The 55,985-nt window shown below is 60.8% G+C and carries 55 protein-coding genes (2 of these 55 cut by a window edge); 37 read left to right on the forward strand and 18 right to left on the reverse strand.

The annotated features are described in order from the left end of the window. Window positions 1–968, reverse strand: the 5' end (the start) of a protein-coding gene (acnA, locus tag F2S13_RS27035) for an aconitate hydratase AcnA (RefSeq protein WP_166366722.1). 1,774 nt of this gene lie to the left of the window's left edge; 968 of the gene's 2,742 nt are visible here — the first part of the coding sequence; its start codon is at window positions 966–968; its stop codon lies off the left edge, out of view. A 217-nt stretch (window positions 969–1,185) separates the two neighbouring features. On the opposite strand from acnA, the gene rlmM reads away from it, so the two are divergent. Both rlmM and tusA read left to right on the forward strand, forming a co-directional pair. Continuing rightward, on the forward strand, window positions 1,186–2,250 hold the full coding sequence (gene rlmM / locus F2S13_RS27040; protein WP_166366724.1) for a 23S rRNA (cytidine(2498)-2'-O)-methyltransferase RlmM: 1,065 nt from the start codon (window positions 1,186–1,188) through the stop codon (window positions 2,248–2,250). Between the two features lie 191 nt (window positions 2,251–2,441). Next, entirely contained in the window at window positions 2,442–2,675 is a 234-nt protein-coding gene (gene tusA, locus F2S13_RS27045; RefSeq protein WP_166366826.1) for a sulfurtransferase TusA, read from the forward strand. Here tusA and F2S13_RS27050 read toward each other — a convergent pair. After that, complete coding sequence (locus F2S13_RS27050) at window positions 2,672–4,078, reverse strand: MATE family efflux transporter (RefSeq protein WP_166366726.1); 1,407 nt, start codon at window positions 4,076–4,078, stop codon at window positions 2,672–2,674. The two genes, tusA and F2S13_RS27050, sit on opposite strands and share 4 nt — an antisense overlap. 161 nt (window positions 4,079–4,239) lie before the next feature. Between F2S13_RS27050 and pdxB the strand changes: the two genes are divergently transcribed. Further along, window positions 4,240–5,382, forward strand: coding sequence for a 4-phosphoerythronate dehydrogenase PdxB (gene pdxB, locus F2S13_RS27055; protein ID WP_166366728.1), 1,143 nt, complete (start codon window positions 4,240–4,242; stop codon window positions 5,380–5,382). 207 nt (window positions 5,383–5,589) lie between these two features. Here the strand turns inward: pdxB and F2S13_RS27060 are convergent, their stop codons facing one another. Further along, window positions 5,590–5,760 carry a PA1571 family protein gene (locus F2S13_RS27060; protein WP_166366730.1) on the reverse strand — a complete coding sequence of 57 codons (171 nt, stop codon included), beginning with the start codon at window positions 5,758–5,760 and terminating at the stop codon, window positions 5,590–5,592. 228 nt (window positions 5,761–5,988) lie between these two features. Between F2S13_RS27060 and F2S13_RS27065 the strand changes: the two genes are divergently transcribed. Further along, complete coding sequence (locus tag F2S13_RS27065; RefSeq protein WP_166366732.1) at window positions 5,989–7,797, forward strand: ABC transporter transmembrane domain-containing protein; 1,809 nt, start codon at window positions 5,989–5,991, stop codon at window positions 7,795–7,797. Here the strand turns inward: F2S13_RS27065 and ppnP are convergent. Together ppnP and F2S13_RS27075 are read right to left on the reverse strand one after the other, a co-directional pair. Next, window positions 7,794–8,075 carry a pyrimidine/purine nucleoside phosphorylase gene (gene ppnP / locus F2S13_RS27070; protein WP_166366734.1) on the reverse strand — a complete coding sequence of 94 codons (282 nt, stop codon included), beginning with the start codon at window positions 8,073–8,075 and terminating at the stop codon, window positions 7,794–7,796. The genes F2S13_RS27065 and ppnP overlap by 4 nt on opposite strands. Window positions 8,076–8,132: 57 nt before the next feature. Beyond that, window positions 8,133–8,708 carry a 3'-5' exonuclease gene (locus tag F2S13_RS27075; protein WP_166366736.1) on the reverse strand — a complete coding sequence of 192 codons (576 nt, stop codon included), beginning with the start codon at window positions 8,706–8,708 and terminating at the stop codon, window positions 8,133–8,135. Between the two features lie 225 nt (window positions 8,709–8,933). On the opposite strand from F2S13_RS27075, the gene F2S13_RS27080 reads away from it, so the two are divergent. Both F2S13_RS27080 and F2S13_RS27085 read left to right on the forward strand, forming a co-directional pair. Continuing rightward, window positions 8,934–9,557, forward strand: coding sequence for a TetR/AcrR family transcriptional regulator (locus F2S13_RS27080; protein WP_218584108.1), 624 nt, complete (start codon window positions 8,934–8,936; stop codon window positions 9,555–9,557). 108 nt (window positions 9,558–9,665) lie between these two features. Further along, window positions 9,666–10,433, forward strand: coding sequence for a substrate-binding periplasmic protein (locus tag F2S13_RS27085; protein WP_425500253.1), 768 nt, complete (start codon window positions 9,666–9,668; stop codon window positions 10,431–10,433). Between the two features lie 58 nt (window positions 10,434–10,491). On the opposite strand, the gene dsbG is transcribed toward F2S13_RS27085, so the two are convergent. Genes dsbG through dsbD form a run of 3 tightly spaced genes read right to left on the reverse strand, consistent with a single transcriptional unit; the run spans window position 10,492 to window position 13,816 of the window. Next, the gene (gene dsbG / locus F2S13_RS27090) at window positions 10,492–11,250 is read right to left on the reverse strand and encodes a thiol:disulfide interchange protein DsbG (protein WP_166366738.1); all 759 of its coding nucleotides are present in this window, start codon (window positions 11,248–11,250) and stop codon (window positions 10,492–10,494) included. Further along, window positions 11,247–12,092, reverse strand: coding sequence for a TlpA disulfide reductase family protein (locus F2S13_RS27095; RefSeq protein WP_166366740.1), 846 nt, complete (start codon window positions 12,090–12,092; stop codon window positions 11,247–11,249). Before F2S13_RS27095 ends, dsbG begins: the two co-directional genes overlap by 4 nt. Continuing rightward, window positions 12,092–13,816: a protein-disulfide reductase DsbD gene (gene dsbD, locus F2S13_RS27100; RefSeq protein ID WP_166366742.1), complete on the reverse strand. Its 1,725-nt coding sequence runs from the start codon at window positions 13,814–13,816 to the stop codon at window positions 12,092–12,094. Before dsbD ends, F2S13_RS27095 begins: the two co-directional genes overlap by 1 nt. Window positions 13,817–13,991: 175 nt before the next feature. On the opposite strand from dsbD, the gene F2S13_RS27105 reads away from it, so the two are divergent. The 3 genes from F2S13_RS27105 to F2S13_RS27115 all read left to right on the forward strand — a co-directional run bounded on the left by F2S13_RS27105 (window position 13,992) and on the right by F2S13_RS27115 (window position 16,659). Next, on the forward strand, window positions 13,992–14,675 hold the full coding sequence (locus F2S13_RS27105) for a response regulator (RefSeq protein WP_166366744.1): 684 nt from the start codon (window positions 13,992–13,994) through the stop codon (window positions 14,673–14,675). Next, entirely contained in the window at window positions 14,672–16,012 is a 1,341-nt protein-coding gene (locus tag F2S13_RS27110; protein ID WP_166366746.1) for an ATP-binding protein, read from the forward strand. Before F2S13_RS27105 ends, F2S13_RS27110 begins: the two co-directional genes overlap by 4 nt. A 170-nt stretch (window positions 16,013–16,182) precedes the next feature. Beyond that, window positions 16,183–16,659: a histidine kinase gene (locus tag F2S13_RS27115; RefSeq protein ID WP_166366748.1), complete on the forward strand. Its 477-nt coding sequence runs from the start codon at window positions 16,183–16,185 to the stop codon at window positions 16,657–16,659. A 98-nt stretch (window positions 16,660–16,757) separates the two neighbouring features. Here the strand turns inward: F2S13_RS27115 and F2S13_RS27120 are convergent, their stop codons facing one another. After that, on the reverse strand, window positions 16,758–18,422 hold the full coding sequence (locus F2S13_RS27120) for a 4Fe-4S dicluster domain-containing protein (protein ID WP_166366750.1): 1,665 nt from the start codon (window positions 18,420–18,422) through the stop codon (window positions 16,758–16,760). A 532-nt stretch (window positions 18,423–18,954) separates the two neighbouring features. On the opposite strand from F2S13_RS27120, the gene F2S13_RS27125 reads away from it, so the two are divergent. The 9 genes from F2S13_RS27125 to F2S13_RS27165 all read left to right on the forward strand — a co-directional run bounded on the left by F2S13_RS27125 (window position 18,955) and on the right by F2S13_RS27165 (window position 26,038). Further along, window positions 18,955–19,704: an electron transfer flavoprotein subunit beta/FixA family protein gene (locus F2S13_RS27125; RefSeq protein WP_166366752.1), complete on the forward strand. Its 750-nt coding sequence runs from the start codon at window positions 18,955–18,957 to the stop codon at window positions 19,702–19,704. Further along, on the forward strand, window positions 19,705–20,634 hold the full coding sequence (locus F2S13_RS27130) for an electron transfer flavoprotein subunit alpha/FixB family protein (RefSeq protein ID WP_166366754.1): 930 nt from the start codon (window positions 19,705–19,707) through the stop codon (window positions 20,632–20,634). It abuts the gene before it with no gap. Window positions 20,635–20,780: 146 nt separating this feature from the next. Further along, window positions 20,781–21,587, forward strand: a complete 807-nt coding sequence (locus F2S13_RS27135; RefSeq protein ID WP_246238016.1) for a substrate-binding periplasmic protein — start codon at window positions 20,781–20,783, stop codon at window positions 21,585–21,587. 9 nt (window positions 21,588–21,596) lie between these two features. Next, window positions 21,597–21,950, forward strand: a complete 354-nt coding sequence (locus F2S13_RS27140; protein WP_166366758.1) for a DUF4398 domain-containing protein — start codon at window positions 21,597–21,599, stop codon at window positions 21,948–21,950. Beyond that, the gene (locus F2S13_RS27145; RefSeq protein WP_166366760.1) at window positions 21,947–22,759 is read left to right on the forward strand and encodes an OmpA family protein; all 813 of its coding nucleotides are present in this window, start codon (window positions 21,947–21,949) and stop codon (window positions 22,757–22,759) included. Before F2S13_RS27140 ends, F2S13_RS27145 begins: the two co-directional genes overlap by 4 nt. A gap of 281 nt (window positions 22,760–23,040) precedes the next feature. Beyond that, window positions 23,041–24,486: an aminotransferase-like domain-containing protein gene (locus F2S13_RS27150; protein ID WP_166366762.1), complete on the forward strand. Its 1,446-nt coding sequence runs from the start codon at window positions 23,041–23,043 to the stop codon at window positions 24,484–24,486. 87 nt (window positions 24,487–24,573) lie between these two features. Then, window positions 24,574–25,038 carry a hypothetical protein gene (locus tag F2S13_RS27155; protein WP_166366764.1) on the forward strand — a complete coding sequence of 155 codons (465 nt, stop codon included), beginning with the start codon at window positions 24,574–24,576 and terminating at the stop codon, window positions 25,036–25,038. Window positions 25,039–25,154: 116 nt separating this feature from the next. Further along, on the forward strand, window positions 25,155–25,412 hold the full coding sequence (locus F2S13_RS27160) for a YkgJ family cysteine cluster protein (RefSeq protein ID WP_166366766.1): 258 nt from the start codon (window positions 25,155–25,157) through the stop codon (window positions 25,410–25,412). 23 nt (window positions 25,413–25,435) lie between these two features. Further along, window positions 25,436–26,038, forward strand: coding sequence for an START domain-containing protein (locus tag F2S13_RS27165; protein WP_166366768.1), 603 nt, complete (start codon window positions 25,436–25,438; stop codon window positions 26,036–26,038). Window positions 26,039–26,288: 250 nt separating this feature from the next. Here F2S13_RS27165 and gltA read toward each other — a convergent pair whose 3' ends face one another. Continuing rightward, window positions 26,289–27,578, reverse strand: coding sequence for a citrate synthase (gltA, locus tag F2S13_RS27170; RefSeq protein WP_166366770.1), 1,290 nt, complete (start codon window positions 27,576–27,578; stop codon window positions 26,289–26,291). 364 nt (window positions 27,579–27,942) lie between these two features. Between gltA and sdhC the strand changes: the two genes are divergently transcribed. The 9 genes from sdhC to sucD all read left to right on the forward strand — a co-directional run bounded on the left by sdhC (window position 27,943) and on the right by sucD (window position 39,275). Further along, the gene (sdhC, locus tag F2S13_RS27175) at window positions 27,943–28,317 is read left to right on the forward strand and encodes a succinate dehydrogenase, cytochrome b556 subunit (protein ID WP_166366772.1); all 375 of its coding nucleotides are present in this window, start codon (window positions 27,943–27,945) and stop codon (window positions 28,315–28,317) included. Further along, complete coding sequence (gene sdhD / locus F2S13_RS27180; protein ID WP_166366774.1) at window positions 28,311–28,679, forward strand: succinate dehydrogenase, hydrophobic membrane anchor protein; 369 nt, start codon at window positions 28,311–28,313, stop codon at window positions 28,677–28,679. The genes sdhC and sdhD overlap by 7 nt, the downstream gene beginning before the upstream one ends. Window positions 28,680–28,682: 3 nt before the next feature. Then, window positions 28,683–30,455, forward strand: a complete 1,773-nt coding sequence (gene sdhA, locus F2S13_RS27185; RefSeq protein WP_166366776.1) for a succinate dehydrogenase flavoprotein subunit — start codon at window positions 28,683–28,685, stop codon at window positions 30,453–30,455. 11 nt (window positions 30,456–30,466) lie between these two features. After that, window positions 30,467–31,171: a succinate dehydrogenase iron-sulfur subunit gene (locus tag F2S13_RS27190; protein ID WP_166366778.1), complete on the forward strand. Its 705-nt coding sequence runs from the start codon at window positions 30,467–30,469 to the stop codon at window positions 31,169–31,171. 252 nt (window positions 31,172–31,423) lie between these two features. After that, on the forward strand, window positions 31,424–34,255 hold the full coding sequence (locus tag F2S13_RS27195; protein WP_166366780.1) for a 2-oxoglutarate dehydrogenase E1 component: 2,832 nt from the start codon (window positions 31,424–31,426) through the stop codon (window positions 34,253–34,255). Between the two features lie 42 nt (window positions 34,256–34,297). Then, complete coding sequence (odhB, locus tag F2S13_RS27200; protein WP_166366782.1) at window positions 34,298–35,515, forward strand: 2-oxoglutarate dehydrogenase complex dihydrolipoyllysine-residue succinyltransferase; 1,218 nt, start codon at window positions 34,298–34,300, stop codon at window positions 35,513–35,515. Window positions 35,516–35,611: 96 nt separating this feature from the next. Continuing rightward, on the forward strand, window positions 35,612–37,048 hold the full coding sequence (gene lpdA / locus F2S13_RS27205; protein ID WP_166366784.1) for a dihydrolipoyl dehydrogenase: 1,437 nt from the start codon (window positions 35,612–35,614) through the stop codon (window positions 37,046–37,048). Window positions 37,049–37,224: 176 nt separating this feature from the next. Then, window positions 37,225–38,391 (forward strand): ADP-forming succinate--CoA ligase subunit beta, encoded by a 1,167-nt coding sequence (gene sucC / locus F2S13_RS27210; RefSeq protein WP_166366786.1) that lies wholly within the window; start codon window positions 37,225–37,227, stop codon window positions 38,389–38,391. Continuing rightward, on the forward strand, window positions 38,391–39,275 hold the full coding sequence (sucD, locus tag F2S13_RS27215; protein WP_166366788.1) for a succinate--CoA ligase subunit alpha: 885 nt from the start codon (window positions 38,391–38,393) through the stop codon (window positions 39,273–39,275). Before sucC ends, sucD begins: the two co-directional genes overlap by 1 nt. Before the next feature lie 186 nt (window positions 39,276–39,461). On the opposite strand, the gene F2S13_RS27220 is transcribed toward sucD, so the two are convergent. Beyond that, window positions 39,462–39,854, reverse strand: coding sequence for a DUF6124 family protein (locus tag F2S13_RS27220; RefSeq protein ID WP_166366790.1), 393 nt, complete (start codon window positions 39,852–39,854; stop codon window positions 39,462–39,464). Between the two features lie 690 nt (window positions 39,855–40,544). On the opposite strand from F2S13_RS27220, the gene brnQ reads away from it, so the two are divergent. After that, entirely contained in the window at window positions 40,545–41,858 is a 1,314-nt protein-coding gene (gene brnQ, locus F2S13_RS27225) for a branched-chain amino acid transport system II carrier protein (protein WP_166366792.1), read from the forward strand. A 176-nt stretch (window positions 41,859–42,034) separates the two neighbouring features. Then, window positions 42,035–42,775 (forward strand): DUF599 domain-containing protein, encoded by a 741-nt coding sequence (locus F2S13_RS27230; protein WP_166366794.1) that lies wholly within the window; start codon window positions 42,035–42,037, stop codon window positions 42,773–42,775. A 118-nt stretch (window positions 42,776–42,893) separates the two neighbouring features. On the opposite strand, the gene F2S13_RS27235 is transcribed toward F2S13_RS27230, so the two are convergent. Continuing rightward, on the reverse strand, window positions 42,894–43,157 hold the full coding sequence (locus tag F2S13_RS27235; protein ID WP_166366796.1) for a hypothetical protein: 264 nt from the start codon (window positions 43,155–43,157) through the stop codon (window positions 42,894–42,896). Between the two features lie 156 nt (window positions 43,158–43,313). Between F2S13_RS27235 and F2S13_RS27240 the strand changes: the two genes are divergently transcribed. The 5 genes from F2S13_RS27240 to F2S13_RS27260 all read left to right on the forward strand — a co-directional run bounded on the left by F2S13_RS27240 (window position 43,314) and on the right by F2S13_RS27260 (window position 47,621). Then, window positions 43,314–43,790, forward strand: a complete 477-nt coding sequence (locus F2S13_RS27240) for a PaaI family thioesterase (RefSeq protein WP_166366798.1) — start codon at window positions 43,314–43,316, stop codon at window positions 43,788–43,790. Next, window positions 43,787–44,242, forward strand: a complete 456-nt coding sequence (locus F2S13_RS27245) for a PaaI family thioesterase (RefSeq protein WP_166366800.1) — start codon at window positions 43,787–43,789, stop codon at window positions 44,240–44,242. The genes F2S13_RS27240 and F2S13_RS27245 overlap by 4 nt, the downstream gene beginning before the upstream one ends. Window positions 44,243–44,354: 112 nt before the next feature. Then, entirely contained in the window at window positions 44,355–46,259 is a 1,905-nt protein-coding gene (htpG, locus tag F2S13_RS27250) for a molecular chaperone HtpG (protein WP_166366802.1), read from the forward strand. 68 nt (window positions 46,260–46,327) lie between these two features. Then, on the forward strand, window positions 46,328–47,056 hold the full coding sequence (locus F2S13_RS27255; RefSeq protein WP_166366804.1) for a dienelactone hydrolase family protein: 729 nt from the start codon (window positions 46,328–46,330) through the stop codon (window positions 47,054–47,056). 100 nt (window positions 47,057–47,156) lie between these two features. Next, window positions 47,157–47,621, forward strand: coding sequence for a DUF3859 domain-containing protein (locus F2S13_RS27260; RefSeq protein ID WP_166366806.1), 465 nt, complete (start codon window positions 47,157–47,159; stop codon window positions 47,619–47,621). A 171-nt stretch (window positions 47,622–47,792) separates the two neighbouring features. Here F2S13_RS27260 and fabB read toward each other — a convergent pair whose 3' ends face one another. The 4 genes from fabB to F2S13_RS27280 all read right to left on the reverse strand — a co-directional run bounded on the left by fabB (window position 47,793) and on the right by F2S13_RS27280 (window position 52,570). After that, window positions 47,793–49,013 carry a beta-ketoacyl-ACP synthase I gene (fabB, locus tag F2S13_RS27265; RefSeq protein WP_166366808.1) on the reverse strand — a complete coding sequence of 407 codons (1,221 nt, stop codon included), beginning with the start codon at window positions 49,011–49,013 and terminating at the stop codon, window positions 47,793–47,795. Window positions 49,014–49,024: 11 nt separating this feature from the next. After that, a complete protein-coding gene (gene fabA / locus F2S13_RS27270; protein ID WP_166366810.1) occupies window positions 49,025–49,540 on the reverse strand; it encodes a 3-hydroxyacyl-[acyl-carrier-protein] dehydratase FabA in 516 nt (171 codons plus the stop codon). A gap of 205 nt (window positions 49,541–49,745) precedes the next feature. After that, window positions 49,746–51,674, reverse strand: a complete 1,929-nt coding sequence (locus tag F2S13_RS27275; RefSeq protein WP_166366812.1) for an ATP-binding protein — start codon at window positions 51,672–51,674, stop codon at window positions 49,746–49,748. Further along, window positions 51,671–52,570 carry an ABC transporter substrate-binding protein gene (locus F2S13_RS27280; protein ID WP_166366814.1) on the reverse strand — a complete coding sequence of 300 codons (900 nt, stop codon included), beginning with the start codon at window positions 52,568–52,570 and terminating at the stop codon, window positions 51,671–51,673. Before F2S13_RS27280 ends, F2S13_RS27275 begins: the two co-directional genes overlap by 4 nt. Before the next feature lie 163 nt (window positions 52,571–52,733). Here F2S13_RS27280 and F2S13_RS27285 point away from each other — a divergent pair, with 163 nt between their 5' ends. From F2S13_RS27285 to sixA, 3 genes are read left to right on the forward strand one after another with little or no spacing between them, the layout of a single operon-like run. After that, a complete protein-coding gene (locus F2S13_RS27285) occupies window positions 52,734–53,759 on the forward strand; it encodes an NAD(P)H-dependent glycerol-3-phosphate dehydrogenase (RefSeq protein ID WP_166366816.1) in 1,026 nt (341 codons plus the stop codon). A 17-nt stretch (window positions 53,760–53,776) separates the two neighbouring features. Continuing rightward, a complete protein-coding gene (locus F2S13_RS27290) occupies window positions 53,777–54,118 on the forward strand; it encodes a DUF4389 domain-containing protein (protein WP_166366818.1) in 342 nt (113 codons plus the stop codon). Further along, the gene (sixA, locus tag F2S13_RS27295; RefSeq protein ID WP_166366820.1) at window positions 54,115–54,597 is read left to right on the forward strand and encodes a phosphohistidine phosphatase SixA; all 483 of its coding nucleotides are present in this window, start codon (window positions 54,115–54,117) and stop codon (window positions 54,595–54,597) included. The genes F2S13_RS27290 and sixA overlap by 4 nt, the downstream gene beginning before the upstream one ends. On the opposite strand, the gene F2S13_RS27300 is transcribed toward sixA, so the two are convergent. Both F2S13_RS27300 and F2S13_RS27305 read right to left on the reverse strand, forming a co-directional pair. Continuing rightward, the gene (locus F2S13_RS27300) at window positions 54,588–55,679 is read right to left on the reverse strand and encodes a fimbrial protein (RefSeq protein ID WP_166366822.1); all 1,092 of its coding nucleotides are present in this window, start codon (window positions 55,677–55,679) and stop codon (window positions 54,588–54,590) included. The genes sixA and F2S13_RS27300 overlap by 10 nt on opposite strands. Before the next feature lie 58 nt (window positions 55,680–55,737). Beyond that, window positions 55,738–55,985, reverse strand: the end of a protein-coding gene (locus tag F2S13_RS27305) for a fimbria/pilus outer membrane usher protein (protein WP_246238017.1). The gene runs 2,068 nt beyond the window's last position; only the last 248 of its 2,316 coding nucleotides appear in the window; the start codon falls outside the window, past its right edge; it ends in the stop codon at window positions 55,738–55,740.

Raw genomic sequence — 55,985 nt, forward strand, 5'->3', positions numbered from 1 at the left:
GTCACGTCATCGACCGGGAAGAAGCCGCAGGTCGCGCCGTATTCGGGCGCCATGTTGGCGATGGTGGCGCGGTCGGCCAAGGGCAGGTCAGCCAGGCCGTCCCCATAAAATTCGACGAATTTGCCGACCACACCCTTCTTGCGCAGCATTTGCGTGACGGTCAGCACCAGGTCGGTGGCGGTGATACCTTCGCGCAGTTTTCCGGTCAGCTTGAAGCCGATCACTTCCGGAATCAGCATCGACACCGGCTGCCCGAGCATCGCCGCTTCCGCTTCGATGCCGCCCACGCCCCAGCCGAGCACGCCCAGGCCGTTGATCATGGTGGTGTGCGAGTCGGTGCCGACCAGGGTGTCGGGAAAGGCGTAGGTTCGACCGTCCTCTTCTTTTGTCCACACGGTACGGCCCAGGTATTCGAGATTGACCTGGTGACAGATGCCGGTACCCGGTGGCACGACCCTGAAATTGTGGAACGCGTCCTGGCCCCAGCGCAGGAAGGCGTAGCGTTCGCCGTTGCGCTCCATCTCGATGTCGACGTTCTGGGCGAAGGCCTGATGGGTGGCGTATTTGTCGACCATCACCGAATGGTCGATGACCAGATCCACCGGCGATAACGGGTTGATGCGCTGCGGATCGCCGCCGGCATTGGCCATGGCGGCGCGCATGGCGGCCAGGTCGACCACCGCCGGCACCCCGGTGAAATCCTGCATCAGCACCCGGGCCGGGCGGTACTGGATCTCGCGGTCGCTGCGGCGTTTGTCCAGCCATTCGGCCAGGGCCTTGAGGTCGGCACCGGTGACGGTCTTGCCATCTTCCCAGCGCAGCAGGTTTTCCAGCAGGACTTTCAGCGACATGGGCAGGCGCTGCAAATCGCCGAGGGTGCCGGCAGCGTCGGTCAGGCTGAAATAGTGGTAGGTCTTGTCGTCGACCTGCAGGGTCTTGAGTGTTTTCAGGCTGTCGAGCGAAGGCATGAACAAACTCCTTTTGCGTCGAGGGTCCGCACGGTACGGACTTGACGGAACGGGCAGAACTATCAACCTAGCCTTGATTATGGGTTCTAGCCATTGACCGGACTGTGACAGCATGTCCCAGGTAGCGAACTTCCTTTATCATGCGCCGATTTCGGCCCCGTGCGTGCCGAGCCAGGGTCGTGGTCATCAATTGACCGCGACCGCCCAGGAGTGGTGAATGAATACCCTGTTTATGCATTGCCGGCCCGGCTTCGAAGGTGAAGTCTGTTCCGAAATCGCCGAGCATGCGGCGCGCTTGAACGTCGCCGGCTACGCCCGTGCCAAGCCGCAGACGGCCTGCGCCGAATTCATCTGCAACGATGCCGAAGGCCCCGAGCGGTTGATGCGCGAGTTGCGCTTTTCCCAGCTGATCTTTCCTCGGCAGTGGGCCCGTGGGGCGTTTATCGAGTTGCCGGAGACTGACCGGATCAGTGTACTGCTTGAGCACCTGGCGCAGTTTCCGACCTGTGGCAGCCTCTGGCTGGAAGTCATGGACACTAACGACGGCAAGGAGCTTTCGAACTTCTGTCGCAAGTTCGAGGCGCCGCTGCGCAAAGCCCTGACCGGTGCTGGCAAATTGCAGGATGACGCCAGCAAGCCTCGGTTGTTGCTGACCTTCAAAAGCGGGCGCGAAGTGTTCGTGGGCCTGGCCGCAGCCGATAATTCGGCCATGTGGCCCATGGGTATCCCCCGGCTCAAGTTCCCCCGGGAAGCACCGAGCCGTTCGACGCTGAAACTGGAAGAGGCCTGGCACCACTTTATCCCCCGTGATGAATGGGACGAGCGTCTGCATGGCGACATGACCGGTGTCGACCTGGGCGCTGCGCCCGGCGGCTGGACCTACCAACTGGTCAAGCGTGGCATGCTGGTCACCGCCATCGACAACGGCCCGATGGCCGAGAGCCTGATGGACACCGGCCTGGTACAGCATCTGATGGCCGATGGTTTCACCTACAAGCCCAAGCAGCCGGTGGACTGGATGGTGTGCGACATCGTCGAAAAACCGGCGCGCAATGCCGCCTTGCTGGAAACCTGGCTGGGTGAAGGCCTGTGCCGCGAGGCGGTGGTCAACCTGAAGTTGCCGATGAAACAGCGTTACGCGGAAGTGCGGCGGTTGCTCGATCGGATCGAAGAGGGCTTCAAGGCGCGCGGTATCAAGGTGGCGATCGGGTGCAAGCAGCTTTATCACGATCGTGAGGAAGTGACTTGTCATTTGCGGCGGTTGGATCTGAAACGGCGGTGAAGCCATCGCGGGGCAAGCCCGCTCCCACAGGGAATTTGTGACGCACACAAAACCTGTGGGAGCTGGCTTGCCAGCGATGAGGCCATTACTGACTACCGAGGTTTCCGACAGAGCAAGGTGACCAATCCGCCTCATTGCGCGACAATGCCCGCCAGCTACTGGAGTATTTTATGCCTGATCCAACCGAAGCCATGACCCACGACGCCGTTCTCGACGCCACAGGCCTCAATTGCCCTGAACCTGTGATGATGCTGCACCAGCACGTGCGCGACCTGCACGCCGGTGGCCTGCTCAAGGTGATCGCCACCGATCCGTCGACCCGTCGCGATATCCCCAAGTTCTGCGTGTTCCTCGGTCATGACCTGGTCGAACAGCAGGAAGATGCCGGCACCTACCTGTACTGGATCCGCAAAAAAGCCGATTAAGCGCGCCCGCCCTGAACAATCCGCTTGCGCGCACTGCGTGCCAGGCGGACCGAAAGCATCAGGGCCGCGCAGCTCAAGCCGACAATCAATCCCTGCCACAGGCCGCTCGGGCCGCTGGCGGCGTTGAACCAGTCGGTCAGGCCCAGGGCGTAGCCCACCGGCAGGCCGATGCCCCAGTAGGCGAACAGGGTCAGGACCATGGTCACCCGAGTGTCCTGGTACCCGCGCAAGGCGCCGGCGGCCGTCACCTGGATGGCGTCGGAGAACTGGAAAAGCGCCGAATAGACAATCAGCATCGAAGCAATCCGGATCACTGCCGTATCGGCGGTATAGATCGTGGCGATGTGTTCGCGTGCCAGCAACATCAGGCTCGCCGAGAGGCAGGCGTAGCCCAGCGCCGTGGCCATGCCGACGCCGGCGGCGAAACGCGCCTGGCGTGGCTCGTTGCGGCCCAGGGCCTGGCCGACCCGCACGGTCACTGCCATGCCCAGCGAATAGGGGATCATGAACACCAGTGAGCTGATGTTCAGGGCGATCTGGTGACCGGCGACCACCGTGGCCCCCAGGCTACCGATCAACAGGGCGATGACGCAGAAAATGCTCGATTCGGCGAACACGGCGATGCCGATTGGCAAGCCAATGCCCAGCAACCGTTTGATCGCCGCCCATTGCGGCCAGTCGAAGCGCCCGAACACCTGGCTGCTGCGATAGGCCGGTGCCCAGCTCACCCAGCCGGCCATGCCCAGGCACATCACCCACATGACAATGGCCGTGGCCCAGCCGCAGCCGACGCCACCCAGTGCCGGCATGCCGAAGTGCCCATAAATGAACACATAGTTCAGCGGAATATTGAGCAACAGGCCGCACAAGCCCAGCACCATGCTGGGTCGGGTCCGGCCCAGGCCGTCGCTGCAGCAGCGCAGTACGTGATACAGCGCCACCGACGGCAGACCGCAGGCGATGCCGCGCAGATAGCCCATGCAGGGTTCGATCAACTGCGGGTCGACTTTCATCAGATGCAGGATCGGTTCGGCATTGAACAACAGGACGCTGGCCCCGATCCCGACCGTGATCGCCAGCCACAGCGCCTGGCGCACCAGTGGGCCGATCTCGGCGTGTTCGCCTGCGCCGAAGCGCTGGGCGACCTTGGGCGTGGTGGCCAGCAGCGTGCCGGTCATCAGCAGGAACACCGGCACCCAGATGGAGTTGCCCAGCGCCACGGCGGCCAAGTCGCGCGGGCCGACGCGACCGGCCATGACCGCATCGACAAAGCCCATGGCAGTGGTCGCCAGTTGCGCAATGATGATGGGCGTGGCCAGCGTGAGCAGGCTGCGTAGCTCGGCGCGTACGCGAGCAGGGCGAGTCACGGGGGTGTCGGCAGTGTTGGCAGGTACGGAATTCACAAACGGGGCATCCACAAAAAAGGCGCGGAAAACCGCAGAGTCTACGCCTTGACGCAGGAGTCAGGAAACGTTGCTGTCAATGGATGTTACCGATGCGTGCGACGCTGCTGGATCAAGCCTGCCCGGAACGCCTACACTGCGGGCCTTGAAAGGAGCCTGCCATGCTGATTGTTGCCGACGAAAATATTCCGCTGCTCGATGCCTTCTTCGAAGGTTATGGTGAAATCCGCCGCTATACCGGCCGTTCGATCGACCGTGCCGCGGTGCAGGATGCCGATGTGCTGCTGGTGCGTTCAGTCACCCGGGTGGACCGTGCCTTGCTCGAAGGCAGTCGCATACGCTTTGTCGGCACCTGCACGATCGGCACCGACCATCTGGACCTGGACTACTTTGCCGAGGCGGGTATCCACTGGTCCAGCGCCCCGGGTTGCAACGCCCGAGGGGTGGTCGACTATGTGCTGGGCAGCCTGCTGACGCTTGCCGAACTCGAAGGCGTGGATCTGGCGCAACGCACCTACGGCGTCGTCGGGGCCGGGGAGGTAGGCGGGCGTCTGGTCAAGGTGCTGCGCGGGCTCGGCTGGAAGGTGCTGGTCTGCGATCCACCCCGGCAGGCGCGGGAGGGGGGCGATTACGTCAGTCTCGAGACCCTGCTGCAGGCATGTGACGTGATCAGCCTGCATACGCCCTTGAGCAAGGACGGTCCGCATCCGACCTGGCACCTGCTCGATGCCGACCGCCTGGCGCGGCTCAAACCCTGCACCTGGCTGATCAACGCCAGCCGTGGCCCGGTAGTGGACAACGCTGCCCTGCGTGAGCTGTTGCTGGAGCGCGTCGACCTGCAGGCGGTACTGGATGTGTGGGAGGGTGAACCGCAAGTCGATCTCGCCCTGGCCGAACTCTGCGTGCTGGCGACACCGCATATCGCCGGCTACAGCCTGGACGGCAGGCAGCGAGGCACGTCGCAGATTTATCAGGCGTTCTGCGCCTGGCGTGAAATACCCGAGACGCTGCAGTTGGCAGACCTGCTGCCAAAACCCTGGTTGGCACAGGTCAGCCTGCAGGCCGAAACCGACCCGGCCTGGGCACTGGCCATGCTCTGCCGGGGTGTTTACGACCCACGGTGCGACGATGCCGACTTCCGTCGCAGCCTCAGCGACGTGACCGCCGAGCAGCGCGCGGGCTTCGATGCCTTGCGCAAGCATTATCCGGCACGCCGCGAGATCGAAGGGCTGCGGGTGCATATCGAGGGGCAGTCGGGGGTGCTGGAGCAGCTGGTGGATGCGTTGGGGTGTGTGCGGGTCTGAAATCCTTGCGACCGCTACGCGCTCGAGCGCAGCAGCGGTGCACCGAGCCTCTCTCGTTCCCACGCTCCGCNNGTGCCAGACGCTCTGCGTCGTCCTGCACGATCGCAACGCAGAGCGTCGCTGGATGCATTCCCACGCAGAGCGTGGGAACGAGAACGGTAATAAAAACCCGGCACTTAAGCCGGGTTGAATGAATTCTGCGGAACTTCAACGCTTCTTCGCGGGTTTGACCACGCAGTTTTCCAGTTGCTTGCAGGCTTCCTGGATCATGTCCCTGGTGATCGGAATCTCGCGACCCTGGGCATCGATGATCGAGCCGCACTCCGCTTTCTGCGGCGGTGCTTTCTTTTCCTGGGATGTACTGTTTTGCAAGCCCATGTCCTGTCTCCTCTTCAGGTTCAAGCTCAGACTACTGCCACCAGGTGACCACTGTGTGACAAGTCCATCAGTGCATGGCGGCTGATCCAGTCCAACAGAAATGGCTGCAAACTTCCAGCGCGCGTTTAGACCGAAACCCTCTAGCGTCTATTGATCATAGTCATAGAGCTTGGCGTGGCAGCGTCGGTCGGGTGTAGGCTGGCGTTTCAGGATTACACGGACGATCTCATGATCTCACTGCTTTCTGTCAGGCAACGGCGTGCCATCGAGTTGACTCTGGGCTTTCTCAAGCCCTATCGCTGGCAAGTGGCGGGCGCCTTGCTGGCGCTGGTGGCGACAGCAGCGATTACCTTGTCGATGGGGCAGGGTATTCGGCTGTTGGTCGATCAGGGTTTCATGACCCAGTCAGCGCAGTTGCTCAACCAGTCGATCGGGCTGTTCCTGCTCCTGGTGCTGGCCCTGGCGGTGGGGACCTTCACGCGTTTCTACCTGGTGTCGTGGATTGGCGAGCGCTGCGTCGCCGATATCCGCAAGCAGGTGTTCGATCACCTGATCTACCTGCATCCGGGCTTCTACGAGAGCAACCGCAGTTCCGAGATCCAGTCGCGGCTGACCGCCGACACCACGCTGTTGCAGTCGGTCATCGGCTCATCCCTGTCGCTGTTCCTGCGCAATGTGCTGATGGTGATCGGCGGGATCGTGCTGTTGTTCGTCACTAACCCGAAGCTCACCAGTATCGTGGTGCTGGCCTTGCCGTTGGTGCTGGCGCCGATTCTGATATTCGGTCGGCGGGTACGGGCATTGTCACGGCAGAGCCAGGACCGCATTGCCGATGTCGGCAGCTATGTGGCCGAAGCCCTCGGGCAAATCAAGACGGTACAGGCCTACAACCATCAGCCCAGTGACCAGCAACGATTTGGCCATACAGTCGAACAGGCCTTCATGACGGCGCGCAAGCGCATAGTCCAGCGCGCCTGGCTGATTACCCTGGTGATCGTGCTGGTGCTCGGTGCTGTCGGGGTGATGCTCTGGGTCGGCGGCATGGATGTGATTGCCGGGCGCATTACCGCCGGTGAGTTGGCGGCGTTCGTGTTCTATAGCCTGATCGTCGGCAGTGCCTTCGGTACCGTCAGCGAAGTGATCGGCGAATTGCAGCGGGCGGCCGGCGCGGCGGAGCGAATCGCCGAACTGCTGCAGGCCAAAAGCGAGATCGTGGCACCGAAGGACGGCTTGGTGCACTTGCCAGCCCGGGTCAGTGGTCGCCTGCAATTGCAGGATGTGCTGTTTGCCTATCCCTCGCGCCCAACCCAGCCCGCCATCAATGGTCTGAGCCTGACCGTCGAGGCGGGGGAAACCCTGGCACTGGTGGGGCCATCGGGAGCCGGCAAGTCGACGGTCTTCGACCTGTTGTTGCGCTTCTACGACCCGCAACAGGGCCGCATCCTGATCGATGGGCAGGCGCTGGTGCAGCTCGATCCGCAGGCGTTGCGCAGGCAATTCGCCTGGGTGTCACAGAACCCTGCATTGTTCTTTGGCACGGTCGAGGAGAACATCCGTTTCGGCCAGGCTCAGGTCAGTCGCGAGCAAATCGAAGCGGCGGCGCGAATCGCCCACGCCCATGAGTTCATCCTGCAATTGCCCCAGGGCTACCAGACCCACCTGGGCGACGCCGGGGCCGGGTTGTCCGGTGGCCAGCGTCAGCGCCTGGCCATTGCCCGGGCACTATTGGTCGATGCACCGATCCTGTTGCTGGACGAGGCGACCAGTGCTTTGGATGCCCAGAGTGAACATTTGATTCAGCAGGCATTGCCCAGTTTGATGGCGGGGCGTACGACTCTGGTGATCGCACATCGCCTGGCGACGGTGCAGAACGCTGACCGGATCGCCGTGATCGATCAAGGAAAACTGGTGGCGGTGGGGACGCATCGGCAATTGATTGCCGAGAGTGCGCTGTATGCGCGGTTGGCGGCGTTGCAGTTCAATACTGGCGAAGCAGCGCCCCGGCTGCGGGGCGTCGCCGATTTCAACACCGATTAACGGTATTCACACAGGTAAGCTGTCGCCACTGCCACTTTCAGCTGGAATTTGCTGTTGGCCGGTACCTTGAACTGGCTGCCGGCTTCGAAGGTTTCCCAGTCGCTGCTGTCAGGCAGTTTCACGGTCAGGGCGCCCGAAACCACGTGCATGATTTCAAGCTGGGCGGTACCGAATTCGTATTCGCCCGGGGCCATAACGCCGATGGTGGCCGGACCTTCCTTATTTTCGAAAGCAATGGACTTGACGGTGCCGTCGAAGTACTCGTTGACTTTAAACATGGGCGATTCCTCGAAAAGGGCTAAAAAGGGCTGGCCAGTATGCCCAAGCGCCATACCCTAGTCATCCGCTTTTGGCGATTCGCACAGACCCTGTGCCGGTAGTGTCAGCGGGAGCAGCCGGGCGGTATTGCGCGCATCTTCGAGCGCCCGATGCTGTTGCCCGGAAAATTGCAGGCCCGCCAGTTGCAGGGCGCCGTTCAGGCCCAGTGGTCGCTGGAGCTTGCGGGCCTTGGCGAAGCGTTGCTTGAGGTTGATGTGAGGAATATCGGCCAGAATGCTCTTGATCCCGAGTTGCTGCCATTCCAGCAGGAATTGCTGGCGGTCGTAGTCGCCCCAGCTGACCCAGGCTTGCAGGTGTGTCTGGTGATGGCTCAACCAGCGTTCGAATTGCGGCCAGATCTCGGTCAGCGGGGCTGCCGTATCGACATTGGCTTGCTCGATGTGCGTCAGCTCGCGGCAGAAGGGTGTCAGTTGCGGCCGACGCAGAGGGCGGACGAAACGCTGAAAGTGATCCACTTCACGGCCGGCGCGGTTGACCAGGCTGGCACCGATTTCAATGATTTCCATTTCCGCGACCGGCCAGCCACCTTCATCGGTAGTGGCTTCCAGGTCGATCACTAACCAATGCGCCATGGCGGGCTCCCGTTGAATGCTTGGTTAGAGGACTGGTTGGTGACACGACCTAGAGCGTAGTCAAAACCGACATTTTTCGGTATCCCCGAGAGCAGGATCCCTCATTCTGCTCCCGAGTGCCCTCAAACGCTTGCCTGGCGGGCTTCGTCAGCATAAATTGCCCGCCCGGCGGGCATGTTTCGCGGGCGCACAGCCGCTGATGGACTGGCATTGAAGGAGAGCGGTATGGACGAACAACACGCCTTGCAAGTGATGCGCGAACTGGTCGATCAAGGGCAATTGACCGACCCGGACAGTGCTCGCGGTAAATTGCTGCAAACCGCAGCCCACCTGTTTCGCAATAAAGGCTTCGAGCGCACCACCGTCCGCGACCTGGCCAGTGCGGTGGGCATCCAGTCGGGCAGCATTTTTCATCACTTCAAGAGCAAGGATGAAATCCTCTGCTCGGTAATGGAACAGACGCTTGTCTACAACACCGCACTGATGCGCGCATCGCTGGCAGGTGCCGACAATGTTCGCGAACGCTTGCTGGCGCTGATCCGTTGCGAGTTGCAATCGATCATGGGCGGTACCGGCGAAGCCATGGCAGTGCTGGTCTTCGAATGGCGCTCCCTGTCGCCGCAAGGACAGGCGCAGGTATTGGCCTTGCGCAATATCTATGAGCAGATGTGGCTCGAAGTGTTGGCTGAGGCCAGAACCGCCGGCCTCATCAAGGGCAATATTTCGCTTACACGCCGCTTTCTCACCGGCGCTCTGTCCTGGACCACGACCTGGTATCGACCCCAGGGCAGCCTGAGCCTGGATCAGATCGCCGAGCAGGCGATGTTGTTATTGCTCAAGGATGGCTGAACAGGCGGCGTGGGCGCGGTTGTGCAACGGTTTGAAAACACCTAGCTTGGTTGGATCCATCCAGATGCGTGGAGCGTAGTCTTGATTCTTGTGTCCAAACTGGCGGCCTTGCGAGCGATAACCGGGGTGCTCGTCGCGTTTTTTTCGCTGTCGGTTGCGGCTCAGCAAGTGGTCAGGATCGGTGCTGCGCATTTTCCACCCTATACGGTTCGTCCCGAACAGGGCGGCGATACTGGCCTGTTGTCGCAATTGATCGCGGCGCTCAACCAGGTGCAAGGCGATTACCGCTTCGTGATGGTGCCCACTTCGATCCCTCGGCGTTTTCGCGATTTCCAGGAAGGGCGCATCGACATGGCAATCTTCGAAAATCCCGATTGGGGCTGGAGGGCCATCGACCACGTGGAGGTCGACCTGGGCCTGGAGGATGCCGAAATTTTCGTTGCCCGCAACACAGAGGGTCGCCAGCAGGATTATTTTGCCACCCTGCAAGACAAGCGCCTGGCCCTGTTCAGTGGTTATCACTACGCCTTTGCCGGTTTCAATGCCGACCCCAAATACCTGGCGGAGCACTACAACAGCACGCTGACCTATTCCCATGACAGCAACTTGCTGATGGTGCAACGAGGTCGCGCCGATATCGCGCTGGTGACGCGTTCCTACCTGAGTGATTACCTGATTCGCAATCCAGGCAGCGCCGGCCAGTTCCTGGCTTCGGAGCGGGTCGACCAGGTGTACCACCACTACGCCCTGTTGCGACCCGGGGCGCCGATCAGTGGCGGCGAGTTGAATGCATTGCTGCAGCGAGTGCGAGGCAACGGCGACATGCTGAGGATTTTCCAGCCGTACCGGATTACGGTGAAGGCCCCGGGGCAATAGGCGTTCACGAGAACTCCTCGTTCCCACGCGGAGCGTGGGATCGAGGGGGAGGAGAGGGTTACCGAGGTCCCAGTATTTCCCCAAGCATCTCTGGGTTCGGTGCGCCCTGTTGCTGCTGCAACTCCCCATCCTTGTCCATGTAGAAGATCGCCGGCGTCGCCGATAGCCCGAGTTCTTCCATCAGCGCCATGTTGCCATCGAGCTTGGCCTGGATGGCGGCGGGGATCTTGTCCAGCGCTTTCAGGTTACTGGCCTTGCCTGCCTTTTCATGATTGTTCAGCGCTTGTTCGGGGTTTTTGGCGGCGAGCAGGGCGGCGGATTTGGCCGGGCTGTCTTCACGAATGATGCCAACCATGATGTGCCGCAACTGCACCTTGCCGGAGTCCACCCATGGCCGGGCCTGTTCCCAGAACAGGTTGCAGTACGGGCAGTTGGGATCGCTGAACAGGTAGACAGTGCGGGTCGCGCTGGACTTGCCGTCGGCGATCCAGCTGGTTTTCTCCATCTTGGCCCAGACCTCCTTGGCCATGGGGGCGTAGACCAGCTTCTGCAGCGGCTCCCGGCTCAGGTCCTTGCCCTGGGCATCGAACAGGCTGCCCACCAGCACATGTTTGCCGTCGGCGGTCAGGTAGAGGGACATGCCGCGGTTCTGGTATTGCGCGGCGTAGCCTCGCAAGCCATCCGGAGCATCGAAGCTGCCGACAATGCGCGCGCCCTTGCTCTCGATCATCTTGATGGCTTCGGGCAGTTCTTCGGCCTGCAGCAGCGGTGCTTGCAGGATGGCAAGGCCAAGCGCGAGGGTGATGGGTAGTTTCATTGCGCACTCCTGGCGGAAACGGGGGAGGTGGCTGGAATCGTCCGGCCAAAGGATTCAAGCGCGCGAGCCAGGCTTGCGCGGGAAAGTTCGCCCAGGTGGCTGCCGATAAGGCGTCCCTGGGCATCGTAGAACAATGTGGTCGGCAAGGCCGACGAGCCGACCTGTTGCGCCAGCCGACCGCTGCCATCGAACAGCACGTGGGAGAGCCCCAGGCCTGCGGTAGCGAGAAAGGTGGTCACGGTGCCAGGGGACTCGCCCTGGTTGACGAACAGGAAGACCACGTCATCGCGTTCATTCTGCGCCTGTTGCAGCACCGGCATTTCCCGGCGGCACGGTGGGCACCAGGTGGCCCACAGGTTGATCACCAGCGGGCGCCCCTCATAGTCGGTCAGCTGTACCGATTGTCCGGCGGCGTTGTACAGCGCGATGTCAGGAATGCGCGTGCCACGCTCGTAAAGCTGGCTGGCCAATGTGCCAAGAAGCCAGAACAGCAGGCCGCTGGCCAGGCCGATAGAGAGCGGGCGGCGCAGGGAGGGTCGCCGGCGATACTGCCAGAACGCCCCCAGGATCAACGCCAGTACGCCGGCCCAGGCCAGGAAGCCACTGTCGCGGATATCGATGATTTGCAGCAGATCATCGCGGTACTGTGGCCAGTATTGGATAACGAAGCCCAGGCGAGCACACAGCATCCCGAACATGAACAGCGTAAACAGGGTTGATTCGGGGTTGTCGCCGCCGCGTTTGGCCACGCGCCAGCCCACCAGCGTGGCCAGGCCCAACGCACCGAGCAGCAGCACATGATCCAGGGCCAGGGCAACGGGCCCGATACTCACGGTCAACATCAGCCTTGGGTCCTCGTTGCGGTCCAGTGCTGGACAAAGGTTCGGGCATCGACTTCACCGGTCACTCGCTGGCTGCGGCGCTCATTGCCATCAGGGCCGATCCACAACAGGCTGGGTGGGCCGGGTACCTGGTAGCGCTCGAGCAACTGGCGACTGTCGATGCCGTCCGCGGTGACGTCCAGGCGCAGCAATCGTACGCCCTCCAGTGCTGCCAGTACCTGATCCCTGGAGAAGACCTGCTTTTCCATGATCTTGCAGGACACGCACCAATCGGCATAGTAGTCCAGAAGTACCCATTGTCCCCGGGCCTTGGCGTCGTCGAGCTCGCGCTGCAGATCCCGGGGGTTCTTGATTGTCAGGAAGGCATCATCGGGCAGCGCCACGGCGTTGGCCGACGCGCCGAACACCTGCAGAGGGCGCCAGGGATCAGTGGCGCCACCGGCAGCACCGACAACCATCAGCCCGCCCCAGAGCCCCAGGACGATGGCCAGCGGCTGCAACCACAGCGTACGCGGCAGGCGCGACCAGATGGCGTGGGCCAGGCTGGCCAGCAACGCGCCGCACAGGCCGAGCCACAGTGCCGGTTCCAGCACTGTGCGCAGCATGTACAGCGCCATGCCGAGGAACACGAAGCCGAACAGGCCCTTGACCAGATTCATCCAGGCACCGGGCCTGGGCAGGTAGCGGTTGCCCAGCGTCACCAGCAGCAACAGCGGCAACCCCATGCCCAGGCCCATGCCGAACAGGATCAGGCCGCCGTGGACAGCATTGCCGGTTTGCGCGATATAGAGCAGCGCACCGGCCAGCGGCGCGGTCATGCAGGGCCCTACCAACAGACCCGAGAGGACACCCAGCAACGCGGCGCCCATCAGGCTGCCGCCGCGTTGCCGGCGGCCGGCAACCTCGAGACGGTCGCGAACGAAGGCCGGCAATTGCAGTTCGAACACACCGAACATCGGCAAGGCCAGCAATACGAACAACGCCGCCAGCGTGCCCAGGAGCCAGGGTTGCTGCAACATTGCCTGCAGGTTGCCACCCAGCAGCGCCGCGGTCACCCCGAGGCAGGCATAGACCAGGGCCATGCTCACCACATAGCAACCGGCCAGGGCCCAGCCGCGCCGGCTGCTGGCGCCGTTACCCAGGACCAGACCGGCGAGTATCGGCAGCATCGGCAGCGAGCAGGGCGTGAAGGCCAGCAACAGGCCCAGGCCAAAAAAGATCAGCAGGCCCCAGCCCAGCGAGCCTTGTTGCAGGGTATTGGCCAGCGACAGGTCGGCAGCCTGGACGCTGCTGGCTGCCGTAGCACCGAGCGTGATGTCGGCATTTTGCGGTGGGTAACACAGGCCGGCATCGGCGCAACCTTGCCAGCCAATCCTGACCGGTGCGCTGGCGCCTGCGGGAATCAGCAGCTCGAGTTCGCCCCGGTAGACTTCGCCATGGCCGAAGAACTCGTCGCTATGAGCCTCGCCGGCAGGCAAGGGCGGATGAAGTGGGGCGGGCAGCCCATCGAACTTCAAGCGTTGCTGGTACAGGTAGTAGCCATCGGCAATGCGCCAGTGCAGGCGCGTCTGGCCCGAAGCCAATGACTGCGAGGTGAACTCGAAGGCTTTGCCGACCGGCAGGAAATCCGGGCGGGCTGGAGGACTGTCGAAGGGGTTGCCGAAAGGCTGTGCCTGGGCCAACCCGGCGAACAGCAACATGAAAGCAAGAAATAAACCGCGCATGACGACGCCTTGGCTATGCAATGACGTGCAAGAGTGCGCAGCGCCGATTAACCGAATGTTAATCGATGAAACAGGTTCGGCGACCGGTGTACGAGACGATCCGCCCCATGGGAGGCATAATCCCCGGTTAATCCTGTTCTGGCCTGATGGGCCTTTTTTATGACCGAGCCCGACCATGCACGTATTGCTCTGCGAGGATGACGACCTGATTGCCAGCGGGATCGTCGCCGGCCTGACCGCCCAGGGGTTGACCGTCGACCGGGTCGCTACCGCCAGCGCTGCCCAGGCCATGCTCCGAGCGGCGCAGTTCGATGTGATGGTGCTCGATCTCGGCCTGCCGGACGAAGATGGCCTCAAGCTCCTGCAGCGCCTGCGTCAGCAGGGAGAGGTTCTGCCCGTGCTGATTCTTACCGCGCGCGACACCGTCACAGACCGCGTCGACGGCCTGCAATCGGGCGCCGACGACTATCTGCTCAAGCCTTTCGACCTGCGCGAACTCAGCGCCCGCTTGCATACCCTGTTGCGGCGCGTGGCCGGGCGGGCCGTGAATGTGATCGAACATGGTCCTCTGAGCTACGACCCGAGCAGCCGCGAAACCTTGCTCGGCGGCCAGCCCATCGACTTGTCGCGCCGCGAACAGGCGCTGTTGCAGGCACTGTTGCACAACCGTGGGCGGGTGCTTTCCAGCGAACAGCTCAAAGACAGCGTCTATGGTTTTGGCGATGAAGTTGAAAGCAACGCCTTGAATGTGCACATCCACCACCTGCGCCGCAAATTGGGCAACGGCATCGTCGAAACCGTGCGCGGGATTGGCTATCGCCTCGGCAGCGCCGAGTTGCCGGACGGGGTGCGTCGATGAGCCTGCGTCTGCGCTTGAGCCTGATCCTGGGTACCGCCTTCGTGGTGATCTGGGCGCTGGCGGCGGCCTGGATGCTGCGTGATTTGCGCAACCAGATGATGTTCTCCCTGGACCAGCGCCTGGTGGCATCGGCGCGCATGGTTGCCGGTCTGATCGACCAGCTTCCCCAGCCGTTGGCGAGCAAGGGGGAGGGGACGCACTTGAGCGCCGATCAATTGAGCATCCCCGATGGCATGGCCTGCCAGGTCAGTTCGTTGCGCGGCGAAGTGCTGGCGCGCAGTCATCACACCGGCGACCAGGCCCTGGATGACCAGCGCGGCGGCTTCCATGATCAAATCATCGAGGGGGACCACTGGCGCAGCTTCACCCTGGCCCGCGGCGACGTGCGTATCACCACGGCCGACCGCACCCGCGAGCGTGAAGCGCTCAATCGCTCCATCCTGCTGGCTGCTTCGGCACCGGTGCTGGTGGCGTTGCTGGGCAGCCTGGGGTTGCTGTGGCTCGGAGTCGGCAAGGGCCTGGCGCCGCTCAATCGCATGCGCGATGCCTTGAGGCGGCGCAGCCCCGACTCGCTGGAACCCCTGCAAGTCAGGGCGCTGCCCAGTGAGCTGCAGCCGTTGCTGGAAACCCAGAACCAGCTGTTCCTGCGTATCGGCCGGACGATCGAGCGCGAGCGTCGGCTGACCGGTGATGCGGCCCATGAGCTGCGCAGTCCGCTGACCGCGATCAAGACCCATCTGCAAGTCGCGCGCATGACCGAGGGCGATGCCCGTGAACAGGCGCTGGCCCATGCCGAGGAGGGCGCTGACCGCCTGCACCGCACGCTCGAGCAATTGCTGCTGCTGGCGCGGGTCGAGGGCAGCCTGTCGTTCGATGACGGCGTGGCGTGCAGCGCCGGGCAAGTGGCGCGCCTGGCCATTCAGGATGCCAGTCATGGCGACAGTCGGCGGATCGAGTTGCGCCTGCCCGAAGGCGGCTCCGACGCTCGCCTGGATATGCCGGCCACGCTTGCCGTGGCGGCGCTGCGTAACTTGCTGGACAACGCCCTGCGTCATACCGCAGGTGATGCCCGGGTTGAACTTGAGCTGGAGGTTAGCGGTGATCACGCCTGTTTCGAGGTGCGTGACCATGGGCCGGGAATTGCTCCGCAAGACCTGCAACACCTGACCCAGCGCTTCTGGCGTAACGGCCAGAATGCCGGTTGCGGACTGGGCCTGGCAATCGTCCAGGCCATTGTCCAGCGTTGCGGCTGTTCACTGCATTTCGACAGTCGGGCCGATGGATTGCGGGTACGCTTGCAGATGCCACTGCGCGCAATGGCGCAGCAGAAAATGTAGCTATGCTTGTGAAATGGCTTTTTGCTTTCGACTTGATTTATTCGTATTTACCAACAAGTATTGTTACAGACCCTTTTTTGGCGAGGTGATGCTGAATAGCCTGCAGTAATAAAACGGGCGTTGTACAGGTCAGGGAATGCCTACCACCTTTACTGCCTTGGTCATCGATGATGCCAAATAAAAAAATGCGTATTCTCATCGCCGACGAGCATCATGTTCAATTGATGCAGATTGAAAAGATGCTCAACCAATTGGGCTACTACCGCATTGCGCCGGTGCAGACCTTCGAGGAACTGCTGGCTATCACCCAGAGCGCCCTGGATCCCTTCCATCTATTGGTCGCCAACACCGACCTTGCCACCCATGCCGGGGTGGACCTGAAGAGGTTCTGTGGTGAGTGCCCGCAAATACAGCACGCCTTGCTCTACGAAACCCAGTACGTGGTAGTGCCTGCCGTTCCGGCCAGTCAGCGCAAGGCAGTGAGCGTATGCCTGCCGCGCCTGCCGGATACCGAAGCCTTGCATACCTTCATGGATATCATCGATTCGCCGGTCGTCATCGGCCAGCTGGAGTCGCCTGAAAGCCGTGCGCGTGTACATGCAAAAAGACGAATCACGCGGGTGGAGACGGTGTTCACGCGGCATTGAACCGCACATTGAGGGGTGTCGGGCGAGCCAGTGCACACCCGAGCTGATCGAGGACGCCGGGTGCGACCATCCATCGGTCGCACCCGGCGTGGTTCGGCTTACATGTTCGGGTAAGTCGGACCGCCGGAGCCTTCCGGCGCTACCCAGGTGATGTTCTGCGAAGGGTCCTTGATGTCACAGGTCTTGCAGTGCACGCAGTTCTGGGCGTTGATCTGGAAGCGTTTGTTGCCGTCTTCCTGAGTGACCACCTCGTACACACCCGCCGGGCAGTAGCGCTGGGCCGGCTCGTCGTACAGCGGCAGGTTGGTGCCAATCGGAATGTTCGCATCGGCCAGCTTCAGGTGGCAGGGTTGTTCCTCTTCATGGTTGGTGCTGGAGAGGAAAACCGAGCTGAGCTTGTCGAAGCTGAGCTTGCCGTCGGGTTTCGGGTAGTCGATCTTTTTCGAGTCGGCCGCCAGCTTCAGGCAGGCGTAGTCCGGCTTGGTGTCGTGCAGGGTGAACGGCAGTTTGCCGCCGAAGATGTTCTGGTCGATCCAGTTGAAACCACCACCGACGAGGGCGCCGAACTTGTGGATCGCCGGGCCGAAGTTGCGGCTGGCGAACAATTCTTCATAGAGCCAGCTGGCCTTGAACGCATCGACGTAGCTGTTGAGTTCGTCGGCACCTTCGGAGCCGGCGAACAGGGCGTCGGCCACCGCATCGGCGGCGAGCATGCCGGATTTCATGGCAGTGTGGCTGCCCTTGATCTTGGCGAAGTTCAGGGTGCCCAGGTCGCAACCGATCAGCGCGCCGCCCTTGAAGACCATTTTCGGCAGCGAGTTCAGGCCGCCCTTGCAGATGGCGCGGGCACCGTAGCTGATGCGCTTGCCGCCTTCGAGGTACTGCTTGAACACCGGGTGGTGCTTGAGGCGCTGGAACTCGTCGAACGGCGACAGGTAAGCGTTGCTGTAGGACAGGTCGACGATCAGGCCAGCCACGACCTGGTTGTTTTCCAGGTGATAGAGGAACGAGCCACCGGTGTTTTCGGTGCCGACGATGTCCAGCGGCCAGCCGGCGGTGTGGACCACCAGGCCTTGCTGGTGCTTGGCCGGGTCGACTTCCCAGATTTCCTTGAGGCCGATACCGTAGTGCTGGGCATCGGCGTCGCTGTCCAGGTTGAAGCGCTTGATCAGTTGCTTGCCGATATGGCCACGGCAGCCTTCGGCGAACAGGGTGTATTTGCCGCGCAGTTCCATGCCTGGGGTGTACAGGCCTTCCTTGGGGTGACCTTCGCGGTCGACGCCCAGGTCACCGGTAATGATCCCGCGGACCACGCCGTTTTCGTCGAACAGGGCTTCCTGGGCGGCGAAGCCCGGGTAGATTTCCACGCCCAGGTTCTCGGCCTGCTGGGCCAGCCAGCGGCACAGGTTACCCAGGGAGATGATGTAGTTGCCTTCGTTGTGCATGGTCTTGGGCACGAAGAAGTCAGGCACCTTGGTGGCGCTGTCGGCATTCTTGAGCACATAGATGTCGTCGCGCTTGACGGGGGTGTTCAGCGGCGCGCCGAGTTCTTTCCAGTCCGGGAACAGTTCGTTCAGGGCGCGGGGTTCGAAGACCGCACCGGAGAGGATGTGAGCACCGACTTCGGAGCCTTTCTCGACCACGCAGACGCTGATTTCTTTACCGGCTTCGGCGGCCTTCTGCTTCAGGCGGCATGCGGCGGACAAGCCAGCGGGGCCTGCGCCGACGATGACCACGTCGAATTCCATGTATTCGCGTTCCACAGGTTCTCTCCTACTCAAGGCTCATCAGTTTTTTCTAATTGGCTGGTTTGCTGTGTCAGCTTGGGTGCTGTAGCGTCGGCGATGACGAACTACACAGCTTTATCTTTGGCCGCGCATTATATCTATACCACTTGCCGGGTCCAATACAAACGTTTGTTTGAATTTGCCGCAGCCCAGTAAAATCAAAGTAGCGCGGCTGATGGATGGCTATTTTGCCGTATTGACCGGATTCGGTGTTGCGGTCAAGATACGGTCGGTTTTGCGCTCGCCGTAGGCTGATCGTCGGATCCAGGTGCACCTCTAAAAACTGGCGTAAAGGCAGGCTGTAAAGCCCAAGCCCGACTTGTAGTGAAGTTTACACGTCACGACAACGATTGACTCGCCGGTTTTGCCCGAAATGGTCGAATAAAGACCAATGAGTCAGGGAAAATCAGCGACCTCGCGATCGTTTTTAGAGGTGCCCTTGTGCCCACGCGTAATCGCCGGGTCCGCCCAGGCGACATTCTTTTCACCGGAGAGTAACGAGGAATCCATGAAGGTTCTTGTAGCTGTCAAACGAGTGGTCGACTATAACGTCAAGGTTCGCGTCAAAGCGGACAACTCCGGCGTCGACCTTGCCAACGTTAAAATGTCCATGAACCCCTTCTGCGAGATCGCGGTGGAAGAGGCCGTGCGTCTGAAAGAGAAAGGCGTTGCGACCGAAATCGTCGTCGTCAGCGTCGGCCCGAGCACTGCCCAGGAACAACTGCGCACGGCCCTGGCCCTGGGTGCTGATCGCGCCATTCTCGTCGAAGCCGCCGATGACCTGAGCTCCCTGGCCGTGGCCAAGCTGCTCAAGGCTGTTGTCGACAAGGAACAGCCTCAGCTGGTGATCCTTGGCAAACAAGCCATCGACAGCGACAACAACCAGACCGGCCAGATGCTGGCTGCGCTGAGCGGTTACGCTCAGGGTACTTTCGCCTCGAAAGTGGAAATCGCCGGCGACAAGGTCAACGTGACCCGCGAAGTCGACGGCGGCCTGCAGACCGTTTCCCTGGCTCTGCCTGCCATCGTCACCACCGACCTGCGCCTGAACGAGCCACGCTACGCTTCCTTGCCCAACATCATGAAGGCCAAGAAGAAGCCACTGGAAACCGTGACTCCTGAAGCACTGGGCGTTTCCACCGCCTCCACCAACAAGACCCTGAAAGTCGAAGCGCCGGCTGCTCGCAGCGCAGGCATCAAGGTCAAGTCGGTAGCGGAACTGGTCGAGAAACTGAAAAACGAAGCGAAGGTAATCTAAATGACTATCCTGGTTATCGCTGAACACGAAAATGGTGCAGTTGCCCCGGCAACCCTGAACACCGTTGCTGCAGCCGCGAAAATCGGTGGCGACATTCACGTGCTGGTGGCCGGTGCCGGTGTTGGCGCTGTGGCCGAAGCCGCTGCAAAAATTGCTGGCGTTGCCAAGGTACTGGTTGCCGATAACGCAGCCTATGCCCACCAACTGCCGGAAAACGTGGCTCCACTGGTAGCTGGCCTGGGCGCTGCCTACAGCCACATCCTGGCTCCGGCGACCTCCAACGGCAAAAACATCCTGCCACGCGTTGCCGCGCAGCTGGACGTTGACCAGATCTCCGAGATCATCGCCGTTGAATCGGCCGACACCTTCAAGCGCCCGATCTATGCCGGTAACGCCATTGCCACTGTGCAATCGAGCGCTGCGGTCAAGGTCATCACCGTTCGTGCCACCGGCTTCGACGCCGTTGCCGCAGAAGGTGGTTCGGCTGCCGTTGAGCAGGTTGCTGCTGCCCACGACGCGGGCAAATCGTCCTTCGTCGGCGAAGAGCTGGCCAAGTCCGACCGTCCTGAGCTGACCGCTGCCAAGATCGTCGTTTCCGGCGGCCGTGGCATGCAGAACGGCGACAACTTCAAGCACCTGTACGCCCTGGCCGACAAGCTGGGCGCTGCCGTCGGCGCTTCGCGCGCTGCGGTCGACGCAGGTTTCGTACCGAACGACATGCAGGTCGGTCAGACCGGCAAGATCGTTGCGCCACAGCTGTACATCGCCGTCGGTATCTCCGGCGCGATCCAGCACCTGGCCGGCATGAAAGACTCCAAGGTGATCGTTGCGATCAACAAGGATGAAGAAGCGCCGATCTTCCAGGTGGCCGACTACGGCCTGGTGGCTGACCTGTTCGAAGCCATCCCTGAGCTGGAGAAGCTGGTTTAATCCAGCGTCTTCACATATAAAGAGCCCGATCATTTCGGGCTGTGAAAGTGCGGCAGTGATCTGCCGCATTTTCGACAGCCCGGAGTCATCGGGCTTTTTTATTGGTCTGTGCTGCAAGGGAATTTTGCATGGGAAGGCTTGGCCGGATGAAGGCTGTATTGTTGCTCGGCGTTGCCTTGGTGCCGTCGCTGGCATTGGCGGTGGGCAAGTGCGAGCGCCTGGTCGCTACCGGTAATCCGGATACGCCGCCGTATCTGTGGCGAGACCCCCAGGACCCCAAGCATTTGATTGGCGCCAGTGCTGACCTGCTTGCACAGGTCGCCGGCGAGCTTGGCCTGAAGATCGAAGTGCTCTACGGCGGCAAGGCAGGAGAAGCGCTGGAAGAAGTGCGTAGCGGACGCATGGATCTGCAGGTGGGCATGCCGCTGGAAAACGGCCAGCTGGAATCGCTGGATTTCATTCATCCGGCGCTGTTGCACAATGACTACCTGGTCTGGACCCGGCACGACTCGACCCTGGTCTACAACACGCTGGCCGACCTGCACGGGCACCCGGGTGCCGTGTCGCAAAAATCCCGTTTGACCCCTGAATTCGAGGCCGTGGCCAAAGGCAGTTTGAATCTGGTGCCTGTCGATAATCTGACCCAGGGCTTTCAGAAGCTTTTGCTCGGTCAGGTCGACTATGTGCTGGCCGGCCGCTACACGGGCGCCGCTCTGGCGCAGTCGCTGGGCATGAGCAATGACCTGGTGGCACGCGGGCTGCCGCTCGATCGTCCTGGCCTGTACCTGGCGCTGTCGCACAACTCTGCCTGCAATGATCCCTGGTTGCGCGGACAGCTGGCAAAAAAAATGACAGAATTGCCCGCGTCCGGGCTGACCGAGGCCGTGTTGCAGCGCAATGTCGAGCGTTGGCAAGCGCAAGTGCAGCAACCGACTGGCGCCCCTAAACAGTAGGAATAACTTTTGAGAATTCAATCCCTTTGCGCCGCCCTGGCGATCCTGGCCCTGGCCGGATGTGCCGCAGATCCGGCGCCGACCGAGCAGTTTCGCCTGACCGAACAGGCACTCGAGCAGGCCAAGGCGGTCGGTGCCACCGATGACGTGCCGGAATTGAAACTGGCCGAACAAAAGTTCACCCGTGCGCAAGGCAGCATGGCTGACCAGTCCTTCAAGAATGCTCGCATGCGGGCCGAGCAGGCCGAGCTCGATGCGCGCCTGGCCGAAGCGCGCGTCCTGACGCAGAAGAGCCAGGAGCAGTTGACGGCGCTCGATGCCCGGATCATTCGCCTGCGCAAGCAGTTGGGGGAAGTGCAGTGAGTGTGTTCAAAAAGCTGGGCGGTGGGTTGCTGGTGCTGGGTTGTGCCGGGTTGTTCGGCTGCGCCAGCCAGGGCAGTGAATCGGCATTGCAGCAGGCGAACTCAAGCTTTCAGTCGGTCAAGGATGATTCCAATGTGCTGCGCAACGCACCCAGGGATGTGATTCGTGCCGGTGAGTCCCTGGCGCGGGCCGATCGGCTGTCGAACTATTGGGGCAGTGGCGCGGACGTGCGGCATTACGCCTACCTCAGTCAGCGCTACAGTGAGATCGCTCGCGAGCACAGCAATGAGGCCATGAATCAAGAGCGCCTGGCCAAGCTTGAGCTGGAGCGTCAGCGTTTGCAGTTGGCACTGCGTGAGGCGAAGTTGCTGAGCGTGCAGCAGCAGGGCAAGTGGCTGGAAGAACAGATTGTCAGCCTGGCGACCACCGAGACCGATCGTGGTCTGGTGATGACCCTGGGGGATGTGTTGTTCGATACCGGCGAGGCGGACCTGAAGAGTTCGGCTAACCGGACGGTGCTCAAGCTGGTGCAGTTTCTTCAGCTGAACCCCAAGCGGGTGGTGCGTATCGAAGGCTATACCGACAGTACGGGGGCTCGGCAGGATAACCTGCAGTTGTCCCGCGCTCGTGCACAGGCGGTGGCTGACGTGTTGATCGATCTCGGGATCGATGAGAAGCGGATACAGGTCGAGGGGTATGGCGACGAGTATCCGGTCGAGGCCAATGCGTCCGAGCGTGGCCGGGCGAAGAATCGCCGGGTGGAAATTGTTTTCTCCGATGAGAAGGGGCGGCTTGGCGCGGCTCGCTGAATTCTGACCTGCCTCATTCACCTCGTTCCCACGCTCTGCGTGGGAATGCCCCTCTCAGGGACGCTTCCGCGTCCCGACCTCCGAATTGGCGACATTGGCGCAGAGCGCCGCCCGATGCATTCCCACGCAGAGCGTGGGAACGAGCCTCCAAGCACAGTTTCGGCTTTCACCAGACTGTATCGTCGACTATTCTGCTAACTGTTCCCGTACACTTTTCAACTGTTCCGGTAATCTGTCACACACCAAGAATAAATAAGCAGCCTGCAAGCCGAGATCGTGCCATGACCAACCTCCTGCTCTACCAACGCATCGCCCAGCAGTTGGCCGAGGATATTCGCCGAGGCGTCTACCAGCCGGGAGAGCGCGTACCCTCTGTGCGCAAGATGAGCTCACAGCTCAATGTCAGTCACGCCACTGTCTTGCAGGCCTATGCCAATCTCGAAGACCAGGGCTTGATTCGTGCCCGGCCCCAGTCCGGCTACTATGTTCACCAGACACCGGCGCTGACGGCTCCGACACCGGACATTGCCCGCGTCGAGCGCCCCGGTCTGGTTACGCGCAGCAGCATCATCCAGCAGGTATTGGTCGAGTCGCGTCGCGAAGGTGTCTTCCCGCTCGGTGCCGCCGTGCCGCATGTGGACTACCTGCCCGTGCGTGCGCTGCATCAGCAGTTGGCCAAGGTCACCCGTTTCCACAGTCCGCGCGCCTTCAGTTATATGTTCAGCCCGGGGTTCGAGCCCTTGCGCCGCCAGGTTGCGATTCGCATGCGTGATGCCGGCGTGGTGGTCGATCCGTCGGAACTGGTCATCACCCATGGTTGCGTTGACGCGTTGCAGATGTCGTTGCGGGTGCTGACCCGTCCCGGCGACCTGATCGCGGCAGAATCGCCGACTTATTATGGCTTGCTGCAGCTGGCTGACCTGCTGGGTCTGAAGGTCATCGAAATCCCCAGCGATCCGTCCACCGGCATGAGTCTTGAGGCATTGCAGCTGGCGGCCAGCCAGTGGTCGATCAAGGCATTGGTGCTGACCACGCGCCTGAGTAATCCGCTGGGCGGGACCATGCCCGAAGAGCGTCAGAAAAATCTGCTGCGCCTGGCCTCGGACTTCGATATTCAGATTGTCGAAGACGATATCTATGGCGAACTGATGTTCGAGCAAGGGCGCACCAAGGCGCTCAAGGCCTATGACCGGCTCGATCGCGTGATTTACTGCTCGAGTTTTTCCAAGACCCTGTCGCCCGGCGTGCGTATTGGCTGGATGATCGCCGGCAAGTACCAGCAGGAAATCCAGCGCCTGCAGACGTTCAGTACCCATTCGGCCTGCAGCGTGACACAGATGGGGGTGGCGGCTTATCTGGAAAACGGTGGCTACGATCGTCACCTGCGTTTCATCCGGCAGGAATACCGGAAAAACCTGAGCGCCTATCAGTTGGCCGTTCAGCAGTATTTTCCCGAGGGCACGCAGATGACCCGGCCGACGGGTGGTTTCATTCTCTGGGTCAGCCTGCCGGGGCGGGTCAATACCCAGGAGCTGCACGTCCGTGCGCTGCAACAAGGCATCAGTATCGCGCCCGGGTTGATCTTCAGTAACACCGAGCAATTCAACCACTGCATCCGTCTTAACTGCGGGATCCCCTGGAATCGCGAGGCGGAGAGGGCGCTGATGACCCTCGGCATGCTCGCCAGCCAGCTCTGTCAGGAATCTGCGCTGGGCGGTTTTCAGTAAACTCTGGGTAAATGCAAGGCTGCACTCTTGTCAGCGCCTGCGCTAACGAGGAGCATATATACCTGTGCAGTCAATGTGTCGTGAGTCATGAAGTTTTCCTACCCTGCCAGTTTTCTGATTTTGTGTCTGTTCTACCCCGGGATTTCCTCTGCCTCGCTAGAGGCAGTCGATGCGGGTGTGCCCCCACGTCTGCAGTTGGCCGATTCGAAATCGGCGGCCAAGCCTGCTGCAAAGCCCAAGCAGCCAGCTAAGGCGGTCGCGAGCAAAACCAAAGCGCGCAAGTCGGCTGAAGTGATTTCCACCCGTTTGCCGCCAGCCCACCTGGATTTGAGCCTTCCACAGCAGATGGTCGATGAGCTTGAGCCTCCGGCGCAGGTTGTCGGCGTGCCTCGCAACGGCGTTCTGCCTTCGATGTTCGCTGACAAGCCTGCCGGCGACAGCCCTTACCAGCTCAATGGCCGGTTGATCAGCAACGAAATGCAGCTGCAGTTGCGCAATGACAGTCGCCATGAAGTCGAAGGGGCGGCCATTGAATTCGAGTACAAGCACTGACTATCCGGTCAGTCAGGTACGTCATGAAATCTCGCGGGTAGTAATTTCAAACGACTGTTTTAACGGTTACTATCCGGATTCATTCATCACTTTGCTTTCCCGAGGATTCTGTCGTCATGAAGTGCCGTGAAGGTTGTGGCGCCTGTTGCATAGCGCCATCGATCAGTTCGCCCATTCCGGGAATGCCCAATGGCAAGCCGGCGGGGGAGCGGTGCCTGCATCTGTCCGCTGCTAATCTGTGTGAACTGTTCGGGCGCCCTGAGCGACCGGCGGTCTGCGGTGGCTTTGCGGCGGATGCTGAGGTTTGCGGCAATGATCGCGACGAAGCCATAAGAATTCTGGGGTGGTGGGAGCAAGTGACGGCTGTAGCCTGACTTCGACAATAAGGAATAACAAAATGGGATCGCTGCATCGAATTGCTGTTGTGTGTGGGTTGACGACCTTGCTGGCAGCCGGGGCGCAAGCCGATGACTGGCAAGTAGCCAAGGATGCGGATGGGATCAAGATTTCCCTGAGTGATGTGGCGGGCTCCAAGTACAAGGCTTATCGCGGTGTCACCCTGATCAAGGCGAATGTCGCCAAGTTGCGTGCCTTGCAGGAAGACACGCCGGCTGCCTGTGCCTGGATCCATGAGTGCAAGACTCAGAAGTTGCTCAAGCGTGAGGGCAACGAGAGCTGGACTTACACCCAGTTCAGCCCGCCGTGGCCGGTAACCCCGCGTGATTCGGTGCTGCATGTGACCACCACCGAAGATTCCGACGGCAGCCTGACCCGCAAGCTGGAAGGCGTGCCCAAATACCTCCCTGAAGAGAAGGGGTTTGTCCGCGTGGCTCAGGTGGAAGGCTTCTGGAAGTTCGTGCCCAAGGGCGACAGCACCGAGGTGACCTACCAGGTGCACACCGAGCCGGGTGGTAGCGTGCCATCGTGGCTGGCCAACAGTTTCGTCGTGGATGCACCTTTCAATACATTGAAGGCGTTGAAGGCGAAGGCGGAGAAGTAAAGACAGGATTACAGTTTTCAAAACTATCGTTGAGTTGAAAACTGTATGACCTCGTTGACCTCGTTCCCACGCTCTGCGTGGGAATGCGTCCTGCGACGCTCCGCGCTGCGTTCTTGCAGCGACGCGGAGCGTCTGACACGGCATTCCCACGCGGAGCGTGGGAACGAGAAGCGTGAGAGCGAGAAATCAACCAACAAAAAAGGCTGCCAAATGGCAGCCTTTTTTTGTTTTCAGCGCTACAGGGCAGTGCTTACTTGCGGTCTTCCAGCTTGGTGATGTCGCGCGACTCGTAGCCGGTGTACAGCTGACGCGGGCGGCCGATCTTGTACGGGCTGGAGAGCATTTCTTTCCAGTGCGAGATCCAGCCGACGGTGCGAGCCAGGGCGAAGATCACGGTGAACATGCTGGTTGGAATGCCGATCGCCTTGAGGATGATCCCCGAGTAGAAGTCGACGTTCGGGTACAGCGAGCGCTCGATGAAGTACGGGTCGGTCAGGGCGATCTCTTCCAGGCGCATGGCCAGTTCGAGTTGCGGATCGTTTTTGATACCCAGTTCCTTGAGCACTTCGTCGCAGGTCTTTTTCATGACCGTGGCGCGTGGATCACGGTTCTTGTAGACCCGGTGACCGAAGCCCATCAGTTTGAACGGATCGTTCTTGTCCTTGGCCTTGGCGATGAACTTGTCGATGTTCGAGACATCGCCAATTTCGTCGAGCATGGTCAGTACCGCTTCGTTCGCACCGCCGTGGGCAGGGCCCCACAGTGCGGCGATACCGGCGGCGATACAGGCGAACGGGTTGGCACCCGAGGAGCCGGCAAGGCGTACGGTGGAGGTCGAGGCGTTCTGTTCGTGGTCGGCATGGAGGATGAAGATCCGATCCATGGCCTTGGCCAGTACCGGGCTGATCGGTTTGATCTCGCACGGGGTGTTGAACATCATGTGCAGGAAGTTTTCCGCGTACGACAGGTCGTTGCGCGGGTACATCATGGGCTGGCCCATGGAGTACTTGTAAACCATCGCTGCCAGGGTCGGCATCTTGGCAACCAGGCGGATCGCGGAAATTTCGCGATGCTGCGGGTTATTGATGTCCAGGGAGTCGTGGTAGAAGGCCGAAAGGGCGCCGACTACACCGCACATGACGGCCATTGGGTGGGCGTCGCGGCGGAAGCCGTTGAAGAAGGTCTTCAATTGCTCGTGAACCATGGTGTGGTTCTTCACGGTGCCGACGAACTGGGCTTTCTGTTCGGCGGTAGGCAGTTCGCCGTTGAGCAGCAGGTAGCAGGTTTCCAGGTAGTCGGACTGCTCTGCCAGTTGCTCGATCGGGTAGCCGCGATGCAGCAGGACGCCTTGATCGCCGTCGATATAAGTGATCTTCGATTCGCACGAGGCGGTCGACATGAAACCAGGGTCGAAAGTGAAACGGCCCGTGGCCGTCAGACCCCTGACATCGATAACATCGGGACCAACGGTGCCGGTTAAAATGGGCAGCTCGACGGGGGCTGCGCCCTCGATGATCAACTGCGCTTTTTTGTCAGCCATGTGGCCTCCTATTAATGCTTGAAATCATCAGACAGACCCCCCACGCAGGGCCCGCACCACTATAGTGAGATAAATTCGAAAGTCAATTTGCTTAAAGTCAGGCTGGACTGGGCTTTGGGCGCTATTTTTCCTCGAAAATCCCCGCCATTTACGCCTTTTATTCGACCAAAGCAATCCGCTATTAGGGGTAGGCCTTTTCATTGTCATTAGTGCCCTAACTGTCTATACTCGGCACCCGACCGCTCGGGGCTTTAAGGCCTGTTTTGCTGGGCGTCGTCACTTCCTGGGTGGTGGGTACCTGACCAGTGCACTTCCCGACAACTTTGCCCTGCTTGCTAGGGGCTCTTCAGTGTGAAAAAAAGCCGTGAATAGCCAACGACCTGTAAACCTAGACCTAAGGACCATCAAACTCCCTGTCACTGCTTACACGTCCATTCTTCACCGTATCTCCGGCGTCATCCTCTTCCTGGGCCTGGGCATCATGCTTTATGCATTGGGCAAATCCCTGGGTTCGGAGGAAGGCTTCGGTGAGGTGAAGGCGTGTTTGACCAGTCCGCTGGCCAAGCTTGTGACTTGGGGCCTGCTGTCCGCCTTGCTGTATCACCTGGTGGCCGGTGTACGCCACTTGCTTATGGATATGGGCATCGGTGAAACGCTGGAAGGCGGCAAACTGGGCTCGAAAATCGTGATCGCCGTTTCTGCGGTGGTGATCGTTCTGGCGGGAGTTTGGATATGGTAACCAATGTCACGAACCTGTCGCGTTCGGGCCTCTATGACTGGATGGCGCAACGCGTTTCTGCAGTCGTTCTCGCGGCTTATTTCATTTTCCTGATCGGGTACCTCGCGGCGCACCCGGGCATCGATTATGCCCAGTGGCACGCTCTGTTCTCCAATAACCTGATGCGTATCTTCAGTCTGCTGGCGCTGGTTGCCCTGGGCGCTCACGCCTGGGTCGGCATGTGGACCATCGCGACCGACTACCTGACGCCAATGGCGTTCGGCAAGTCGGCGACTGCCGTACGTTTCCTGTTTCAGGCGGTATGTGGTGTCGCGATGTTCGCGTACTTCGTCTGGGGCGTGCAGATTCTCTGGGGTATCTGATTCATGGCTATGATTCCAACGATTTCTTTCGACGCCATCATTGTTGGCGGCGGCGGTGCCGGCATGCGCGCAGCGCTGCAGCTGGCCCAGGGCGGTCACAAGACTGCCGTGATCACCAAGGTCTTCCCGACCCGTTCGCACACTGTATCGGCCCAGGGTGGCATCACCTGCGCCATCGCTTCGGCCGACCCGAACGATGACTGGCGCTGGCACATGTACGATACCGTCAAGGGTTCCGACTACATCGGTGACCAGGACGCTATCGAATACATGTGTCAGGAAGGTCCTGCAGCCGTATTCGAGCTGGACCACATGGGTCTGCCGTTCTCCCGTACCGAGACCGGCCGTATCTACCAGCGTCCGTTCGGTGGTCAGTCCAAGGACTTCGGTAAAGGCGGCCAGGCTGCCCGTACCTGCGCAGCTTCCGACCGTACCGGTCACGCGCTGCTGCACACCCTGTACCAGGGCAACCTGAAAGCAGGCACTACCTTCCTGAACGAGTACTACGCCGTTGACCTGGTCAAGAACCAGGACGGCGCCTTCGTCGGCGTGATCGCGATCTGCATCGAAACCGGCGAAACCCAGTACATCCGTTCCAAGGCCACTGTACTGGCCACTGGCGGTGCGGGCCGTATCTACGCCTCCACCACCAACGCCCTGATCAACACCGGTGACGGCGTCGGCATGGCCCTGCGTGCAGGTGTGCCGGTCCAGGACATCGAAATGTGGCAGTTCCACCCAACCGGCATCGCCGGCGCAGGTGTACTGGTCACCGAAGGTTGCCGCGGTGAAGGCGGTTACCTGATCAACAAGCACGGCGAGCGTTTCATGGAACGTTACGCGCCTAACGCCAAGGACCTTGCCGGTCGTGACGTTGTGGCCCGTTCCATGGTTAAAGAGATCATCGCCGGCAACGGCTGTGGCCCGAATGGCGACCACGTGATGCTCAAGCTCGACCACCTGGGCGAGGAAGTACTGCACAGCCGCCTGCCAGGTATCTGTGAATTGTCCAAGACCTTCGCCCACGTCGACCCTGTGGTCGCGCCGGTGCCGGTCGTTCCAACCTGCCACTACATGATGGGCGGCGTTGCCACCAACATTCATGGCCAGGCCATTACCCAGGACGCCGATGGCGTCGACCAGGTCATCCCGGGCCTGTTCGCCGTAGGTGAAGTGGCGTGCGTATCGGTTCACGGTGCCAACCGTCTGGGCGGCAACTCGTTGCTCGACCTGGTGGTTTTCGGTCGTGCGGCCGGCCTGCACCTGGAAAAAGCGCTGACCGACGGTATCGAATACCGCGACGCCAGCGACACCGACATCGAAGTTGCACTGAACCGTCTGAACAAGCTCAACGAGCGTACCACCGGTGAAGACGTGGCAACCTTGCGTCGCGAGCTGCAGAGCTGCATGCAGAACTACTTCGGTGTATTCCGTACCGGCGAATACATGCAGAAGGGTATCGAGCAACTGGCTGGCCTGCGCGAGCGTATCGCCAACGTCAAGATCAACGACAAGTCCCAGGCCTTCAACACCGCGCGCATCGAAGCGCTGGAGCTGCAGAACCTGCTGGAAGTCGCTGAAGCAACCGCCATCGCGGCCGAAGTTCGTAAAGAGTCCCGCGGCGCTCACGCCCGTGAAGACTTTGAAGACCGTGACGACGAAAACTGGCTGTGCCACACCCTGTACTTCCCAGGTGAGAAGCGGGTTGCCAAACGTGCAGTCAACTTCGCGCCGAAGACCGTACCGGCGTTCGAACCAAAAGTCCGGACTTACTAAGGGTGGCCGCTATGTTGCAAGTCGAAGTTTATCGTTACAACCCGGACACCGACTCGGCGCCTAAAACCCAGGTGTTCCAGGTCGATACCGGTGGCAAGGACCTGATGGTGCTGGACGTGCTGGCCCTGATCAAGGAACAGGACGAAGGTTTCTCCTATCGTCGTTCCTGCCGTGAAGGCGTTTGCGGTTCCGACGGCATGAACATCAACGGCAAGAACGGCCTGGCGTGCATCACGCCGCTGTCCGCTGTCGTAAAAGGTAACAAGTTGGTCGTGCGTCCGCTGCCAGGTTTGCCGGTAATCCGTGACCTGGTCGTCGATATGAGCATCTTCTACAAGCAGTACGAGAAGGTGAAGCCATACCTGCAGAACGATACGCCGGCTCCGGCCATCGAACGTCTGCAGTCGCCTGAAGAGCGCGAGAAGCTGGACGGTCTGTACGAGTGCATCCTGTGCGCTTGCTGCTCGACTTCCTGCCCGTCCTTCTGGTGGAACCCGGACAAGTTCCTGGGCCCGGCCGCACTGCTGCAAGCTTATCGCTTCCTGGCAGACAGCCGTGACACCAGGACTCAGGAACGCCTGGCGGCCCTGGATGACCCGTTCAGCGTATTCCGCTGCCGCGGGATCATGAATTGCGTAAACGTGTGCCCGAAAGGCTTGAACCCGACTAAAGCCATCGGTCACGTACGCAACATGCTGCTGCAAAGCGGCGTTTGATTTAAGCAGTTGTTGTACCCGTAATGCGCTGCGGTACAGGCATCCAAGCCTGTGCCGCAGTGATAACCAAGCGCCAGCCCACAAAGCTTGTGCTTTTACTTTTGAAGAAATGAGACCAGCAGGGGCATCCGGGCTGGTACCCGGACTATCTGCGGGACCCTCGGTGGCTTGGCTCGGTCGCTGTATTTGGACCAGTCCAGGCGTGCTGTGGAATCTCCGCCGGTGGAGTCCCCTTACCGAGGGTGACCAAGCATGCAAGAAAGCGTGATGCAGCGCATGTGGAACAGTGCCCACCTATCCGGTGGTAACGCTGCCTATATGGAAGAGCTCTACGAGCTCTACCTGCACGACCCTAACGCTGTGCCAGAAGAGTGGCGCACTTACTTCCAGAAGTTGCCCGCTGAAGGCAGCACTGCTACCGATGTTTCGCACTCCACGATCCGCGACCACTTCGTACTGCTGGCAAAGAACCAGCGCCGCGCTCAACCGGTATCCGCCGGCAGCGTGAGCAGTGAGCACGAGAAGAAGCAGGTTGAAGTGCTTCGTTTGATCCAGGCCTACCGCATGCGCGGCCACCAGGCAGCCCAGCTCGACCCGCTGGGGCTGTGGCAGCGTCCTGCGCCTGTAGACCTGTCGATCAATCATTACGGCTTGACCAATGCCGACCTTGATACGACCTTCCGTACCGGTGACCTGTTCATCGGCAAAGAGGAAGCGAGCCTACGCGAAATCTTCGACGCTTTGCAGCAGACATATTGCCGCACCATTGGCGCCGAATACACCCACATCACCGACTCCGAGCAGCGCAGCTGGTTCCAGCAGCGTCTGGAGAGCGTGCGTGGTCGCCCGGCTTACTCCGCCGACATTCAGAGCCACCTGCTCGAGCGCGTCACCGCTGCCGAAGGCCTGGAAAAATACCTGGGCACCAAGTACCCGGGCACCAAGCGTTTCGGTCTGGAAGGTGGCGAAAGCCTCATCCCGCTGCTCGACGAGCTGATCCAGCGCTCCGGTTCCTACGGTACCAAGGAAGTCGTGATCGGCATGGCTCACCGTGGCCGCTTGAACGTACTGGTCAACACGTTCGGCAAGAACCCGCGTGATCTGTTTGACGAGTTCGAAGGCAAGAAGCAGGTCGAGCTGGGCTCCGGTGACGTCAAATACCACCAGGGTTTCTCCTCCAACGTGATGACCGCAGGTGGCGAAGTTCACCTGGCCATGGCGTTCAACCCTTCGCACCTGGAAATCGTCTCGCCGGTTGTCGAAGGTTCGGTTCGTGCCCGTCAGGATCGCCGCAACGATCCGGTCGGTGACAAGGTGCTGCCGATTTCCATCCACGGTGATGCTGCATTCGCAGGTCAGGGCGTGGTCATGGAAACCTTCCAGATGTCCCAGACCCGCGGTTTCAAGACCGGCGGTACGGTGCACATCGTCATCAACAACCAGGTGGGTTTCACCATCAGCAACCCGCTGGACTCGCGTTCGACCGAGTACGCCACCGACGTTGCCAAGATGATCCAGGCGCCGATCCTGCACGTGAACGGCGATGACCCGGAAGCGGTGCTGTTCGTCACCCAGCTGGCCATCGACTACCGCATGCAGTACAAGCGCGACGTGGTCATCGACCTGGTTTGCTACCGTCGTCGCGGCCACAACGAGGCCGACGAGCCGAGCGGCACCCAGCCGCTGATGTACCAGCAGATCGCCAAGCAGCGCACCACTCGCGAGCTGTACGCCGACCGCCTGATCCAGGCTGGCCGTCTCGATGCCGAGCGCGTCAAGGCCAAGATCGACGACTACCGCAATGCGCTGGACAACGGCCTGCACGTAGTAAAAAGCCTGGTAAAAGAGCCGAACAAGGAGTTGTTCGTGGACTGGCGTCCGTATCTGGGCCACGCCTGGACCGCGCGTCACGACACTCGCTTCGATCTGAAAACCTTGCAGGAACTGTCCGCCAAGCTGCTGGAAATTCCGGAAGGCTTCGTGGTGCAGCGTCAGGTCTCGAAGATCTACGAAGACCGTCAGAAGATGCAAGCCGGCGGCCTGCCGATCAACTGGGGTTACGCCGAAACCATGGCGTACGCGACCCTGGCGTTCGAAGGTCACCCGATTCGCATGACCGGTCAGGATATCGGCCGCGGTACGTTCTCGCACCGTCACGCCGTGCTGCACAACCAGAAAGACGCCAGCACCTACATCCCGTTGCAGAACCTGTTCGAAGGCCAGCCACGTTTCGATCTGTACGATTCGTTCCTGTCCGAAGAAGCGGTCCTGGCATTCGAATACGGTTACTCGACCACCCAGCCAAACGCGCTGGTGATCTGGGAAGCCCAGTTCGGTGACTTCGCCAACGGTGCCCAGGTGGTTATCGACCAGTTCATCACCAGTGGCGAGCACAAGTGGGGCCGTCTGTGCGGTCTGACCATGCTGCTGCCGCACGGTTATGAAGGGCAGGGGCCTGAGCACTCCTCGGCACGTCTTGAGCGTTACCTGCAGCTGTGCGCCGAGCACAACATCCAGGTCTGCGTACCGACCACCCCGGCACAGATCTACCATCTGCTGCGCCGTCAGGTGATCCGTCCGCTGCGCAAGCCTCTGGTCGTGTTGACGCCAAAGTCGCTGCTGCGCCACAAGCTGGCCATCTCGACCCTCGAAGACCTGGCCGAAGGCTCGTTCCAGACCGTCATCCCGGAAATCGATGCGCTTGATCCGAAAAAGGTCACCCGCATGATCCTGTGCAGCGGCAAGGTCTACTATGACCTGCTGGAAAAACGCCGTGCCGAAGGTCGTGAAGATATCGCCATCGTGCGTATCGAGCAGCTGTATCCGTTCCCCGAGGACGACCTGATGGAGGTGCTCGCGCCTTACACCAACCTCGAAAACGTGGTCTGGTGCCAGGAAGAGCCGATGAACCAGGGCGCCTGGTACAGCAGCCAGCATCACATGCGTCGCAGCCTGACCAACCACAAGAAGGGCCTGGTCCTGGAATACGCGGGTCGTGAAGCGTCCGCCGCACCGGCTTGCGGTTACGCCTCGATGCACGCCGAGCAGCAGGAAAAACTGCTGCAAGATGCTTTCACTGTTTAATGCCTTCGCGCACTTGAAACCGAATTTAAGGAATTACTGATAATGGCTATTCAGATCAAAGCCCCTACTTTCCCGGAATCGGTTGCCGATGGCACCGTTGCCACCTGGCACAAACAACCGGGCGATGCCGTCAAGCGTGACGACCTGATCGTCGACATCGAAACCGACAAGGTCGTGCTGGAAGTTCTGGCTACCGCTGATGGTGTATTGGGCGCGATCGTCAAGAACGAAGGCGACACCGTTCTGTCCGACGAAGTTCTGGGCGCTATCGAAGAAGGCTCGGGCGCTGCTGCTCCGGCTGCTGCACCCGCCGCGGCTGCTCAAGCCGCTGCGCCTGCTGCCGGTGACCAAGACGCGATCGCAGCACCTGCTGCGCGCAAGCTGGCCGAAGAAAACGGTATCAACCTGGCCAGCGTCAAGGGCACCGGTAAAGATGGCCGTGTAACCAAGGAAGACGTGGTTGCCGCCGTTGAAGCCAAGAAAGCCGCTCCAGCTGCCGCACCGGCTGCCAAGCCGGCCGCACCTGCCGCTGCTGCACCGATCATGGCTGCCGGCGATCGCGTCGAGAAGCGCGTACCGATGACCCGCCTGCGTGCCAAGGTTGCCGAGCGTCTGGTCGAAGCCCAGTCGAACATGGCGATGCTGACCACCTTCAACGAAGTCGACATGACTGAAGTCATGGCCCTGCGTTCGAAGTACAAGGATCTGTTCGAGAAGTCCCACAACGGCGTGCGCCTGGGCTTCATGTCGTTCTTCGTGAAAGCGGCCACCGAAGCGCTGAAACGCTTCCCGGCTGTCAACGCCTCGATCGACGGTTCGGACATCGTTTACCACGGCTACGCCGACGTCGGTGTTGCCGTGTCCAGCGACCGTGGTCTGGTGGTACCGGTTCTGCGTAACGCCGAGCTGATGAGCCTGGCTGAAATCGAAGGCGGCATCGCCACCTTCGGCAAGAAAGCCCGCGACGGCAAGCTGTCCATGGAAGAAATGACCGGTGGCACCTTCACTATCACCAACGGTGGTACGTTCGGTTCCATGATGTCGACCCCGATCGTCAACCCGCCGCAAGCCGCCATTCTGGGCATGCACAACATCATTCAGCGCCCGATGGCCATCAACGGTCAGGTCGTTATCCGTCCGATGATGTACCTGGCGCTGTCCTACGATCACCGTTTGATCGATGGTAAAGAAGCTGTAACTTTCCTGGTTACCATCAAAAACCTGCTGGAAGACCCGGCTCGTCTGCTGCTGGATATCTGATAAAGCAGTTGCAAGCTGCAAGCCCGAAGCTGCGCAAGTAGCGTTTGGGCTTGTCGCTTGCGGCTTGACGATTGCCGCTTAAAGAGGATCTTTTGAATGTCGCAAAAATTTGACGTGGTAGTGATTGGTGCGGGCCCTGGCGGTTATGTTGCGGCCATCAAGGCTGCACAGCTCGGTCTGTCGACGGCGTGCATCGAGAAGTACACCGACGGCGAGGGCAAACTGGCCCTGGGCGGTACCTGCCTGAACGTCGGTTGCATTCCTTCCAAGGCGCTGCTGGACAGCTCCTGGAAATTCCACGAAGCCGAAGATGGCTTCAAAATCCATGGTATCAACCACGCTGGCGTGACCATGGACGTACCGGCCATGGTCGGTCGCAAGGCCAACATCGTCAAGAACCTGACCAGCGGTGTTGCCACCCTGTTCAAGGCCAACGGCGTGACCTCCATCCAGGGCCACGGCAAGCTGCTGGCCGGCAAGAAGGTCGAAGTCACCAAGCCTGACGGCACCGTTGAAGTCATCGAAGCCGAAAACGTGATCCTGGCCTCCGGCTCGCGTCCGATCGACATTCCGCCGGCTCCGGTCGACCAGAAAGTCATCGTCGACTCCACCGGCGCCCTGGAATTCCAGGCCGTGCCAAAACGCCTGGGCGTGATCGGCGCTGGCGTGATCGGTCTGGAACTGGGCTCGGTATGGTCGCGCCTGGGCGCTCAAGTGACTGTCATTGAAGCCCTGGATACTTTCCTGATGGCCGCCGATGCTGCGGTTTCCAAGGAAGCGCTGAAAACCCTGACCAAGCAAGGCCTGGACATCAAGCTGGGCGCGCGCGTGACTGGCTCCAAGGTCAACGGCGAAGAAGTCGTGGTGACCTACACCGACGCCAATGGCGAACAGACCATCACCTTCGACAAGCTGATCGTTGCCGTTGGTCGCCGTCCGGTGACCACTGATCTGCTGGCTGCCGACAGCGGCGTGACCATCGACGAGCGTGGTTTCATCTTCGTCGACGACTACTGCGCCACCAGCGTGCCGGGCGTTTACGCCATCGGCGACGTGGTCCGCGGTATGATGCTGGCGCACAAGGCCTCGGAAGAGGGCATCATGGTTGTCGAGCGCATCAAGGGCCACAAGACCCAGATGAACTACGACCTGATCCCTTCGGTCATTTATACTCACCCGGAAATCGCGTGGGTCGGTAAAACCGAACAGGCCTTGAAAGCCGAAGGCGTAGAAGTTAACGTCGGCACCTTCCCGTTCGCAGCCAGTGGCCGTGCCATGGCAGCCAACGACACCGGCGGTTTTGTAAAAGTCATCGCTGATGCCAAGACTGACCGCGTATTGGGCGTCCACGTGATTGGCCCAAGCGCTGCAGAACTGGTACAGCAGGGTGCGATCGGCATGGAATTCGGCACCAGCGCCGAAGACCTGGGAATGATGGTTTTCTCCCACCCGACCTTGTCCGAAGCGTTGCATGAAGCAGCGCTGGCAGTGAATGGCGGCGCCATCCACATCGCCAACCGTAAGAAGCGTTAAACAATAAGAAACCACGGCGGATGGCCCGTCGTGAGTCTTGCCTGCACGACTCACCGCGGAATATCCGCTGGACTCGACCTCCCGGGGCAACGCCTCGGGAGTAGCAGTCACAGGTGGTGCGGCACTTGTCAAAGTGCAGCGCCGAAGCGCAGTACCTAACGAAGACGGTAATAAGCATGAATCTTCACGAGTATCAGGGTAAGCAGCTGTTCGCTGAATACGGCCTGCCAGTATCCAAAGGTTACGCGGTAGACACCCCGGAAGAAGCCGCTGCGGCGTGCGAGAAAATCGGTGGGACCGAATGGGTCGTCAAAGCCCAGGTTCACGCCGGTGGTCGCGGTAAAGCGGGCGGCGTCAAGCTGGTTCGCAACAAAGAAGACGCCAAGGCTTTCGCTCAACAGTGGTTGGGCAAGCGTCTGGTGACTTACCAGACTGATGCCAATGGCCAGCCAGTCACCAAGATCCTGGTTGAATCGTGCACTGATATCGCTAAAGAGCTGTACCTGGGCGCTGTCGTTGACCGTTCGAGCCGTCGCATCGTGTTCATGGCTTCCACCGAAGGTGGCGTGGACATCGAGAAAATCGCTCACGACACCCCTGAGAAAATCCTCAAGGCCACTATCGATCCACTGGTTGGCGCTCAGCCGTTCCAGGGTCGCGACCTGGCTTTCCAACTGGGTCTGGAAGGCAAGCAAGTTGCCCAGTTCGCCAAGATCTTCGTTGGTCTGGCCAAGCTGTTCCAGGACCACGACCTGGCCCTGCTGGAAGTGAACCCGCTGGTGATCAAGGCTGACGGCGATCTGCATTGCCTGGATGCCAAGATTAACATCGACGCCAACGCCATGTACCGTCAGCCAAAGCTGAAGACTTTCCACGATCCGTCGCAAGACGATCCGCGCGAAGCGCACGCTGCCAAGTTCGAACTGAACTACGTAGCGCTGGAAGGCAACATCGGCTGCATGGTAAACGGTGCCGGCCTGGCCATGGGTACCATGGACATCGTCAACCTGCATGGCGGCAAGCCAGCCAACTTCCTCGACGTGGGTGGTGGTGCTACCAAGGAACGCGTTACCGAAGCGTTCAAGATCATCCTGTCCGACACTAACGTCGCCGCAGTACTGGTCAACATCTTCGGCGGCATCGTTCGCTGCGACATGATTGCCGAAGGCATCATCGGCGCCGTGAAAGAAGTCGGCGTGAAAATCCCGGTTGTTGTTCGCCTTGAAGGCAACAACGCTGAGCTGGGCGCTAAAGTACTGGCAGAAAGCGGTTTGAACATCATCGCTGCTACCAGCCTGACCGACGCTGCTCAACAAGTCGTTAAAGCTGCGGAGGGCAAGTAATGAGCGTCCTGATCAATAAAGACACCAAAGTCATCTGCCAGGGCTTCACCGGCTCGCAAGGTACTTTCCACTCCGAACAAGCCATCGCCTACGGCACCAAGATGGTTGGCGGCGTGACTCCAGGCAAGGGCGGCACCACCCACCTGAACCTGCCAGTGTTCAACACTGTGAAAGAAGCCGTGGAAGCCACTGGCGCTACCGCCAGCGTCATCTACGTTCCGGCTCCTTTCTGCAAGGACTCGATCCTGGAAGCAGCGTTCGGCGGCATCAAGCTGATCGTCTGCATCACCGAAGGCATTCCTACCCTGGACATGCTGGACGCCAAGGTCAAGTGCGACGAGCTGGGTGTGATCCTGATCGGCCCTAACTGCCCAGGCGTGATCACTCCGGGCGAGTGCAAGATCGGCATCATGCCAGGTCACATCCACTTGCCAGGCAAGGTCGGTATCGTTTCGCGTTCCGGCACCCTGACTTACGAAGCTGTCAAGCAGACCACTGACGCCGGTTTCGGTCAGTCCACCTGCGTCGGCATCGGTGGTGACCCGATCCCGGGCTCCAACTTCATCGACATCCTGAAGCTGTTCCAGGAAGACCCGAAGACCGAAGCGATCGTCATGATCGGCGAGATCGGCGGTTCGGCTGAAGAAGAAGCGGCTGCCTACATCAAAGCTCACGTGACCAAGCCGGTTGTTTCCTACATCGCTGGTGTGACTGCTCCTCCGGGCAAGCGCATGGGCCATGCTGGCGCAATCATCTCTGGCGGCAAAGGCACTGCAGACGAGAAATTCGCTGCACTGCAAGACGCAGGCGTGAAAACCGTGCGTTCGCTGGCAGACATCGGCAAGGCCCTGGCCGAGCTGACTGGTTGGGAAGTGAAGAAGTAAGCTTCGGCTGACTTTTTAGCTCCAGCTGCAAAGGCCACCTTCGGGTGGCCTTTGTGTTTTTGGGGTGTCTGTACCGGCCTCATCGCTGGCAAGCCAGCTCCCACAGAGTTTTGTGTCAAACCAGATATCTGTGGATTGCATTGATCCCTGTGGGAGCGGGCTTGCCCGCGATGAGGCCGGTGCTGTCTACCGAGATTTCACCCGCCCATCCAACAACGCATCCACCACCGCCCGGGCCATCTCAACCGAATGAATCATGGCCGCGATCAGTCCGCGCTCCACGCCGCTGCCTTGCTCGGTAATTTCATCGGCGATCTGTTCGGCGCATTGCAGTAGCAAGGAAACATGCAACAGCGCATCTTCGGCGTTGACCCCTTCGCGCACGGCGAACAGCGGACGTTGCCAGCCGTCCTGGCAGCCGAAGGTGGCAATGCCGGTGGCCTTGAGGGTCTTGAGCAGGTCTTTTTCGGGGACGCCGTCGTTGATGGCTTCGCGCAGGACTTTGTTGGCGAGTTTGAGGAGAGTGAGGACGGATTGGGTGGAGTCTTCGTGGGGTGGATCAGGTACAAGCTTTTTCATGTTTGTTTACCTTAACTCTTCGTCTAGGGAAACTGCCAAACTCGCTTCCACGCGAGAAGGTGGCAGCCATGCGCGGTGTGGAAGACCGGGGTTTCTCCCTAGACACCATGGACCCGGCGCACTCGAAAGTGCTCCGCGCACAGCCGCCATAACACGAAAGAGCAGACGTCAAACATCAGCCATCGAGTAATGGGTCTAGGGAAAACTCCGGACTTCCACATCCAGGTCGCTGATTTTGCAGCGACGGATGGAGACTAGCCTTAAAGGTTTCGCAGACTCAAGCCGCTCAATGGCAAAATGGATTTTCTCGGAAATATCCTACAAATAACAGCAAAATTGAGCAAAGTTCGTAAGAAGGTCCTTCGGCCCTTATCGCTGGCAAGCCAGCTCCCACAGAGAAAGTGCATACACCTCGGTCACCTGTGGGAGCTGGCTTGCCAGCGATGACGTCGGTGCGGCCACCACAAGATGCATAAATGCGACACAAAAATGTCGTGCATCGGATAGTCCGCCCCGCAACAGTGCGTTCAGCCCCCAAATTCGGTACCCTAGCGGGCTAACTTCTGTGCCTCGCCCCCCAAAAGGGAGCAGCACGCAAAACGGGTCTGTCCCATCCGGATAGACAGCATTTCCCTCACCCATAGGGAAGTCCCCCTCTAAATTCCGATTCAGTAGTGTGGTATTTCCTTAATGAAAGTGTTGAAAGGCCAGGACATCCTGGCGCTTGGTTTTATGACGTTTGCCCTGTTCGTCGGGGCTGGCAATATCATCTTCCCTCCCATCGTCGGTTTGCAGTCCGGGCCTCATGTCTGGATGGCGGCGCTGGGCTTTCTGCTCACGGCGGTCGGTCTGCCGGTCATCACCGTGGTCGCCCTGGCCAAGGTGGGTGGCGGCATGGACGCCCTGAGCAGCCCGATCGGCAAAATCGCCGGTGGCCTGCTGGCCGCGGCCTGCTACCTGGCGGTCGGTCCGTTGTTCGCGACCCCGCGTACCGCCACTGTGTCCTTCGAGGTAGGCCTGGCACCGCTGACCGGCGAGAGCCCGCTGGCGCTGTTCCTGTACAGCTCGGTGTACTTCCTGGTGGTGTTCTTCATTTCGCTCTACCCGGGCCGTCTGCTGGACACCGTCGGACGCTTCCTGGCGCCACTGAAGATCATCGCCCTGGCGGTGCTGGGCATCGCCGCCTTCGCCTTGCCGGCAGGTGATATCGGCACCGCAACGCCTGAGTACGTCGCAGCGCCGTTTTCCCAGGGCTTCATCAATGGTTACCTGACCATGGATACCCTCGGGGCGCTGGTGTTCGGTATCGTCATCGTCAATGCCATCCGTTCGCGCGGCGTCGAGTCGCCACGCCTGATCACCCGTTACGCGATCATCGCCGGGTTGATTGCCGGTGTCGGTCTGGCGCTGGTGTATGTCAGCCTTTTCCGTCTGGGCTCGGGCAGCCATGAAGTGGCGGCGGGTGCCACCAATGGCGCGGCGGTACTGCACGCGTATGTGCAGCACACCTTCGGCTCCCTGGGCAGCGGTTTCCTCGCGGTGCTGATCGCCCTGGCGTGCCTGGTGACGGCGGTGGGCCTGACCTGCGCCTGCGCCGAGTATTTCAGCCAGGTATTGCCGCTGTCCTACAAGACTCTGGTGATCATCCTGGCGGCGTTCTCGTTGCTGGTGTCCAACCTGGGCCTGACCAAGCTGATCCAGTTCTCGATCCCGGTACTGACGGCGATCTACCCGCCGTGCATCGCCCTGGTGGCCCTGAGCTTCTGCAAGGACTTCTGGCACGAGCAGGGGCGTATCGTCGGACCGGTGATGCTGGTGTCGTTCCTGTTCGGCATGATCGACGCCCTCAAGGGTGCCGGGCTTGCCGAGTGGATGCCGGCGCAGATGTCCCATCTGCCGTTGAGCGATCAAGGCCTGGCCTGGCTGGTGCCGTCGGTCATGACCCTGTTCGTTGCGGTCGCCGTGGATCGTCTGCTGGGCAAGCGCAGCGAAGCGCTGGCCTGATGATTTTGCAGTAAGGATTCTGGCGCCCGCCACAAGCCGGTAGTCAGACACTGAAATGCCCCGTATCAATCGATCCGGGGCATTTTTTATGCGCGAGCAAGCGTGCCTTTTTCCCTGTGTTAACGTCGAAGCACTGCGTTTGAATCTCTTTGCCCGTTTGACTCCCAGGAAAATGCATGACGTTCGTTGAAAGCAATTGGCTCCATCTCGTCGCCGCGCTGTGGTTCATTGTTTGTTGGGGCGGGTACACCCGCTATGCCATCTGGAAGGGGCGCGACACGGCCTGCCTGGCCAGCGTTCTGCACCTGTATCGCGAAGACTGGATGCGCCGCATGCTGCTGCGCGACAACCGCATTGCCGATGCCAGCGTGATCGGCAACCTGGAGCGCAACGCCTCGTTCTTCGCCTCCAGTACCTTGATTATCCTGGCCGGTATTCTCACGGTGCTGGGCGCATCCGATCGTGCCTTGTCGTTGCTGGCTGACCTGCCGCTGGTGCAACAGGCTTCCCAGGGGATGTCGGAGATCAAGCTGCTGTGCCTGGCGATGGTGTTCGTCTACGCCTTCTTCACGTTCAGCTGGTGCATGCGCCAGTACAACTTTGCTGCGATATTGGTGGGGTCGGCGCCCATGGTTGGCGAGCGCCATGTCAGCGAGCTGGAGCGCAAGGCATTTGCCTTGCGGGCGGCGCGGGTGATTTCGATGGCGGCCAACCAGTTCAACTTCGGTCTGCGTTCCTATTACTTCGGCATGACCATGCTGGCCTGGTTCGTCAGTCCCTGGCTGTTCATGTTGATGAGTGCGGGTGTGGTACTGGTATTGTATCGCCGGGAGTTTCATTCCGACGTACTGGAAGTCATGGTCTATACCCCGACCGAGACACCCTTGCCCGAGGTCGGCAGGGAAATAGCCGGATGAGTATGTTCAACTGCGCAGGTTGTGATTAATAGCGAATTCGACGCTCACAAGTTTCAGCTGAGCATAATAAAGCCCGACATGATCGGGCTTTATTATGTGTAACACCACAGTCTGCGAATTACTGGGCAGGCTTGGTTTCCGGTGCCGGAGCAGGGGTGGCTGCCTCTTCAGCGCGCTTTTGCGCCGCTTCAGCCTCAGCTTTGGCAGCTTCGGCGTTTTCTTTGGCGGCGTCTTTCATCTTATCCTGAGCCTCGCCCATTTTCTCCTGGGCTTGCTCGGCATGTTTCTGCGCATCCTGAGCTTTGTTCTCGCTGGCTTTGTCACAAGCAGCAAGACCCAGGGTAGCGGCCAGCATCAAGGTATAAGCTAAAGTCTTACGCATGGGGTGTGTCTCCGTGTTTAAAGATATCTACGTGCCTTTCGAGCGTTGCAGTTCGGAATAAGTTCCATGCACGCTGCATATATATAAGTATGGGATCCATATCGACTTTTCGCTCGAATTCTGCTCTGGGGCGAAACTAAGGAAAGAGTGTCTTGAATGAATGATTTAGCGCTGCTGGCGCGTGCCGAACGATTTCTGTCGGTATTACGTCATTGTCAGAAACTGGGAATGCGCGTGCACGCGGCCAACACTGACGGCATGACACTGGTATTGCCGTACTCGCCCCAGATTGCGGGCGACGCGCAAACCGGGCTGGTCCACGGCGGTGTCCTGACCACCTTGATGGACACCACTTGCGGCATGGCGACGCTGTGCGTACTGCCGGAATTCGAGCTGTGCCCGACCCTCGACCTGCGTATCGACCACATGCACCCGGGTGAGGCGGGCAAGGATGTCTACGGCTTCGCCCAATGCTACCGGGTGTCCCGTGACGTGATCTTTACCCGGGGCTATGCCTACCAGAACGATCCGGCGCAACCCATTGCCCAGGTGGTTGGTACCTTCATGCGGCTGGGCAAGAGCATCAAGGTCGGCGTGGGTGCGCCTCTGGCAACGCTGGGAGGTGAAGCATGAATGCGCGAAACCTGCGTGAGCAGCTCAACCAGGCCCATGCCAGGGGCGACTATGCGCCATTGCTCGAGCTGATCCCCTATGCCGGGCTGATCGGCATCGAGTGCGCGCGCCAGGGTGATGAGCTGCTGTTTCGCTTGCCGGCCAACCCGGACAATGTCGGCAATCCCATCCTGCCGGCGATTCATGGCGGGGTGATTGCCGGTTTCATGGAGTTGGCCGCGCTGCTGCACGTGATGGTGTTTACCGGTACGGGGTCGATACCCAAGATCATCGATTTTTCCATCGACTACCTGCGCGCCGGTCACGTGCGCGACACCTACGCGCGTTGCCAGTTGTGGCGCCAGGGCCGGCGCGTGACCAACGTGGCGATCACCGCCTGGCAGGGCGTGGAGGCCGAGCCGATTGCCACGGCCCGGGCACATTTCAAGATCGAAGAACCGACCGACACTTGAAATCCCGGAGCCTGCCCCCATCTCGATGTCATCCCGCCGCACGTTGGCAGGCGAAGGACCATTCGGCCCGTCTGCCGTGCGGCTTATGCCATCTGATTGGAGTTTGATGACCATGAGTGTGGAAACTCAAAAAGAAACCCTGGGCTTCCAGACCGAGGTGAAGCAGCTGTTGCACCTCATGATCCATTCGCTGTATTCCAACAAGGAAATCTTCCTTCGCGAATTGATCTCCAACGCCTCCGACGCGGTCGACAAGCTTCGTTTCGAAGCCTTGGCCAAACCAGAATTGCTCGAAGGCGGCGCGGAGCTGAAAATCCGCGTCAGCTTCGATAAAGACGCCAACACCGTCACCCTCGAAGACAACGGCATCGGCATGAGCCGCGAGGACGTGATCACGCACCTGGGCACCATCGCCAAGTCCGGCACCGCCGACTTCATGAAGCACCTGAGCGGCGACCAGAAAAAGGATTCGCACCTGATCGGCCAGTTCGGCGTGGGCTTCTACTCGGCCTTCATCGTCGCCGACAAGGTCGACGTGTTCAGCCGCCGTGCCGGTCAGTCCGCAGCCGAGGGTGTGCACTGGTCCTCCAAAGGCGAGGGTGAGTTCGACGTCGCCACCATCGACAAGGCCGAGCGCGGTACCCGCATCGTCCTGCACCTGAAAAAGGGCGAAGAAGAGTTCGCCGATGGCTGGCGCCTGCGCAACATCGTCAAGAAGTACTCCGACCACATCGCTTTGCCGATCGAGCTGCCGAAAGAACAGGCCGCTGCCGAGGGTGAAGAGAAGCCCGCGCAGGAATGGGAAACCGTCAACCGCGCCAGTGCCCTGTGGACCCGTCCGCGTACCGAGATCAAGGACGAGGAATACCAGGAGTTCTACAAGCACATCGCCCACGATTTCGAGAACCCACTGAGCTGGAGCCACAACAAGGTCGAAGGCAAGCTGGAATACAACTCGCTGCTCTACGTGCCGGCCCGTGCACCGTTCGACCTGTACCAGCGTGAAGCGCCGCGCGGCCTGAAGCTGTACGTGCAGCGCGTGTTCGTGATGGACCAGGCCGAATCCTTCCTGCCGCTGTACCTGCGCTTCATCAAGGGCGTGGTCGATTCCAATGACCTGTCGCTGAACGTCTCGCGGGAAATCCTGCAGAAAGACCCGATCATCGACTCCATGAAGTCGGCCCTGACCAAGCGCGTGCTGGACATGCTCGAGAAGCTGGCCAAGAACGATCCTGAGCAGTACAAGGGCTTCTGGAAGAACTTTGGCCAGGTCCTCAAGGAAGGCCCGGCCGAAGACTTCGCCAACAAGGAAAAAATCGCCGGCCTGCTGCGCTTCGCATCGACTTCGGACGATAGCGGCGAGCAGAGTGTTTCTCTGGCCGATTACCTGGCGCGTGCCAAGGAAGGTCAGGACAAGATCTACTTCCTTACCGGTGAATCCTACGCGCAGGTCAAGAACAGCCCGCATCTGGAAGTCTTCCGCAAGAAAGGCATCGAGGTCCTGCTGCTGACCGACCGTATCGACGAGTGGCTGATGAGCTACCTCAGCGACTTCGACGGCAAGGGCTTTGTCGACGTGGCCCGTGGTGACCTGGACCTGGGCAAGCTGGACTCCGAAGAGGACAAGAAAGCCCAGGAAGAAGTCGCCAAGGACAAGGAAGGCCTGGTCGAACGCCTGAAAACCGTGCTGGGTGATTCGGTCAGCGAAGTGCGCGTGTCCCATCGCCTCACCGATTCGCCGGCCATCCTGGCCATCGGTGAACAGGACCTGGGCCTGCAGATGCGCCAGATCCTCGAAGCGAGCGGGCAGAAAGTGCCGGACTCCAAGCCGATCTTCGAATTCAACCCGGCCCACCCGCTGATCGAGAAGCTGGATAACGAGCAGAGCGAAGACCGTTTCGCCGACTTCTCGCACATCCTCTTCGACCAAGCCGCGCTGGCGGCCGGTGACAGCCTGAAGGATCCGGCGGCCTATGTCCGTCGTCTGAACAAGCTGCTGGTTGAGCTATCGGTTTAAGCTGTTGTAGAAAAGCCCGCTTCGGCGGGCTTTTTCATTTCTGATCCATTGCATGAGGGGAGTGGGGCATGAGCGCAGTGACTATCGAATCGCTGGTCTATCAGATTGACGGCAAGCCCTATGAAAGCCGCCTGGTGTTCGACGCCGATATCTCGTCGCCACGTCCAGGTCTGTTGATGGCACCGAACTGGATGGGTGTCGGCGCAGGTGCCGAGCGCATCGCCCAGGCGGTAGCGGCCAAGGGTTACGTGGTATTGATTGCCGACCTCTATGGTCAGGCCGTGCGACCGCAGGACGGTGATCAGGCGGGCGCGGCGATGATGCCGCTCAAGAACGACCGCGCCGAGTTGCGCAAGCGCATGCAGGCGGCCCTGGCGCAATTGCAGGGGCAGGGCAAGGCGGCAGTCGACAAGGCGCAGTTGGCGACCTTCGGCTTCTGTTTTGGTGGTTGCTGCGCCCTGGAGCTGGCGCGCACCGGTGTGCCACTGAAGGCGGCGGTGTCGTTCCACGGTACGCTGGATACGCCGAACCCGGCCGACGCGAAAAACATCAAGGGCTCGGTGCTGGTGCTGCACGGCGCAAGCGACCCGCTGGTGCCCAAGGAACAACTGCCGGCGTTCGAGGATGAGATGAATGCGGCGGGTGTCGATTGGCAGCTGCTCAGCTATGGCGGGGCGGTGCATTCGTTTACTGATCCTGCAGCGAACAAGCCGGGGATGATGATGTACGACGCCAGGACGGCGGGGCGGGCGTTTCAGGCGATGCATAATTTGCTGGAAGAAGTGTTTAAAGGTTGATGATCTCGTTCCCACGCTCTGCGTGGGAACGAGGGCTAACTGTCATCACTGTGTCATCCCAGTGTCATAGCCTCGCGCCATCCATTTCCAGGAGCGCACTATGCACTTGTTCCGTTTCACCACCCTGGCCGCAATGATGCTGGCCAGCGGCCTGGCCACCGCCGAAGTTCGCATCGAAGGCCCCGTCGAATACGGCGTGTTCGCCACCCAGTACAAAGACTTCCAGCCCGGTGAGCGCGTGCTCACGCAAAGCAATCAGACCATCGAACACACCGACACGGTGCCGGCAAAGCTGGGGACCAAGTTTGGCTTGCGCTACAAACTGGAAGGCAAGGTGGCGGACGACACGCCGCTGACGCTGCTGTATCTCACGCCTGGGGTGACGACGCCGGATGGCAAGCGCCATGACAAGTTCGTGGTGGAGCAGAAGCTGGTGCCGGGGGCGCCGCAGGATGTGATGGCCTATGAATTTACCGAGGCTCATGAGGTGGTGGCGGGGGAGTGGCAGTTCATGGTGTTTCAGGGGGATCGGTTGTTGGCGCAGAAGCGGTTTACGGTCAGGTAAAGCTGCGACCGCTTTGCGGTCGATCGCGGGCAAGCCCGCTCCCACAGGGGGATTGCGGCGTACATAACTCCTCTGTGGGAGCTGGCTTGCCAGCGATGAGGCCCTCAAATACGCCACAAACAAAAACGCCCCGAACCAGTCGGGGCGTTTTCACATAAAGGTCAACGACCCTTACTTGCCAGTCCAGCGCTTGAGCACCAGGGTGGCGTTGGTGCCGCCGAAACCGAAGCTGTTGCTCATCACGGTATCGATCTTGGCATTCTCGACGGTCTTGGTCTGGATCGGCAGGTCAGCAACCGCCGGGTCCAGTTCGTCGATGTTGGCGGAGCCGGCAATGAAGTTGCCTTCCATCATCAGCATGCAGTAGATCGCTTCGTGAACGCCGGCGGCGCCCAGGGAGTGACCCGACAGGCTCTTGGTGGAGCTGATGGCCGGAGCCTTGTCGCCGAAGACTTCGCGCACGCCCTTGATCTCGGCCACGTCGCCAACCGGCGTCGAGGTGCCGTGGGTGTTCAGGTAGTCGATCGGGGTGTCGACGGTGGACATTGCCATCTGCATGCAGCGGATCGCGCCTTCGCCGCTCGGGGCGACCATGTCGTAGCCGTCGGACGTCGCGCCGTAGCCAACGATTTCGGCGTAGATCTTCGCGCCACGGGCCAGAGCGTGTTCCAGCTCTTCGACCACGACCATGCCGCCACCGCCGGCGATGACGAAACCGTCACGCTTGTTGTCGTAGGCGCGGGAGGCCTTTTCCGGGGTGTCGTTGTACTGGCTGGACAGTGCGCCCATGGCGTCGAACAGGAACGATTGGCTCCAGTGCTCTTCTTCACCGCCGCCGGCGAAAACGATGTCCTGCTTGCCCATCTGGATCTGTTCCATGGCGGTACCGATGCAGTGAGCACTGGTGGCGCAGGCAGAAGCGATGGAGTAGTTCAGGCCCTTGATCTTGAACGGCGTGGCCAGGCAGGCCGAAACGGTGCTGCTCATGGTCCGCGTGACGCGGTATGGGCCGACGCGCTTGACGCCTTTTTCGCGCAGGATGTCCAGCGCTTCCATCTGGTTCAGGGTCGATGCGCCGCCGGAGCCGGCGATCAGGCCGGTGCGCGGGTTGGACACCTGCTCTTCGGTCAGGCCCGAATCCTTGATCGCATCCTGCATTGCCAGGTAGGCGTAGGCAGCGGCGTGGCCGACGAAGCGGAACACCTTGCGGTCGATCAGTTCTTCGAGGTTGAGGTCAATGGAGCCGGAAACCTGGCTGCGCAGACCCATTTCGGCATATTCCGGGTTGAAACGGATGCCAGGGCGGCTTGCACGCAGGTTTGCGGAGACGGTCTCTTTGTCATTGCCCAGGCACGAAACGATGCCCAGACCAGTGATAACGACGCGGCGCATGCGGATAACCCTTAGAAATTGTCAGTGGAGGTGAAGACGCCGACCCGAAGGCCTTCGGCGGTGTAGATCTCGCGGCCGTCGACGCTGACCGAGCCATCGGCGATGGCCATGTTCAGCTTGCCCTTCAGGACGCGCTTGATATGAATGTTATAGGTAACTTTGCTGGCGCTCGGCAGTACCTGGCCGAAGAATTTCACTTCGCCCGAACCCAGCGCCCGGCCACGGCCCGGCAGGCCTTGCCAGCCGAGGAAGAAACCTACCAGCTGCCACATGGCATCGAGGCCCAGGCAGCCCGGCATCACCGGGTCACCTTCGAAGTGGCAGGCGAAGAACCACAGGTCCGGCGTGATATCAAGCTCGGCGACCAATTCACCTTTGCCGTACTTGCCACCCTCGGCACTGATGTGGGTGATGCGATCGACCATCAGCATGTTCGGGGCGGGCAGTTGCGCGTTACCTTGGCCGAACAGCTCACCGCGACTGCAGCGCAACAGGTCTTCCCGGGTAAAGGCGTTTTGTTTGGTCATGCGAGCTCCTCAATAGTCCCTGTGCGGCAGGGGGCAAATCTTCCCGGCCGACTCGAAAGCCAAAGGCTTTGAGGCGGCAGCCTACACATAGACTATTGCGTTGTAGTGAAAGTCACAGCACAGAGGACGAGAAGTACACTTGTGCACTGAAATTATTATTTGGGAGGCGTCGACAGCCCGATCCAGCCTCTTAGACTGCCGCACTTTAGCATTTATCGCCAGCCAAGGCTCGCTCTCCGGGCACCCAGCGCTGCAGAATTTGCTGTAAATCCGTCCGTTTGAACGGCTTGGCCAGATAATCGTTCATTCCCGCCTTGAGGCAGCGCTCGCGGTCGCCCTGCAAGGCATTGGCGGTCAAGGCAATAATCGGCAGCCAGCCGGTGCCGGGCAGCTCACGAATGCGCTCGGTGGCCTGATAGCCGTCGACGATCGGTAGTCGGCAGTCCATCAAGACGGCAGCGAAGCTGTGTTCCCTGACCTGATCGATGGCCTGGGCGCCGTCGCCCACCACGCAGACGTTGAAGCCCAGGCTGCGCAGCATCGCCTCGATCACCGCCTGATTGACCGGGTTGTCTTCCACCAGCAGGATGCGCCGGCCCTGGCCATTCTCGCTCAAGGTGGTGTGAGTCACCTTCGGCAATGAAGGCTGTTCGCCCAGGGCCAGGGGCATTTCCAGGGTGAACACCGAGCCACGGTTTTCTTCGCTTTGCGCGCGCAGGGTGCCGCCCATGCGTTCGGCCAGGGTGCGGGCGATCGACAGGCCCAGGCCCGTGCCCCCGTAACGGCGGGAGATGGAACTGTCGGCCTGCTGGAAGGCGACGAACATCATCTCCAGGCGCTCGGGGCTGATGCCGATGCCGGTGTCGCGGATCGTGCAGGTGAACCAGATCAGTTGATGATCCAGTACCTGCCAGTGGGGCTCGATGCTGACGCTGCCGGCCTCGGTGAATTTCAGCGCATTGCCGATCAGGTTGACCAGAACCTGGCGGATCCGGGTCGGGTCGCCTTCGACGTGCAACTGCTCGAACCCCGGCGGTGTCTGCAGGCTCAGTGCCAGGCCGCGCTGCTGGGCGCTGTGGGCGAAGGCCTGGGCGCAGCTGTTGATCAGCTCGGCAAGATTGAACGGAATGTGTTCGAGCTCCAGTGTCGTGCGCTCGATGCGCGAGAAATCCAGAATGTCATTGATCACCTTGAGCAGGTGTTCGGTCGATTCGGTGGCCAGGGCGGTGTACTCGCTCTGTTCATCGCTCATGGCGGTGGTTTCGAGCAGCTGCAGCATGCCCAGGACGCCGTTCATGGGCGTGCGCAGTTCATGGCTCATCATGGCCAGGAATTCCGACTTGGCGTTGTTGGCGCGCTCGGCTTCCTCGCGGGTCTTGATCAACTGCGCCATGGCGCTCTGTTGCTCATGGCTGGCCTGCTCCAGGCCCTGTGCCAGGTTATTGATGTGCTGGGCCAGATCGCCCAGCTCGGCATCGTCGACGATCGGCAGCGGCGCCTTGAAATCGCCTTCCTGGATCGCCTTGACCGCATGGCCCATGTCGCTGATCGGCTTGGACAGGCTCAAGGCCAGACGCCGGGCCAGCCAGAAGGTGAACAGCAGGGCGAACAACGCCAGGATGGCCGCCTTGAACAGGATTTCCTGCTGGCGCTGGTTGAAGGCGTCATTGGACATGCCGACGATCACGCGCCCCAGATAATCTTCGGCGGTGTTGGGCAGGGGCTGACTGGCGCCTTGCAAGAAGTCGTTCTGCAGTTTTATTCGCTGCAGGCGAATGGGCGCCTGGAACACCTCGACCAATTGTGCGTGCGTTTGAGCTGCCCCGGGTTGCTCGACCGACACCAGGGTATGGTTGGCGTTGTCCTGAACCTCGAGAAAACGCACATGGGGAATGGCCATGGTCGCGCGCATCAGGCTTTCCAGCACTTCGTTGTTGCCGGAAATCACCCCGTATTCGGACGCCGGTGCCAGCTGATTGGCGATCAGCTGGCCGGTGTGGTTCATTTCCTGGTGCAGGTCCTGCAGGCGCACGAAGGTAAAGAAGCTGATCAGCAGCAGCGTCAACAGCAGCGCCGGGCCCAGGCAGAGGATCTGCGTGCGGGTGTGGATGTCCCAGCTCAGGCGCAGGCTCATGGGCGGGTTTCTCCTTTGGCCAGGGCGTTGGCGACGGCCAGCTCGTCGATCGGTTCGATGTCGAGCGAGCGGGCGACTTGCGCGTTGCTCGCCACTTTGAAGCGGTTGGGGTACAGCGTGCGCGGCCAACTGGCGGGAGGGCGGTCGAGCAAATCATCGACGATGGCCAGCCAGTCGGCCTGGTCGCTGTAGGTACTGGCCAGGCTGCCGGCCTTGACGAAGGCGGCATTGGGACCGATCAGCGCCCGTTTCCCGGCGTAGCTGCTGAGCAGCAGGCTTTTCGCGGTCTTGGGGTTGTACAGGTCCGCATCGTCCAGGCCCAGCAGTACATCGCATTCTCCGAGCAGTGTTTGCACGGCGTGATTGTCCGTGGTGTCGGTCCAGAACTGAGTGACGATTTCCAGCCCCAGGGGAGCGGCCGCCTTGCGCAATTCATCCAGCAGAAATGCACTGTTGCGCCCATAAAGCACGCCGATGCGCCTGGCTGCTGGCAGAATCATGCGCGCCAGATTCACCTGGCGGGACAATGGCGGGTCGCTCCACAGCAGGCTCAACCGGCCCGGGCGGTAGCTGCCCAGGCGTTGCCTGGCCTGGATCCGGCTGATGCGCATCACCAGGGTCGACGGCCCCCGGGCCTCCTGCAAGCGCCAGTCCAGGCTGGGTCCGTCGAGCAGGATCAACCGCGTGGCGTCGGGCAGCCGCCCGGGCACCGGCAGGTCCGCGAGCAATCTGAAATGGACCTGATCCTGGGGGCGCCGCTTGCTCAGTTCCGCGGTGAAGGCGCGTATGCCTGGACTGTCTTCGATGGCGGTAAGCAACACATCGGCAGCATGCACGGAAGAGGCCAGCAGCAGGCTCACCACGCTCAGCCAGAACAGACATCGACTCAGGACCATGCTAGAACGCCAGATGTTAAATGAGGTATGACTTCCAGCCGCGCATGGTAACCGAGGTGTCAGACATTTCCAGCCGCTGAATCGGTCATACCCACTGGTCGACGCAGTATCGCACCGTATAATGCAAGGCATCGCCACTTTTATTGGTTTTAATGGATTGGATATGACTGAACAGCAGCCTGTTGCAGTTCTTGGAGGGGGTAGTTTCGGTACCGCCGTGGCGAATCTGCTGGCAGAGAACGGCCTGGGCGTGCGGCAGTGGATGCGCGACCCCGAACAGGCCGAGGCGATGCGCACTCATCGCGAAAATCCGCGCTACCTCAAGGGCATCAAGGTGCACGCCGGGGTCGAGCCTGTCACCGATCTGCTGGCGACCTTGCAGGCCTGCGACCTGATCTTCGTCGCCCTGCCGTCCAGCGCGTTGCGCGCAGTGCTGGCGCCCCATGCCGACTGCCTCAAGGGCAAGCTGCTGGTCAGCCTGACCAAGGGCATCGAAGCGCACACTTTCAAGCTGATGAGCGAAATCCTCCAGGAAATCGCCCCGGATGCCCGCATCGGCGTGCTTTCGGGCCCCAACCTGGCCCGTGAAGTGGCCGAGCACGCGTTGACCGCAACGGTGGTCGCCAGCGAAGACGACGAACTCTGCCAGCGCGTCCAGGAGGCCCTGCACGGGCGCACCTTCCGGGTCTACGCCAGCAACGACCGCTTCGGCGTCGAGCTGGGCGGTGCCTTGAAGAACGTCTACGCCATCATCGCCGGCATGGCGGTGGCCCTGGGCATGGGCGAGAACACCAAGAGCATGCTGATTACCCGCGCCCTGGCGGAAATGACCCGCTTTGCCGTGAGCCTGGGCGCCAACCCCATGACGTTCCTGGGGCTGGCCGGGGTCGGCGACCTGATCGTTACCTGTTCCTCGCCCAAGAGCCGCAATTACCAGGTCGGGTTCGCCCTGGGCGAAGGCCTGAGCCTGGAAGAGGCGGTCACCCGGCTTGGCGAAGTGGCCGAAGGCGTCAACACCCTCAAGGTACTCAAGGCCAGGGCCCAGGAGCTGCAGGTGTACATGCCGCTGGTCGCGGGTTTGCATGCGATCCTGTTCGAAGGGCGCACCCTCAATCAGGTGATCGAGCTGCTGATGCGCGGCGAGCCGAAAACCGATGTCGATTTCATTTCCACCAGCGGTTTCATTTGAGTCTCAAGGAGCAGGGCATGAATCAATCCACGCAAGAACGTGAATCCATCGTATTGCGCATCCTCTGGATGCTGGTCTTCCTGCTGATCTGGCAAGTGGCGCAAACCCTGTTGGGTGTCGTGGTACTGGTGCAGGTGGTGTATCGCCTGTTCTACGGTGCACCGAGCGCCAGCCTGATGAACTTCGGCGACAGCCTCAGCCAGTTCCTGGCCCAGATCGGCCGTTTCGGCAGCTTCCACAGCGACCAGAAGCCCTGGCCGTTTGCCGACTGGCCGACCCCGCGCGCACCGGAAGGCGAGGCCGCCCATCAAGTGCCGCCGGCCGCGCACCCGGTGCGCGACGAGGAACCCAAGCTATGAAACTCTGGGTGCTGCGCCACGGTCAGGCCGAGCCGCAAACCCGCACCGATGCCGAGCGCGAGCTGACCGCCCACGGTCGCGAAGAGGTGTTGCGCAGTGCGGCGAAGCTGCTGGGGCAACCACTCGATGCCATCTACGCCAGCCCCTTCGTGCGCACCCGGCAGACCGCCGAACTGGTGCGCGAAGCCCTGGGCCTGGACGAACCGGCAAGACTGGTGCCCTGGCTGATCGGCGATACCGATCCGAAGGCGATCATTGCCGAACTGGACGACCTGGAAAAAGCGGGCCTCAAGCATGTGCTGCTGGTCAGCCACCAGCCCCTGGTGAGCCTGTTGATCGGGCTGCTCGAAGACGGGCAGTCCCGCGAACTCCCCAGCATGCACACCGCCAGTCTGGCCGAGCTCGAAGGTGACTGGGCCATGGCCGGGGCCATGCGCCTGTGCGGTATCAGCCACCCTGAGGGCTCGGGTCATCGATAGCTGATGGTGAAGTTCAGTGCGCCCTCGGCCCGGCCCGGGCGCACGGTGGCTTCGGTCTGGTAGAAGCGGGCCTGGAACGGCAGCACCGTATCGCCTGACGGCGAGAGCTGGATGACTGGCACATCGGTATTCAAGGTGACCGGTGTCATACCGTCGCCTTGCAACATCTGGATCCCCAACCCTTCTGCCGTCGAGTCACTGGTCAGGCTGAACAGGCCGCGATCGGGTTCGATGGGCAGTGAGCCGCGAGCACCCTCCAGGCGGATATGCGCGCGGGCGACGCTGCCGTTGGGATCGTCTTCGCAGTTGTTCAGGGTGATCTGAAAGGGCACCGGCGCGGTGGTAAAACCCGGGCCCGTGAAGTCGCCCAGGTCCCACTCGCCCAACTGCACCGGGTCAGCGCTTACGGCGCGGCTGGTCAGGCTGCATTGGGCCTGGATCACCGTCCCGGTCAAATGATAACCAAAAGCCCTGCCGACATCGGTGAACGTCCCGCTGAACAGCTCTCGCCCGTCCAGTGCTTGTGGCCCCGCCGCGATGGGTCCGGTTTTGACCAGTGTGACGTAGCTGCGGATGACCGCCAAGGGGATGAAGGTGGCGCCGGCATGCTGTTCATGAAACCCGTCGAAGGGGACGGTCGGTGAGCCATTGGGGACGAAGGCGTTGCTGGCCCTGCCGTCGAAGGGATGCTGCAAACGTATGCGCACGCCGATGCCGGGTATGTTGGTTTGCAGGACCTTGCCGGTGACGTCTTCGCCATTGATCGGCGGCAGGCTGCCGGGAAACACCGGTACGCTGGGGTTCACGCCCACGGTCAGGCGCACGCTGCCGTCATTCCAGCAGTACATGGTGACCCCTTGATCATTGCCGCGTTGCAGAAAGCGATCGACCGCGCCGATGGGCGTGCCGATGGGCGCATCGCGCGGTACCCAGAGCGTGCCGGCGTCCAGATTGAAGGACATTGGGCCAGGCCTGCCATCCAGCCACCAACAACCGAGCTGGTCGTCGGCCATGGCGTTGAGCGAATGGATGCTCGCGGCCAGCAGGCCCAGGCAAGTGAATAAGCGACGGGTTGCAGTCATAGCGATGTTTCCTGGTGGGCGGGCGCGAAGCACGGGCTTTCGCGCCTTTCGATGGGGGTTAGCGACAGGTCAGCGTCTGCAGGCGATAGCCCTGGGCCTGTTGCATGCTGTCCGGGTCGACGGCCAGCTGGCACTGCTGCCCGGCCTGCTCGCCCCAGCGCACGTGGAGTGTCTGTGCCTGGGCATGGGTCGCGATCAGTGCCTGACCGGCCTGGCCGACCACGGCCAGCGGGTTGCCGTCGCCATCGCTGACCTGGGCACCAAAGGGCAGGGGGCTGCCATCGGCCTGCAACCCGGTAATCACCA

Origin of the sequence: Pseudomonas akapageensis (assembly GCF_011355085.1) — a bacterium.
Classification (GTDB): domain Bacteria; phylum Pseudomonadota; class Gammaproteobacteria; order Pseudomonadales; family Pseudomonadaceae; genus Aquipseudomonas; species Aquipseudomonas akapageensis.

Bases quoted from the DNA above. Each gene is read 5' to 3' on its own strand.
- rlmM (WP_166366724.1), top strand. From the start codon at position 1,186: ATGAATACCCTGTTTATGCATTGCCGGCCCGGCTTCGAAGGTGAAGTC.
- tusA (WP_166366826.1), top strand. From the start codon at position 2,442: ATGACCCACGACGCCGTTCTCGACGCCACAGGCCTCAATTGCCCTGAA.
- pdxB (WP_166366728.1), top strand. From the start codon at position 4,240: ATGCTGATTGTTGCCGACGAAAATATTCCGCTGCTCGATGCCTTCTTC.
- F2S13_RS27060 (WP_166366730.1), bottom strand. From the start codon at position 5,760: ATGGGCTTGCAAAACAGTACATCCCAGGAAAAGAAAGCACCGCCGCAG.
- F2S13_RS27065 (WP_166366732.1), top strand. From the start codon at position 5,989: ATGATCTCACTGCTTTCTGTCAGGCAACGGCGTGCCATCGAGTTGACT.
- ppnP (WP_166366734.1), bottom strand. From the start codon at position 8,075: ATGTTTAAAGTCAACGAGTACTTCGACGGCACCGTCAAGTCCATTGCT.
- F2S13_RS27075 (WP_166366736.1), bottom strand. From the start codon at position 8,708: ATGGCGCATTGGTTAGTGATCGACCTGGAAGCCACTACCGATGAAGGT.
- F2S13_RS27080 (WP_218584108.1), top strand. From the start codon at position 8,934: ATGGACGAACAACACGCCTTGCAAGTGATGCGCGAACTGGTCGATCAA.
- dsbG (WP_166366738.1), bottom strand. From the start codon at position 11,250: ATGAAACTACCCATCACCCTCGCGCTTGGCCTTGCCATCCTGCAAGCA.
- F2S13_RS27095 (WP_166366740.1), bottom strand. From the start codon at position 12,092: ATGTTGACCGTGAGTATCGGGCCCGTTGCCCTGGCCCTGGATCATGTG.
- dsbD (WP_166366742.1), bottom strand. From the start codon at position 13,816: ATGCGCGGTTTATTTCTTGCTTTCATGTTGCTGTTCGCCGGGTTGGCC.
- F2S13_RS27105 (WP_166366744.1), top strand. From the start codon at position 13,992: ATGCACGTATTGCTCTGCGAGGATGACGACCTGATTGCCAGCGGGATC.
- F2S13_RS27110 (WP_166366746.1), top strand. From the start codon at position 14,672: ATGAGCCTGCGTCTGCGCTTGAGCCTGATCCTGGGTACCGCCTTCGTG.
- F2S13_RS27115 (WP_166366748.1), top strand. From the start codon at position 16,183: ATGCCAAATAAAAAAATGCGTATTCTCATCGCCGACGAGCATCATGTT.
- F2S13_RS27125 (WP_166366752.1), top strand. From the start codon at position 18,955: ATGAAGGTTCTTGTAGCTGTCAAACGAGTGGTCGACTATAACGTCAAG.
- F2S13_RS27130 (WP_166366754.1), top strand. From the start codon at position 19,705: ATGACTATCCTGGTTATCGCTGAACACGAAAATGGTGCAGTTGCCCCG.
- F2S13_RS27135 (WP_246238016.1), top strand. From the start codon at position 20,781: ATGAAGGCTGTATTGTTGCTCGGCGTTGCCTTGGTGCCGTCGCTGGCA.
- F2S13_RS27150 (WP_166366762.1), top strand. From the start codon at position 23,041: ATGACCAACCTCCTGCTCTACCAACGCATCGCCCAGCAGTTGGCCGAG.
- F2S13_RS27155 (WP_166366764.1), top strand. From the start codon at position 24,574: ATGAAGTTTTCCTACCCTGCCAGTTTTCTGATTTTGTGTCTGTTCTAC.
- F2S13_RS27160 (WP_166366766.1), top strand. From the start codon at position 25,155: ATGAAGTGCCGTGAAGGTTGTGGCGCCTGTTGCATAGCGCCATCGATC.
- F2S13_RS27165 (WP_166366768.1), top strand. From the start codon at position 25,436: ATGGGATCGCTGCATCGAATTGCTGTTGTGTGTGGGTTGACGACCTTG.
- gltA (WP_166366770.1), bottom strand. From the start codon at position 27,578: ATGGCTGACAAAAAAGCGCAGTTGATCATCGAGGGCGCAGCCCCCGTC.
- sdhD (WP_166366774.1), top strand. From the start codon at position 28,311: ATGGTAACCAATGTCACGAACCTGTCGCGTTCGGGCCTCTATGACTGG.
- sdhA (WP_166366776.1), top strand. From the start codon at position 28,683: ATGGCTATGATTCCAACGATTTCTTTCGACGCCATCATTGTTGGCGGC.
- F2S13_RS27190 (WP_166366778.1), top strand. From the start codon at position 30,467: ATGTTGCAAGTCGAAGTTTATCGTTACAACCCGGACACCGACTCGGCG.
- F2S13_RS27195 (WP_166366780.1), top strand. From the start codon at position 31,424: ATGCAAGAAAGCGTGATGCAGCGCATGTGGAACAGTGCCCACCTATCC.
- odhB (WP_166366782.1), top strand. From the start codon at position 34,298: ATGGCTATTCAGATCAAAGCCCCTACTTTCCCGGAATCGGTTGCCGAT.
- lpdA (WP_166366784.1), top strand. From the start codon at position 35,612: ATGTCGCAAAAATTTGACGTGGTAGTGATTGGTGCGGGCCCTGGCGGT.
- sucC (WP_166366786.1), top strand. From the start codon at position 37,225: ATGAATCTTCACGAGTATCAGGGTAAGCAGCTGTTCGCTGAATACGGC.
- sucD (WP_166366788.1), top strand. From the start codon at position 38,391: ATGAGCGTCCTGATCAATAAAGACACCAAAGTCATCTGCCAGGGCTTC.
- F2S13_RS27220 (WP_166366790.1), bottom strand. From the start codon at position 39,854: ATGAAAAAGCTTGTACCTGATCCACCCCACGAAGACTCCACCCAATCC.
- brnQ (WP_166366792.1), top strand. From the start codon at position 40,545: ATGAAAGTGTTGAAAGGCCAGGACATCCTGGCGCTTGGTTTTATGACG.
- F2S13_RS27230 (WP_166366794.1), top strand. From the start codon at position 42,035: ATGACGTTCGTTGAAAGCAATTGGCTCCATCTCGTCGCCGCGCTGTGG.
- F2S13_RS27235 (WP_166366796.1), bottom strand. From the start codon at position 43,157: ATGCGTAAGACTTTAGCTTATACCTTGATGCTGGCCGCTACCCTGGGT.
- F2S13_RS27240 (WP_166366798.1), top strand. From the start codon at position 43,314: ATGAATGATTTAGCGCTGCTGGCGCGTGCCGAACGATTTCTGTCGGTA.
- F2S13_RS27245 (WP_166366800.1), top strand. From the start codon at position 43,787: ATGAATGCGCGAAACCTGCGTGAGCAGCTCAACCAGGCCCATGCCAGG.
- htpG (WP_166366802.1), top strand. From the start codon at position 44,355: ATGAGTGTGGAAACTCAAAAAGAAACCCTGGGCTTCCAGACCGAGGTG.
- F2S13_RS27255 (WP_166366804.1), top strand. From the start codon at position 46,328: ATGAGCGCAGTGACTATCGAATCGCTGGTCTATCAGATTGACGGCAAG.
- F2S13_RS27260 (WP_166366806.1), top strand. From the start codon at position 47,157: ATGCACTTGTTCCGTTTCACCACCCTGGCCGCAATGATGCTGGCCAGC.
- fabB (WP_166366808.1), bottom strand. From the start codon at position 49,013: ATGCGCCGCGTCGTTATCACTGGTCTGGGCATCGTTTCGTGCCTGGGC.
- fabA (WP_166366810.1), bottom strand. From the start codon at position 49,540: ATGACCAAACAAAACGCCTTTACCCGGGAAGACCTGTTGCGCTGCAGT.
- F2S13_RS27275 (WP_166366812.1), bottom strand. From the start codon at position 51,674: ATGAGCCTGCGCCTGAGCTGGGACATCCACACCCGCACGCAGATCCTC.
- F2S13_RS27280 (WP_166366814.1), bottom strand. From the start codon at position 52,570: ATGGTCCTGAGTCGATGTCTGTTCTGGCTGAGCGTGGTGAGCCTGCTG.
- F2S13_RS27285 (WP_166366816.1), top strand. From the start codon at position 52,734: ATGACTGAACAGCAGCCTGTTGCAGTTCTTGGAGGGGGTAGTTTCGGT.
- F2S13_RS27290 (WP_166366818.1), top strand. From the start codon at position 53,777: ATGAATCAATCCACGCAAGAACGTGAATCCATCGTATTGCGCATCCTC.
- sixA (WP_166366820.1), top strand. From the start codon at position 54,115: ATGAAACTCTGGGTGCTGCGCCACGGTCAGGCCGAGCCGCAAACCCGC.
- F2S13_RS27300 (WP_166366822.1), bottom strand. From the start codon at position 55,679: ATGACTGCAACCCGTCGCTTATTCACTTGCCTGGGCCTGCTGGCCGCG.